The sequence below is a fragment of the Streptomyces sp. WAC 06738 genome (genome assembly GCF_003945505.1).
In the GTDB taxonomy this organism is placed as follows: Bacteria; Actinomycetota; Actinomycetes; order Streptomycetales; family Streptomycetaceae; genus Streptomyces.
Genome location: NZ_CP029618.1, coordinates 3,478,409 through 3,536,079, shown reverse-complemented (window position 1 = coordinate 3,536,079; position 57,671 = coordinate 3,478,409). Strand labels below are relative to the sequence as shown.

At 71.0% G+C, this 57,671-nt stretch carries 41 protein-coding genes, 1 tRNA gene and 2 pseudogenes (2 of these 44 running past the window's edge); 18 read left to right on the top strand and 26 right to left on the bottom strand.

The window, feature by feature from the left end:
- From groEL to DMB38_RS15135, 5 genes are all read left to right on the top strand, one after another.
- On the top strand, positions 1–1,543 hold the 3' portion of the coding sequence (groEL, locus tag DMB38_RS15155) for a chaperonin GroEL (RefSeq protein WP_125935641.1). It extends 377 nt beyond the left edge of the window; only the last 1,543 of its 1,920 coding nucleotides appear in the window; its start codon lies off the left edge, out of view; its stop codon occupies positions 1,541–1,543.
- Between the two features lie 77 nt (positions 1,544–1,620).
- On the top strand, positions 1,621–2,862 hold the full coding sequence (locus DMB38_RS15150; RefSeq protein WP_125935640.1) for a DNA polymerase III subunit delta': 1,242 nt from the start codon (positions 1,621–1,623) through the stop codon (positions 2,860–2,862).
- A 102-nt stretch (positions 2,863–2,964) separates the two neighbouring features.
- Positions 2,965–4,563, top strand: a complete 1,599-nt coding sequence (locus DMB38_RS15145; RefSeq protein ID WP_125935639.1) for an alpha/beta hydrolase — start codon at positions 2,965–2,967, stop codon at positions 4,561–4,563.
- A gap of 81 nt (positions 4,564–4,644) precedes the next feature.
- A tRNA-Thr gene (locus DMB38_RS15140) sits at positions 4,645–4,721 on the top strand.
- A 750-nt stretch (positions 4,722–5,471) separates the two neighbouring features.
- Positions 5,472–6,062 carry a hypothetical protein gene (locus DMB38_RS15135; RefSeq protein WP_164716010.1) on the top strand — a complete coding sequence of 197 codons (591 nt, stop codon included), beginning with the start codon at positions 5,472–5,474 and terminating at the stop codon, positions 6,060–6,062.
- Between the two features lie 68 nt (positions 6,063–6,130).
- On the opposite strand, the gene DMB38_RS15130 is transcribed toward DMB38_RS15135, so the two are convergent.
- A complete protein-coding gene (locus tag DMB38_RS15130) occupies positions 6,131–7,615 on the bottom strand; it encodes a 5'-methylthioadenosine/S-adenosylhomocysteine nucleosidase (protein ID WP_125935637.1) in 1,485 nt (494 codons plus the stop codon).
- Between the two features lie 122 nt (positions 7,616–7,737).
- Positions 7,738–8,619: pseudogene (locus DMB38_RS15125) on the bottom strand (site-specific integrase); the annotation flags it as partial.
- Between the two features lie 1,239 nt (positions 8,620–9,858).
- Between DMB38_RS15125 and DMB38_RS15110 the strand changes: the two are divergent.
- Genes DMB38_RS15110 through DMB38_RS15095 form a run of 4 tightly spaced genes read left to right on the top strand, consistent with a single transcriptional unit; the run spans position 9,859 to position 17,186 of the window.
- Complete coding sequence (locus DMB38_RS15110) at positions 9,859–11,334, top strand: ATP-binding protein (RefSeq protein WP_125935636.1); 1,476 nt, start codon at positions 9,859–9,861, stop codon at positions 11,332–11,334.
- A gap of 47 nt (positions 11,335–11,381) precedes the next feature.
- On the top strand, positions 11,382–14,171 hold the full coding sequence (locus DMB38_RS15105; RefSeq protein WP_125935635.1) for a Z1 domain-containing protein: 2,790 nt from the start codon (positions 11,382–11,384) through the stop codon (positions 14,169–14,171).
- Complete coding sequence (locus DMB38_RS15100) at positions 14,168–15,175, top strand: PD-(D/E)XK motif protein (protein ID WP_125935634.1); 1,008 nt, start codon at positions 14,168–14,170, stop codon at positions 15,173–15,175. Before DMB38_RS15105 ends, DMB38_RS15100 begins: the two co-directional genes overlap by 4 nt.
- Positions 15,168–17,186: an AIPR family protein gene (locus DMB38_RS15095; protein WP_125935633.1), complete on the top strand. Its 2,019-nt coding sequence runs from the start codon at positions 15,168–15,170 to the stop codon at positions 17,184–17,186. Before DMB38_RS15100 ends, DMB38_RS15095 begins: the two co-directional genes overlap by 8 nt.
- 31 nt (positions 17,187–17,217) lie before the next feature.
- Here DMB38_RS15095 and DMB38_RS15090 read toward each other — a convergent pair whose 3' ends face one another.
- Positions 17,218–17,406, bottom strand: coding sequence for an AbrB/MazE/SpoVT family DNA-binding domain-containing protein (locus DMB38_RS15090; RefSeq protein ID WP_125935632.1), 189 nt, complete (start codon positions 17,404–17,406; stop codon positions 17,218–17,220).
- 64 nt (positions 17,407–17,470) lie between these two features.
- On the opposite strand from DMB38_RS15090, the pseudogene DMB38_RS36885 reads away from it, so the two are divergent.
- Positions 17,471–17,629: pseudogene (locus DMB38_RS36885) on the top strand (very short patch repair endonuclease); the annotation flags it as partial.
- Between the two features lie 289 nt (positions 17,630–17,918).
- Here DMB38_RS36885 and DMB38_RS15080 read toward each other — a convergent pair.
- The gene (locus DMB38_RS15080) at positions 17,919–19,895 is read right to left on the bottom strand and encodes a DNA cytosine methyltransferase (RefSeq protein WP_240662247.1); all 1,977 of its coding nucleotides are present in this window, start codon (positions 19,893–19,895) and stop codon (positions 17,919–17,921) included.
- A 481-nt stretch (positions 19,896–20,376) separates the two neighbouring features.
- On the opposite strand from DMB38_RS15080, the gene DMB38_RS15075 reads away from it, so the two are divergent.
- Positions 20,377–22,626, top strand: a complete 2,250-nt coding sequence (locus tag DMB38_RS15075; protein ID WP_125935630.1) for a sensor histidine kinase — start codon at positions 20,377–20,379, stop codon at positions 22,624–22,626.
- Positions 22,623–23,840: a response regulator gene (locus tag DMB38_RS15070; protein ID WP_125935629.1), complete on the top strand. Its 1,218-nt coding sequence runs from the start codon at positions 22,623–22,625 to the stop codon at positions 23,838–23,840. Before DMB38_RS15075 ends, DMB38_RS15070 begins: the two co-directional genes overlap by 4 nt.
- 87 nt (positions 23,841–23,927) lie before the next feature.
- Here DMB38_RS15070 and DMB38_RS15065 read toward each other — a convergent pair whose 3' ends face one another.
- The 4 genes from DMB38_RS15065 to DMB38_RS15050 form a co-directional block, all read right to left on the bottom strand.
- The gene (locus DMB38_RS15065) at positions 23,928–25,973 is read right to left on the bottom strand and encodes a hypothetical protein (protein WP_125935628.1); all 2,046 of its coding nucleotides are present in this window, start codon (positions 25,971–25,973) and stop codon (positions 23,928–23,930) included.
- 415 nt (positions 25,974–26,388) lie between these two features.
- Positions 26,389–27,516, bottom strand: coding sequence for a hypothetical protein (locus tag DMB38_RS15060; RefSeq protein WP_240662245.1), 1,128 nt, complete (start codon positions 27,514–27,516; stop codon positions 26,389–26,391).
- A 135-nt stretch (positions 27,517–27,651) separates the two neighbouring features.
- On the bottom strand, positions 27,652–28,698 hold the full coding sequence (locus tag DMB38_RS15055; protein ID WP_125935627.1) for an LLM class flavin-dependent oxidoreductase: 1,047 nt from the start codon (positions 28,696–28,698) through the stop codon (positions 27,652–27,654).
- Positions 28,699–28,750: 52 nt separating this feature from the next.
- On the bottom strand, positions 28,751–29,497 hold the full coding sequence (locus DMB38_RS15050; RefSeq protein ID WP_125935626.1) for an SDR family oxidoreductase: 747 nt from the start codon (positions 29,495–29,497) through the stop codon (positions 28,751–28,753).
- 62 nt (positions 29,498–29,559) lie between these two features.
- Here DMB38_RS15050 and DMB38_RS15045 point away from each other — a divergent pair, with 62 nt between their 5' ends.
- Positions 29,560–29,907 (top strand): MerR family transcriptional regulator, encoded by a 348-nt coding sequence (locus tag DMB38_RS15045; protein ID WP_125935625.1) that lies wholly within the window; start codon positions 29,560–29,562, stop codon positions 29,905–29,907.
- Between the two features lie 58 nt (positions 29,908–29,965).
- Here DMB38_RS15045 and DMB38_RS15040 read toward each other — a convergent pair whose 3' ends face one another.
- The 10 genes from DMB38_RS15040 to DMB38_RS37490 form a co-directional block, all read right to left on the bottom strand.
- Positions 29,966–31,249: an MFS transporter gene (locus DMB38_RS15040; protein WP_125935624.1), complete on the bottom strand. Its 1,284-nt coding sequence runs from the start codon at positions 31,247–31,249 to the stop codon at positions 29,966–29,968.
- The gene (locus DMB38_RS15035) at positions 31,246–31,734 is read right to left on the bottom strand and encodes a MarR family transcriptional regulator (RefSeq protein ID WP_125935623.1); all 489 of its coding nucleotides are present in this window, start codon (positions 31,732–31,734) and stop codon (positions 31,246–31,248) included. The genes DMB38_RS15040 and DMB38_RS15035 overlap by 4 nt, the downstream gene beginning before the upstream one ends.
- A gap of 33 nt (positions 31,735–31,767) precedes the next feature.
- On the bottom strand, positions 31,768–32,265 hold the full coding sequence (locus DMB38_RS15030) for a Pycsar system effector family protein (RefSeq protein WP_125935622.1): 498 nt from the start codon (positions 32,263–32,265) through the stop codon (positions 31,768–31,770).
- A gap of 125 nt (positions 32,266–32,390) precedes the next feature.
- Positions 32,391–33,578, bottom strand: a complete 1,188-nt coding sequence (locus DMB38_RS15025; protein ID WP_164716009.1) for a hypothetical protein — start codon at positions 33,576–33,578, stop codon at positions 32,391–32,393.
- A 31-nt stretch (positions 33,579–33,609) separates the two neighbouring features.
- Positions 33,610–35,448 carry a hypothetical protein gene (locus tag DMB38_RS15015; RefSeq protein WP_125935620.1) on the bottom strand — a complete coding sequence of 613 codons (1,839 nt, stop codon included), beginning with the start codon at positions 35,446–35,448 and terminating at the stop codon, positions 33,610–33,612.
- An 86-nt stretch (positions 35,449–35,534) separates the two neighbouring features.
- On the bottom strand, positions 35,535–36,023 hold the full coding sequence (locus tag DMB38_RS36125) for a hypothetical protein (protein WP_164716007.1): 489 nt from the start codon (positions 36,021–36,023) through the stop codon (positions 35,535–35,537).
- A gap of 39 nt (positions 36,024–36,062) precedes the next feature.
- Positions 36,063–36,809 carry a hypothetical protein gene (locus tag DMB38_RS36120; RefSeq protein WP_164716005.1) on the bottom strand — a complete coding sequence of 249 codons (747 nt, stop codon included), beginning with the start codon at positions 36,807–36,809 and terminating at the stop codon, positions 36,063–36,065.
- A gap of 80 nt (positions 36,810–36,889) precedes the next feature.
- Positions 36,890–37,585 (bottom strand): Crp/Fnr family transcriptional regulator, encoded by a 696-nt coding sequence (locus tag DMB38_RS15000; RefSeq protein ID WP_125935618.1) that lies wholly within the window; start codon positions 37,583–37,585, stop codon positions 36,890–36,892.
- Between the two features lie 70 nt (positions 37,586–37,655).
- Complete coding sequence (locus DMB38_RS14995) at positions 37,656–38,537, bottom strand: AraC family transcriptional regulator (protein WP_240662243.1); 882 nt, start codon at positions 38,535–38,537, stop codon at positions 37,656–37,658.
- Between the two features lie 110 nt (positions 38,538–38,647).
- A complete protein-coding gene (locus tag DMB38_RS37490) occupies positions 38,648–40,393 on the bottom strand; it encodes a sigma-70 family RNA polymerase sigma factor (RefSeq protein ID WP_164716004.1) in 1,746 nt (581 codons plus the stop codon).
- 323 nt (positions 40,394–40,716) lie between these two features.
- Here DMB38_RS37490 and DMB38_RS14985 point away from each other — a divergent pair, with 323 nt between their 5' ends.
- Together DMB38_RS14985 and DMB38_RS37485 are read left to right on the top strand one after the other, a co-directional pair.
- Positions 40,717–42,609 (top strand): collagenase, encoded by a 1,893-nt coding sequence (locus tag DMB38_RS14985; RefSeq protein WP_125939044.1) that lies wholly within the window; start codon positions 40,717–40,719, stop codon positions 42,607–42,609.
- Between the two features lie 360 nt (positions 42,610–42,969).
- Positions 42,970–45,171: a tetratricopeptide repeat protein gene (locus DMB38_RS37485; protein WP_125935616.1), complete on the top strand. Its 2,202-nt coding sequence runs from the start codon at positions 42,970–42,972 to the stop codon at positions 45,169–45,171.
- Here DMB38_RS37485 and DMB38_RS14975 read toward each other — a convergent pair.
- Together DMB38_RS14975 and DMB38_RS14970 are read right to left on the bottom strand one after the other, a co-directional pair.
- Positions 45,101–45,988 carry a carbohydrate kinase family protein gene (locus DMB38_RS14975; RefSeq protein ID WP_164716002.1) on the bottom strand — a complete coding sequence of 296 codons (888 nt, stop codon included), beginning with the start codon at positions 45,986–45,988 and terminating at the stop codon, positions 45,101–45,103. The genes DMB38_RS37485 and DMB38_RS14975 overlap by 71 nt on opposite strands.
- A gap of 239 nt (positions 45,989–46,227) precedes the next feature.
- Positions 46,228–47,106, bottom strand: a complete 879-nt coding sequence (locus tag DMB38_RS14970; RefSeq protein ID WP_125935614.1) for a LysR family transcriptional regulator — start codon at positions 47,104–47,106, stop codon at positions 46,228–46,230.
- Between the two features lie 75 nt (positions 47,107–47,181).
- Between DMB38_RS14970 and DMB38_RS14965 the strand changes: the two genes are divergently transcribed.
- Positions 47,182–47,847 (top strand): dihydrofolate reductase family protein, encoded by a 666-nt coding sequence (locus tag DMB38_RS14965; protein WP_125935613.1) that lies wholly within the window; start codon positions 47,182–47,184, stop codon positions 47,845–47,847.
- Here the strand turns inward: DMB38_RS14965 and DMB38_RS14960 are convergent.
- Genes DMB38_RS14960 through DMB38_RS14950 form a run of 3 tightly spaced genes read right to left on the bottom strand, consistent with a single transcriptional unit; the run spans position 47,810 to position 50,434 of the window.
- A complete protein-coding gene (locus DMB38_RS14960; RefSeq protein ID WP_240662242.1) occupies positions 47,810–48,556 on the bottom strand; it encodes a YoaK family protein in 747 nt (248 codons plus the stop codon). The genes DMB38_RS14965 and DMB38_RS14960 overlap by 38 nt on opposite strands.
- Positions 48,553–49,002: a heme-binding protein gene (locus tag DMB38_RS14955; RefSeq protein ID WP_125935612.1), complete on the bottom strand. Its 450-nt coding sequence runs from the start codon at positions 49,000–49,002 to the stop codon at positions 48,553–48,555. Before DMB38_RS14955 ends, DMB38_RS14960 begins: the two co-directional genes overlap by 4 nt.
- Positions 49,003–49,012: 10 nt before the next feature.
- The gene (locus DMB38_RS14950) at positions 49,013–50,434 is read right to left on the bottom strand and encodes an aldehyde dehydrogenase family protein (protein ID WP_125935611.1); all 1,422 of its coding nucleotides are present in this window, start codon (positions 50,432–50,434) and stop codon (positions 49,013–49,015) included.
- A 201-nt stretch (positions 50,435–50,635) separates the two neighbouring features.
- Here DMB38_RS14950 and DMB38_RS14945 point away from each other — a divergent pair, with 201 nt between their 5' ends.
- Entirely contained in the window at positions 50,636–52,453 is a 1,818-nt protein-coding gene (locus DMB38_RS14945; protein ID WP_125935610.1) for a helix-turn-helix domain-containing protein, read from the top strand.
- A gap of 11 nt (positions 52,454–52,464) precedes the next feature.
- Here DMB38_RS14945 and DMB38_RS14940 read toward each other — a convergent pair whose 3' ends face one another.
- From DMB38_RS14940 to DMB38_RS14930, 3 genes are all read right to left on the bottom strand, one after another.
- The gene (locus DMB38_RS14940; protein ID WP_240662240.1) at positions 52,465–53,811 is read right to left on the bottom strand and encodes an MFS transporter; all 1,347 of its coding nucleotides are present in this window, start codon (positions 53,809–53,811) and stop codon (positions 52,465–52,467) included.
- Positions 53,812–53,897: 86 nt separating this feature from the next.
- Positions 53,898–54,308 (bottom strand): RidA family protein, encoded by a 411-nt coding sequence (locus DMB38_RS14935; protein WP_125935609.1) that lies wholly within the window; start codon positions 54,306–54,308, stop codon positions 53,898–53,900.
- A 106-nt stretch (positions 54,309–54,414) separates the two neighbouring features.
- Positions 54,415–56,064, bottom strand: a complete 1,650-nt coding sequence (locus DMB38_RS14930) for a gamma-glutamyltransferase (protein ID WP_125935608.1) — start codon at positions 56,062–56,064, stop codon at positions 54,415–54,417.
- A gap of 290 nt (positions 56,065–56,354) precedes the next feature.
- On the opposite strand from DMB38_RS14930, the gene DMB38_RS14925 reads away from it, so the two are divergent.
- A protein-coding gene (locus DMB38_RS14925; protein ID WP_125935607.1) for a hypothetical protein crosses the window boundary here: on the top strand, positions 56,355–57,671 show its 5' portion. It continues 309 nt past the right edge of the window; 1,317 of the gene's 1,626 nt are visible here — the first part of the coding sequence; the start codon lies at positions 56,355–56,357; its stop codon lies off the right edge, out of view.

The following is a 57,671-nucleotide window of genomic DNA, read 5'->3' as shown; positions in this document are numbered from 1 at the left end:
CCGCACCCGCCGCGCCGCGGGCGACGGCACGACGACGACCATCGTGCTCACCCGGGCGCTCTTCGAGGCCGGGCTGCGGGCGGTGACCGCCGGGGCCGATCCCGTCGCCGTACGCCGCGGCCTCGACGCCGGCGCGGCGGCGGCCGCCGCGCACCTGACCGCCACCGCCCGCGCCGTCGACGGCGAACAGGACACCGCGCGGGTCGCCGCCGCGGCGGCCCGCGACCCCGGGCTGGGCGAACTGGTCGCCCGCGCCTTCGCCAAGGCCGGGCGGAACGCGGCGATCTCCGTGGAGGAGGCGCATGTGGCGGGCGTGGAGCTGGAGTTCACGGAGGGGCTGCGGCTGGACCGCGGCTTCCTCAGCCCGTTCATGATGACCCACCCCGAGCAGGGCACGGCGGTGCTGGAGGACCCGTACGTCCTGCTGCACCACGGGCGCGTCGCCGGGCCCGGCGACCTGCTGCCGGTCATGGAGCGGGTCGCGGCCACCGGCCGCCCGCTGCTGGTCGTCGCGGACTCCGTGCAGCAGGACGCGCTCGCGGCGCTGGTCGCCAACCGCCTGCGCGGCACGCTCCTCTCCGCCGCCGTCCCCGCGCCCGCGCTGGGCGCGCGGCGGCTGGCTCACCTGGAGGACCTGGCGGCGCTCACGGGGGCGGAGGTCGTGCTGCCGGAGAAGGGGATGCTGCTTCGCGACACGGACCTGTCGTCGCTGGGGCGGGCCGAGCGGGTCGTCGTGACGAGGCGGACGACCACGGTGTCACGGGGCGCGGGTGCCGCGGAGGCGGTGGCGCGGCGCGTGGCACACCTGGAGTACGCGCTGGCCGAGGCGGCGTCCGACTTCGACCGGGAGGTGCTGGAACTGCGGCTGGCCCGGCTGACGGGCGGGGTGGCGGTGCTGCGCGTCGGCGGCGCCACTGACCCGGAGCGGGCGGAGCGCCGGGAGCGGGTCGCGGGGGCGGTGGCGGCGGTACGGGCGGCGCTCGCCGACGGCGTCACGCCGGGCGGCGGCACGGGGCTGGCGGGAGCGCGGGAGGCGGTGGACGCGCTGCTGGACGGTACGGGGCCGGGGAGCGCGGCCCGTACGGAGCCCGCGCGAACCCCGCCCGGCGGGAGCGACGCCCGCGCCCTCTCCGCCGACGAGCGGGCGGGGGCCCTGGCCGTACGGGCCGCCCTCACCGCTCCGCTGCGGCAGCTCGCCGACAACGCCGGCGCGGACGGCGCCCGGGTCGTCGCCGAGACGGCCGCGCTCCCGCCGGGCCACGGCTGGAACGCGGACACCGGCACGTACGGCGATCTGCCGGCGGCCGGCGTCCTCGACCCGGTCCGCGTGCCCCGTACCGCGCTGGAGAACGCCGCCTCCGTGGCGGGGCTGATGCTCACCGCGGGCGCCCTGGTGGTCGACCGGGCGCCGCGCGACCCGGACGCGATCAGCTGGCGCCGCCGGGGCCACGGCCACCACCACGGCACGGGCCACGGCACGGGCCACGGCGACGGCAAGGGCCACGGCCACGGCCACGGCCACCAGCACGGGCACCACCACTGAGGGACGGGGGAGCGACCGGCGGCCGGCTGTCAGTGGCGTGCAGCACAATGGTCGGCGGACGACGGAGGGACGGTGCCATGGCGGTGTGGGACGAGCTGGTCGGGCAGCAGCGGGTCGGCGAGCAGTTGGCCGCCGCCGCCCGCGCCGCCGACGCCCGGGTCACGGCGGAAGCCGGCACCGCCGCCCCCGGCGGCCACCCGGCGGCGCCCGCCGAGCCCCACTCCACCTCCGCGATGACGCACGCCTGGCTCTTCACGGGACCGCCGGGCGCCGGCCGGGCGACGGCGGCCCGCGCGTTCGCCGCCGCCCTCCAGTGCGTCAGCCCCGACCGCGTGTCCGCCGGCCCCGGGTGCGGTTTCTGCGACGGCTGCCACACCGCCCTCGTCGGCACCCACGCGGACGTCACCGTCGTCGCCACCGACCTCCTCACCATCGGCGTCAAGGAGACCCGGGAGCTGGTCCGCCGCGCCCAGCTCGCCCCCTCCGGCGGCCGCTGGCAGGTCATCGTCGTCGAGGACGCCGACCGCCTCACGGAGGGCGCGGGCAACGTCCTGCTGAAGGCCATCGAGGAGCCCGCCCCGCGCACGGTGTGGCTGCTCTGCGCCCCGTCGCTGGAGGACGTGCTGCCCACGATCCGCTCCCGCTGCCGCCACCTCTCCCTCAGCACCCCCGCGGTTGCGGCGGTCGCCGCCGTCCTCGTCCAGCGCGACGGCATCACCCCCGCGGTCGCCGAGTCCGCCGCCCGCGCCGCCGGCGGCCACCTCGACCGGGCCCGCAGGCTGGCCACCGACGACCGCGCCCGCGAACGCCGGGCGGCGGTGCTGCGGATACCGCTGCGCGTCGACGACATCGGCGGCTGCCTGCGCGCGGCGCAGGAGCTGGTCGAGGTCGCGGCGGACGCGGCGAAGGAGCGGGCGGAGGAGCTCGACGAGCAGGAGACGGAGGAGATGCGCACGGCGCTCGGCGCGCAGCCCGGCGGCCGGATGCCGCGCGGTACGGCGGGCGTGATGAAGGACCTCCAGGAGCGCCAGAAGCGCCGGGCGACGCGCAGCCAGCGCGACAGCCTCGACCTGGCCCTCACCGACCTCGCGGGTTTCTACCGGGACGTGCTCGCGCTCCAGCTCGGCGCGGTGGCCGACGCCTCGCTGCTGCCGTGCGCGGACGTGGGGGACGGGCTGCGGCGGATCGCGGAGGAGAGCAGCGCGGAGATCACGCTGCGGCGGATCGACGCGATCATGGAGTGCCGGGACGCGCTGGAGCGGAACGTGGCGCCGCTGCTGGCTTTGGAGGCGATGACGGTGACGCTGCGCAAGCCGTAGAGAACGCGAAGCGGCGCCCGGCCCCCTCCCGCCCCCGCGTCACTCGTACGGGGAGAGGGTGACCGGGTGGAGGCCCCACCTCCAGCGGTTACGCTCAGGCGCATGGAATTCCGCAGCCTGTTCCGTACGGCCGCACCCGTCGCCGCGCTGCTGGTGCTGATCACCGCCGCCGGGTGTGACTCCGCCGGATCCGACGACGGCGGCACGGAGACCGGCGGCAGCGGGGCCGACGCCGCCCGCGCCGGCAGCGTCAGCAAGGTGCTCCAGCCGCTCCCGGCGAAGATCCCCGCGGACCTGAGGCCGTACTACGAGCAGAAGCTGCGCTGGACCGAGTGCGACGACGCCCCCGGCTTCGACTGCACGACGCTGCGCGTACCGATGGACTACGCCGAGCCGGACGGCGGGGACCTGAAGCTGGCGGTGGCCCGCAAGGAGGCCGAAGACCCCGGCGAGCGCCTGGGCTCGCTGCACGTGAACCCGGGCGGCCCGGGCGCCTCGGCGATCGAGTTCATGGAGAACTTCGCGGGCATCGGATATCCGGCCGACGTCCGGGCCCGGTACGACATCGTGGCGATGGACCCGCGCGGCGTGGGCAGCAGCCAGCCGGTGAAGTGCCTGACGGACAAGGAGTTCGAGGCGCACACCCAGGTCGACCAGACGCCCGACGACGAGGGCGAGGTCGAGGCGCTGACCGCGTCCTTCGACCGCTTCGCCCAGGGCTGCGCGAAGCGCGCGGGTGACCTGCTGGGCCATGTCTCGACGGAGGAGGCGGCCCGGGACATGGACGTGTTCCGCGGCGTCCTCGGCGACAAGAAGCTCACGTACGTCGGCGCCTCGTACGGCACGATGCTCGGCGCCACCTACGCGGGCCTCTTCCCGCAGCGCGCCGGCCGCCTGGTCCTCGACGGCGCGATGGACCCGTCCCTCACCTCCCGGCAACTGAACCTCGACCAGAACGCCGGCTTCACCACCGCCTTCGACTCCTTCGCCGAGGACTGCGTCCAGCGCTCCGACTGCCCGCTGGGTACGGGCAGCGCCGAGGAGGCGGGCGCGCAGCTCCGCGACTTCCTGGACCGCCTCGACGCGAAGCCGGTGCCGACCGGCGAGCAGCGGAAGCTGGGCGAGCCGCTGGCGACGATGGGCGTGCTGATGGCGATGTACCAGGAGGACTTCTGGCCGCAGCTCCGCGACTCCCTGACGGACGCGATGGAGCGCAAGGACGGCAGCGGGCTGCTGGCGCTGGCGGACATGTACTTCGAACGCGAGCCGGACGGCTCGTACGGCAGCATGATGTACGGCTTCGCCGCCGTGAACTGCATCGACCAGCCGCCCCCCTTCGAGACCCCGGCGGACGTCGAGAAGCTGGTCCCGGACTTCGAGGCGGACTCCCCGGTCTTCGGCCGCGACTTCGCCTGGGCCGCCCTGAACTGCGCCGACTGGCCCGTCACCGCCACCGGCGAAGCCAACCGCATCGAGGCCGCCGGCACCGACCCGATCCTGGTCGTCGGCACCACCCGCGACCCGGCGACCCCGTACGTCTGGGCGGAGAGCCTGGCGGCCCAGCTCGAGGAGGGCGTGCTGCTGACGTACGAGGGCGACGGCCACACGGCGTACGCCCGGGGCAACGGCTGCATCGACGACGCGGTCGGCACCTACCTCCTGGAAGGCACCCCACCCCAGGACGGCAAGCGCTGCCGCTAGCCCACTCCCCAAACCGCGTGCGGAGGACCCCGGGGAACTGTGTAAACTTGTCGCCGTTGCCAGGGCCCCGGCCCGCAACCTGCCGCCTTAGCTCAGTCGGCCAGAGCGACGCACTCGTAATGCGTAGGTCAAGGGTTCGATTCCCTTAGGCGGCTCCACCAAAGGCCAGGTCACACACCCCGTGACCTGGCCTTTTGCATGTAGCAGGGCATGGCGTGCGACACGGCCGATGCAGCACGAGCCCGCTTGCGTGAGCGATGCGTGAGCGCGACGACTACGTCTTGGCGTCTTCAGGTGGTCTTCTTCATCGCCTGGCTTCGGCGGCGCCCCGGCGGGTCTCGGGCAGGACGCTCTGGTGGAGAGGGTGCCGCTGCGCCCGACGGTGTCGCAGAAGACTTTCATGTCGACGCCGGGGGCGAGGATCACAGTGGGTGCCTGCGGCTTAGGTCGTACAGCTGGCCTGGCGGAAGGCCGGAAGCGGCGATAGTCGTTCGCGCTGCTCGGTTACCTGCCGGGTGTACCAGGAGCCGTTCCCGCAGCGAAGATCATGCCGTTCTGCCTGGCCGGCGCTCCACTCCGCGCGGGCCGCTTTGAGGTGCGTGCGATGTTGCTTCGGGACGCTGACGACGCCGTCAGTGCGCGGGTAGCGCGAGGTGATTCTCGGCGACCATGGCCATCCCGAGCTTGGCAGGAGCCCCACAGTAACGCCGTGGGCGGGACGCTCAAGTTGATGCCAAGCGGCACATTCTCGGTCCGTGTCCGAAGACGACTCTGTGGGGCGATTGCGAGGCAGCGGGCACGGGGACTAGTTCGAGCAACTGCAGGGGTGGATTGGTACCGACCGAGGGGAAACGATGTTGGTGCGGGACATAGCCGTGTCTCTGGTAGCGAGTGCCCTATTCGTTGCTGTGGCCTGGGCGTTGTCAAAGACTGCCCGGCGTGTGCTGCGAAGTGGGGCGGCGCACATCCTTCATTTGGATGTTGAGGAGATCTTCACTACCGGGCGTGACGCTGCGCAGGATCTTAGGAAGGAACTGGGTGCTGCTCGTGAGGTCGTGATCTGGACCAGCCGTGGCATGGATCTTCAGCGGGAACCATTCGGGGATTTGCTGCGTCGTTGTGAATCGGGTCAATGCCGTTGCCGGATTCTGCTTCCGCAGATGGATGTGCCTGCAGGTCGTACGGATTGGCTAAACGACCGGGAGCAGGAACTCCGAGCGTTCGACTCGGCATTTGGAACTGGGTTACTGCGTCGTCAAGTTGCAGCAACCTATGATTATCTTTCGCCTTACGTGACTAATGGTCATCTAGAGGTACGCGGCTACAATTTCCCACACGTGGGTCGCATCGTCCTCACGGAGCGAGTCGTATATCTGACTCCGTACCGCGCCGATCGGCATGGTTGGGATACGCCGGTCATCAAGTATCGGAGAGGGGAGCAGTACAGTCTATTTGCCAGACTTCTGACCAAGCTTTGGAATGAAGGTGAAGCGCCGTGATCATCCGTGGCTCATCATAGTGACGCATGTTCAATTCTCCGGCCGGCGAGGTACCTAGCAAGGGGGCGTTATGTGCAAACTTCCCGGAAAGCATGCACGAGTCGAAGCGATAGTTCCTCGGCGACGGACTCCAACGAGTTTACGATTTCGGAGGCAGTGATGAGTTCCTCTGCGCCGACCCTCGCGGGCTTGGTCATCCTGCACGGATGACTAACGTTCGGGTTGACCTGATCTAGTCGGCCTTCTTCGATGAGGTTGCTTTGGCTGATCCCCACCGCAGGCGCGAAGCTCTCGACGGCTGGCAGGTCGAGCGAGCAAAGCAAGCCCAGTAAGTAAGTCAAACGCTGCCGTATGTTGCCAACGTCGATGATTGCCGAGATGCCAGGCTTCGGCAGGAGTTCCCAGGTTGTACGTTGCCCGGACCGAAGAACGGCTAAAGCCCTATTCCGCCCACGTGGGTCATTTATTCCCACGACGGTATGCTCGGATGTCGAATCAACGTCTACCTGCTCGGTGGCCAAGAAGAGGCGTTGTGCACGCCCTAAGGTGAGCAATTCATCCCTCAGTCGATGTAGGCGCCGGACATCCAAACGTCCCATCGGCCCAACAGGGACGAGATGAACTTCAAGGGTGGGTGGCTCAATAGACCACCAATCCTGCTGGATATCGGAACGCCACTTCACCGTGGCCGGGGAATCCAGGGCTCTCCAGACGGGATCGGTGATCGGAACGACTGATGGTTGCTTAACCTCCACCGGCTCATCGAGGAAACCGTCGGCGCAGGTCTGCGTAGGCGCGGGAAGTGCTCGGATCATCGCGATAGTGAAGGCAGCTGCGTGCCGTGCCCCTACCTCCTGCCAACCATCCGCATCGGAGCTCTGTTTACTGCCGTCGGCGGCGTCGCTGATGCCGCGAATGACAAGAAAAGGTAAGGCACCAGCCAGATGGGCAGCACCAGCAGCGCCAGCACCCTCCATCTCGATTGCAGCGGATCCGTTGTAATGCTCTTCGAGATACTGTCGTAGGTCGGACTGCGCAGAATCCAGCACGACTTCGCCAGCCAGAACCGGCTTCAGGTGGACTTGCGGAGTACGTCCCGAGCTCAATTGTGGAAGCTGGTTGTGCCAGATTCCATCGCGATTGACGTAACGTGCGATCTGCTGCAAGGCGTGCGAAGTCTCCCAGGTTTGAGGTCTTGCTTTGAATTGGTCGCCGTCTTGCTTGCCTCCATGATAGGCAGCAAGGCGCGTGGATACCACGACATCACCCAGTTCGATATCATGTTTCATCCTGCCGGCGACGCCAGTGAACAGGACCACAGCTGGTCTGAATGCGTTGATCGCACGCTCAGTAATTACAGCTGCATTTGCATTTCCTTCGCCGGTCTCGGCGAGGTACACGTGCCAGGGGGTGCCAGGAAGCCGACCGCACTCGAAGATCGTCCCAGCGGGATGATTGATGCGCTCCAAATCCGATAGGTGGGCACTTACAGCCATGTACTCCACCGGTAGTGCAGTTAACACGACTAGAGTGTTGTCTTCGCGCTTCGTCACACGATGACTCTAGGGCACCTGTCGAAGCAGTGCCACGCCTTCGGGATGGGCGGGCCGGGGTCCTGGATTGTGTACGAGGGGAAGATCAGTGCGGAGCGATGAATGAGCGGAACGTCGGCGTACTACGTCCCAGACTTCTTCCGCTTGGCCTTCTTCTTGATCTTGCCGGACTTCGTGCCCTTCGCCTTCTTGCCGGCCTTGCGAGCAGCCTTCTTCTCCTCAGCCCTCCGCTGGAGCGGGACCAGCTTGGCGGTGGCCTCGGCGGCGCCTCGGCCGACCTCGGGGAGGACGCTCTGGTAGATGTCCCGCGTGATCCGGGTGTCGCTGCGCCCGAGGGTGTCGGAGACGATCTTCACGTCCACGCCGGCGGCGAGCATGAGCGTGGCCGCGCCGTGGCGCAGGTCGTGCAGCCGGACCGGCGGGAGGCCGGAGGCGGCGACGAGCCGTTCGAAGAGGTCGGTCACCTTGCCGGGATGCAGCCAGGAACCGTCCTCCTGGGTGAAGACCATGCCGGTCTCGACCCAGGCCGTACCCCATTCCTCGCGTGCCGCTTCCTGACGTTCGCGGTGCCGCTTGAGGACGTTGACCGTGTCGTCGTCGAGCGCGACCACGCGGTGCCCGCTGTCGGTCTTGGGCTCGGACGTCTCCACGTCCCAGCCGTCCTGCACGAGCTGCGCGGACACGGTCAGGGAGTGGGCGTCCAGGCTGGTCTCCGACCACGGCTGCCCGCACGCCTCCCCGCGCCGCAGGCCCCGGAAGGCGATCAGGTGCCACATCGCGTACAGCCGGTCTTCGGCTACAAAGTCGAGGAACGCTCCGGTCTGCTTCGGGGTCCAGACCATCACGGGCGACGGCTTGTCACCCGTCTCGCGCCACCCGGTCACCCGCTCCTTGGTCCATACCAGGGCCTTCGGCTTGCGCACGGGGTCGAGTTCGACGTGGGCGGCCGGGTTGAAGGTGATGATCTGCTGGCCGATGGCGTCGTTGAGTGACGCTCGCAGCGTGTCGTTCACCAACGCGCACGGCGTGCGCTGGCACCGTGACGAGCACGGACGGCTCCGACACCCGATGTAGCTTTGCCGGAAGCCGGAAGCCGGAAGCCGGAAGCCGGAAGCCGGAAGCCGGAAGCCGGAAGCCGGAAGCCGGAAGCCGGAAGCCGGAAGCCGGAAGCCGGAAGCCGGAAGCCGGAAGCCGGAAGCCGGAGCCGCTGCTGCAGTCAGCATGGGTTGCTCTACTGTCGTCGGGGGAAGGCGTCGCCGACCGGCCAGTGCTCAGGCAGGCCGAGGGCGGTGTTGATGGGGTTGGCCGGTGGCTGGTGTTCGACCTGGACATCGACCAGTTGTGCAGTTGCCCACGTAGGGAGGACAGGAGCTGGGAGCGAGCCGGCGGCGGGGCTTTGCCAAAGGACGGGGGTGTTCTTTGTCCAGGTCCAAGGCGCTGGGATGTCGACGATGAGCACGCCGCTGACGCGGTTGTGGGGGTGCTCGCAGGTGCCAGTCCAGTAGCCGCCGGGCTGTCGACCTGAGGCCGGTGTGGCGCCGTGGGCGTACTCGACCGAGGTCCCGTACAACGCGCGCTCGACATCTTCGTCTGCGGGGAACGGGTCGCGTTGCCGACCGCCACGATGAACGGCAGCGCCAGGTCGCCGTACTTCCCGCCCTTCCTTTTGACTGCGTCGAACACCTGGTTCGACTCGCCGAAGAACCAGGCCATCGGGGGGTGCATGCCGATGGTCCTGCTCGATGGATCACCTCGCTTGCCGCGGCTACGGGGAATCGCCTCGAACGATAGACACCAGCCGGCCTCCTGCCAGGTGTGCTTGGGCAGTGGCACCTTTCGCTCGTACTCGGCAAGGACTTGATCGGGGTCCAAGCTGGCGAGCCACCGCTCCAATCTGGTCTTCAGCCGCTTCTGCGGCGGCGTTGCCGATCCGACCCGGTCAACCTTGTACGACACAAAGAAGTTGGGGCTGGGCACGGCATCGATGGCGTCGACCAGTTGAGACGGGAGCGGGTTAGACACGGTGTTGCCCAGGCGCAGGGGCGTCCAGATCGCCTCTACGACGAAAGACGAGACCCGTTCGGTAGGATGCTCCGAACGGGGGGATTTCGGCTGGCGTGGGACGAGTTGCAGCACACTCACCACGCGAAGCCCGAGAAGTCCTGCCGCAAGCCGCTCCCTGGAGCACACAGGCGAACCGACCGCACAGGACTGACCGGATACACCGGGTACGGAGCGTGAAGATGGACTTCGACGTCGCCGCTCCCGACCCTGCTGGCATGGTGGCGTCGCTCAGTTCGCTCGGTTACTCGCTTCCCGCCGCCGTCGCAGACCTTGTGGACAACAGTGTCTCGGCTGAGGCCCGGAACATCGACGTCGACTTCACATGGGACGGACAGAGCTCCTGGATCGCTGTGACGGACGACGGCAGGGGGATGACGGAGCCCGAGCTTGTGACCGCCATGACGGTGGCGGCCCGCGGTCCGTCAGCCGAGCGGAGTGCCACGGATCTCGGCCGTTTCGGTGTGGGGCTGAAGTCGGCCTCGTTCTCCCAGTGCCGCAAGCTCACCGTCGCCACGGTCAGGGACGGAAGTTGGCACGTCCGGACGTGGGACCTTGGCGTCGTGGAGCACTACAAGGAGTGGCGGCTCCTCCGTGACCCCGGCGATACGACCACCACCCTGCTGCGTCGGATCGCGGGAAGCATGCAGCACGGGACCGTCGTCCTGTGGGAGCAGCTCTCCGGCTACCACAACACCGCCGTGACCAATGACGACGAAAAGACGCAGGCCCAGTTCTACGCGGAGGCGGAGCGTACCGAAGCCCACCTTGCGATGGTCTTCGCCCGTTTCCTGCAGCGTCCGGCCCGGTGCCGGATCCGGGTACGTGGCTCCGACCTCTCCCCGTGGGACCCGTTTCTGTCCAAGCACCCGTCGGTCCAGCGGATCCCCTGGGAGCCTCTACCGCTGGGATCGGAGTCGGTGCGCGTGGAGCCCTTCGTCCTCCCGACGGCACAGCGGCTCTCGGAAGCCGAATACGAGTCGGCTGCCGGGCAGAAGGGATGGCTGGGGCAGCAGGGGTTCTATGTCTACCGCCGTGACCGCCTGATCCTGGCCGGTGACTGGCTCGGGATCCGCGGCCTCCGACGCGAGGAGAAGTACAACCTCGCGCGGATCGCTGTGGACATCCCTGCGGAGGCCGACACCGCCTGGGGCGTGGACGTGCGCAAAGCGAGCGTCGTTCCACCCGTCTCCTTGCGGCGTCACCTGGAGAGGATCGCCAGGTACACGCGCGAGGCGGCCTCCCGCTCCGCACGACAGCGTGGTCAAGTCGTGTCGCGGGCGCACGGTGACCCCCTGAAGTTCGCCTGGAACGTGAAACGCAACGACGGCCGGATCGTTCTGCGTATCAACAGAAAACATCCCTTGGTAAAAGCAGCGATGGACGACCAGGGCGGCAACCCGGACGTCGTCCGCTCGATGATCCGCCTCCTTGAGGAGACGGTCCCGGTCACGGCGCTCCGCATGCTCCACGAGACAGACACGGTCGACGACCCCGAACCCTTCGGCGGTCCGGGGCCGGCCGCTCCGGAGACCGTCGACATCGCCCGCCAGGTGTACGAAGCACTCCTTGAACAGGGCCGCTCGCCTGAGGACGCCCGGGCAGTACTCAGCTCCATGTCCCCCTTCGACGAGCAACAAGGTTTCTGGAACTCCTGACACCTGGTAGTCCCCACGCCCAACCGACCCGGCCGCAGGAGGTCGCTGTGAGCACCACCCCCGAAGACAGTCTCGAGAAGGCCGAGCAGACCGCGGTGCTGCTCCTGCCCGGTGACCGCCAGGCAACGCCGGTCGAGGTGGACTTCGCCGTGAACACCGCGGTCAGCATCCTCGCTGCCCAAGGGATCACAGTGGAGCGTGACCAAGTGCGGAAAGTGCTCGAGGCCCGGGCCTCCGTGTTCCAGGCCGATTCCTCCGCGATGAAGGACGACGAGGGGCACGTACCTTGGCTCGCCGACGCGAAGGCCGACCGGAAGTGGGACTTCTGGGACCGCTACCGGCGCTACCTCCTGACCGTCTCCAAGCTCCCGACGCAGGTCGTACGCCGACTCGACCAGAGCACCGACGACGTCCTCGGCGAGCTGGAAGACCCTCAGCGGGAAGGCGTCTGGCGCCGGACCGGGCTCGTGATCGGACAGGTCCAGTCCGGCAAGACTGGGCAGTTCATCGGGCTCGCCGCGAAGGCAGCTGACGCCGGCTACCGGCTCATCGTGGTGTTCGCCGGGATCCACAACGACCTGCGGAGCCAGACGCAGCTCCGTATCGACGAGGGGCTCCTCGGGTTCGACACCCAGTACCAGTTCCGCTCGGACGACGACGCGCATCGTCATATCGGTGTTGGCGCGATGTCGCACGGCAAGCGTCTGAAGGCCGCGTCGCTCACCACCAGTCACGAGAAGGGGGACTTCGCCCGCAAGACGGCGGTCTCCGCGAACGTGCCGGTGGGCAGCGTTCCGGTGGTCCTCGTGGTCAAGAAGAACCGGCGGATCATCGACAACCTGCGGGACTGGGTGATCGACAACCACGGCGTGGAGGACCCGGAGACCGGCCGGATGGTCGTTCCCGACCTCCCCTTGTTCGTGATCGACGACGAAGCCGACAACGCCGGGGTGAACACCTCCAAGGACCCCGACACCAACCCGTCGGCGATCAACAAGGCCATCAGGCGGTTGGTCAACAGCTTCACGAAGGCGTCCTACGTCGGCTACACCGCGACCCCCTTCGCGAACATCTACATCAGCCCCGATACGGACCACGGCGAGCTGGGCCCCGACCTCTTTCCGGAGAGTTTCATCCGCACCCTGCGGGCGCCGTCCAACTACCTCGGTCCCGAGCGGGTCTTCGGACTGCAGACCGACGGCGACGAGGAGGACATCGAGCCGCTGCCGCTCATAAGGCACATCAAGGACACGGACCTCTGGGTGCCGGACAAGCACAAGTCCTACGACCAGGTTCCTGACTTCCTGCCGGAGTCGCTGCAACGAGCCATTCGGTCCTTCGTCCTGACCTGCGCGGCACGTCGAGCACGGGGGCAGGTCGCCGTGCACAACTCCATGCTGGTGCACGTGACCCGCTTCACCGCCGTACAGCAGCAGGTCCGCGACCAGATCGACGCCCATGTGCGTCTGCTTTTCGACGTTCAACAGGACCGGTTCAGCAGTGCACGGCAAGAACTCGAGGAAGAGCTGCGGGAGCTCTGGGATGAGGACTTCGTCCCCTGCACCGAGGACATGACCGGGGGCAGGCTCGACTGGGAGGACGTCGAACCGCATCTCCACGCAGCCCTTGCGAAGATCACCGTCATGGCTGTCAACGGTGCCGCGAAGGACGCTCTCCAGTATTACGAGCGCCGGGAGACCGGCCTGTCGGTCATCGCCGTGGGCGGCGAGAAACTCTCCCGCGGTCTGACCCTCGAAGGGCTGTCGGTCAGCTACTACCTGCGTGCCTCCAAGACGTACGACACCCTGCTGCAGATGGGTCGCTGGTTCGGCTACCGCCCCCACTACGAGGACCTGTGCCGGCTATACACGACTCGTACGCTGCAGCGCCAGTACGCGGAGATCACCGCGGCCACCGACGAACTCCGGCGCGACGTCGAGGAGATGTCCGCGGTGGGACTCACTCCACGCGAGTACGGTCTCAAGGTCAGGACCTCGTCGCTCGGCCTCGGCATCACGGCCTCCAACAAGATGAGGCAGGGCACACGTGTCCGCCTCAGTTACTCCGGTGAGCTTCCCGAGACGACCATCTTTGACCTTTCCGAGAAGGTGGTCCGCCACAACCACGATCTGCTCGACACGTTCGTCGCGCGGCTCGATGCGCTCTCTGCCGGGAAGGTAGACGAGCGGAGCGGGAGCATTACCTGGAGTGGCGTCGCAGCCTCGGACGTCACCGAGGGTTTCCTCGACTCCTACCTCACCGACCGGCAGGCCCAACGGGTGCGGCCGGCCTTCATCGCGGAGTACGTACGCCAGTGTGCCAGGCAGGGTGAGTTGGGCAACTGGACGATCCGCCTGGCCAGCCGACTGACCGAGGGAGCGGCGGCCGAGATCGCAGGCCATTCCGTCGGCCTCATCACGCGCAGCCACTCCAAGTCCTCGGACGTTGTTCCCGGCCGCTACACGATCAAGCGCGTACTCAGCCCCGCCGACGAACTCTGCGACCTGACCGACGAGCAGAAGGAGCGCGCGCTGAAGGACACTAAGGAGGCCGCGAGGGGCAAGCTCAACAGGAAGGGCGAGCCCCTCGCCCCCGACACTCCCCGCGGTCGGCCCCTGCGTAACCAGCGCCGCTCTGACCAGCCGTTGCTTCTGCTGTATCCCCTCAGCCCTGCCGAGGTGGCCAATTCGTCGGGGAACCCCGAGCCGGTCGCCCCTCTGGTCGGGTTCGCCATCAGCTTTCCGTTCTCCAGCCACCAGTTGAAGACCGAGTACGTGGTGAACGACATCTGGTTCAAGCAGGACATGGAGTTCGACGACTTCGAGGACGAAGAGTGATCGACGAGAGTGTGTGGCAGGAGCTGGAGGCCCACCAGCAGACTCCGGGCAGGTCCACCCGGCGGCTCCACCCCGACTCCCTGCACGACATCCAGGTGTCGGTGACGCACCCTGCCCTCCGGCGGATGCTGCTGCTCGGCACCGACGCTAGGACCGCCGACACCGTCCGTCAGGAGATCCACGAACTGCCGGCCACCCGTGGCCTGCAGCTGAACCTGTCGTCGGTGTCCGGCAACCACTACGAGCTCCAGGTGGTGCTCACCGACGACGAACTCACCGAGGTCTTCACCCCGCTCGTCACCGACATCGCAGAAGTGGTTCGGGACGCACCGACAACCGAGACGGCGGCGGAGGCCGCGGTTCGCCGCTACGTCCGGTGGCAGCAGCTGCTGCGCTCCGTATCGCGCGACGGCCTGTCCCGACAGGCCCGGTGCGGTCTCTTCGGCGAACTCCACTTCCTCCTTGAGTACGTACTTCCGGCTGTGGACCAGCACACGGCCGTCAGCTCCTGGACGGGCCCTCGGCAGACGAACCAGGACTTCCAGCTGCCCGGCGCCGCGGTCGAGGTGAAGACGACCACAGCCCGCTCTCCCCGGACGGTCCAGATCGCGAGTGAGCGGCAGCTGGACACGGCCGACTCGACGCTCCTCGCACTGGCTCAGGTCGTCCTCGACGACCGGCAAAGTGGGCTCGGCAGGAGTCTGAACGCCTTGGTGGACGAGATACGGGCCCGTCTGACCTCACCGTCCGCTGCCCAGCGCTTCGAGAGTCTGCTGGTCCAAGCCGGCTATCTGCCGAATCAGCGGGACCTCTACGACCACGATCGTTACACCCTGCGTCGCAGCGAGTTCTGGACGGTCGGGGAGGGTTTCCCCCGCATCATCGAGGCCGAACTGCCGCCTGGGGTGGGCAACTGCACCTACACCATCGATGTGTCGGCACTGACCGCCCACAGCGTGACCGCCGAGACACTCGTCGACCTGATCCGAGGAACCCATGGCTGAGCACGACCTCCACGACTACTCACGCGCGCTGGTGACCGACATCCAGGCGCTGGCGGACGCCGAGGGCGGCTCGATCCCGAATACGTTCACCCAACACGTACTCGAGATCCTCGAGGAGGCCGGGGTGGTCACCGACGCTGCGCTCGCCTACCACTCCTCCCGGGGGCTGGAGATCTACGGCTACGGTCTGCCCGAGGACGGGTCCAGCCTCGATCTCTACACCACCGACTTCAACCTGACCCCGATGAGCAGCAAGCTGACCAAGGCCGAGTCCGACAGGCTCTTCCGCAGGCTGTTCGCGTTCGTGGGCAAGCACGCGGCCATCCGCCCCAACCAGGAGGACAACACCGACGTGCACGACATGTGCGTCGGTGTGGAGAAGGCACTGTCGAACGTTCCGAAGATCCGCCTCTTTCTCCTGAGCAACCGGGTCAGCACGACGAGTGCCCCGGGACCCGGGGAGTTTGAGGGGATCCCTGTCACACACGAGCTCTGGGACCTTGCGCGGCTCCACAGGCACGAGACCTCCGGGAGCATCGGCGAGCCCATCAAGGTGACCTTCGAGCGTCCTCTTCCGTGCCTGGCGGCGCACAGCGACGAGCCGAACTACTCGGTCGTCCTAGCCGTCATCCCCGGCCGGCAGCTTGCCGAACTGTACAAGGAGCACCGGACCCGGCTGCTCGAACTCAACGTCCGGTCCTTCCTCCAGACCCGTGGTGGCGTGAACAAGGGCATCCGCGAAACCCTGCTGAAGGATCCGGGCCGCTTCCTCGCCTACAACAACGGCGTGACCGCCACCGCCTCGGACGTGGACTTCGAGACCGACGAGCACGGCAGTCCCGTCGCCATCAGGAGCATGACCGGCCTCCAGATCGTCAACGGCGGCCAGACCACCGCCTCGCTGCACCACGTCCTGACTCATGACAAGCGGGACCTGGACGGGGTCCACGTGCAGATGAAACTCACGATCGTCGATCCCGCGTACCTGTCCGAGATCGTTCCGAGGATCTCCCAGTACTCCAACACCCAGAACAAGGTGACGTTGGTCGACTTCAGCTCGAACCACGAGTTCCACGTCGCCTTCGAGCGTGTCTCCCGCAGCCTGTGGGCTCCTGCGACCGACGGCAGCGGTCAGGAGACGCGATGGTTCTACGAGCGGGCGCGGGGACAGTACACCGACAAGTCCGCCGAGCACGAGACCCGCGCCGCCCAGCGCAAGTTCAAGCTGATCACGCCGAGCCGGCAGAGATTCAGCAAGTCCGACCTGGCCACCTTCGTGCACTCCTGGGAGCAGCTCCCGTACTGGGTGAGTCGCGGTGCCCAGAAGAACTTCGCCCACTTCATGGAGCGGATCGAGAAGTCTGATCCCGTCGTGGACGTGCAGTACTGCAAGCGCGCCATAGCCACCGCCGTCCTCTTCCAGGCTGCCGACCGGATCGCCCGTGCGCACTCTGCCGGCAGCCACAAACGACTGATCACGACCTACACGGTCGCCCGGCTCTCGCTCGCCGCCGAGAAGCGGATCGACCTCGACAGGATCTGGAACGAGCAGGGCACCACGGACGCCTTGGAGCACGCCCTCGACGAGCTCTGTCCCTTGATCATGGAGACGGTGATCTCCGGCGACCGGCACGTGTCGGAGTGGGCGAAGAAGCCCGACTGCTGGGACGAGGTTTCCCGCATCCCGTGGACGCTCCCCGATGCGCTGACCGCCGAACTCACGGCCGAGCCCTTCGAGATCGCCTCCCCCGAGAGCACCGAGTCCGACGAGGCCGAAGCCGCCGTCGAGGACATCCCCAGCGAGGAGTGGCAGGCTCTCGCGGACTGGGCCCGCGAAGGCCGGCTCCTGCGCGCCGTGGACAGGCAGCTCGCCGACCGTGTCGCGCAGCGGCTCTCCCAGGAGCGACGGGTGACCGGGGCCCAGGCCAGGCAGGCGATGGAGGTCTATGAAGAGGCCCTGCGGCATGGATTCCACCCCGTGTCCGTCGGCCTCGACGACGAGACCGCGTGAGGGCGGCAGTCCCGGGCGGTCGGGGCTGCCGCTACAGGGTTCCCTCCCGCAACAGGTCGTTGATCGCGTCGTCTGCACGCCTCAGCACGATGCGCCCGTCCCCGTCGCTGAACACGAGCAGCCTGGTACCCGGGCTGATGCCTGCTTCGGCGAGGATCCCGAGCGGGATCTCCACACGGCCAGCCTCGTCGACGTCGAGTTCTGCGGGTTCTCGGATCACCTAGGTCAGTCTGCCACCCGGAGCACGCCCACGGCATGACCGCCCAAGGTGGAAGCATGGCCTCGTGAGCACACACGAAGGATGGGTGAGCACCCCTTGGAGCGCACAGCTCCGAGGCCGCCGCGTCCGGGACACCGAACCGGAAAAGACCCTCAGGAGCGCCGTCCACGCCCTCGGGCTGCGCTTTCGGCTGCACCGTAAGGTCGCTCCCCGCTGCACGGCGGACTTCGTTCTGCCCCGGTACTCCCTCGCGGTCTTCGTCGACGGTTGCTTCTGGCACGGCTGCCCATCCCACGGCACGCGGCATTTCCGAGGGCCGAACGCCTCGCGCTCGGAAGCCAAGATCACGACCAACATGGAAAGGGACGCCAGGAACACCGAAGCGGCGAGAGACGCCGGATGGACCGTAGTGCGCATCTGGGAGTGGAGGTCAGGGCCGACGCCGAGCAGGCCGCCGAGCGCATCGCCCACGCGGCAAACCGCAGCGTCCCGGTTCTCCCGGCAGGGCCCTGTCAGCCTGTGGTTACCGCAACATCCAAGGTGGCTTCGGTTCCCTCGTCCTCCTGCGGACGGGTCGGGCAGTAGTTGCTCAGCGGGCAGCTTCCACAGACGGGCTGCTTGTCACGACAAAGGTTCTCGCCGATGAACCTGATGGCGGCCATGCGCACCGGTGCGTTCCGGCCGGCGCCGAGAAGCTTGATGAGGTTGAGCCGACCCTCGGTCAGTCGGTTGGTCAGGTGCGATTCGTTCTGCTGCACCCTCGCAGCCACCCGCAACGCACTCTGGCCGACCAGCATTATGTCGCCGCCGGCCAGCAGCCTGAACAACGCGAGCTCAGCCGGCTTGAGCCCCATCACCTTGCTGTGATCAAGAACCGAATCTGCGTTCACCCAGACCTCGGGCTTGTCGACGACCGGACTGAGCCTGCCCTCCAGACGCTTGCGGAGTGCTGTTGTCGGCGCTGCGTTCACGAGGGCGAGATAGACGTCCTGCGTCAGTTCCCTGTGCCCAGCGACCTCGTCCATCACGTCGGAGAGCTGCTTCGGGTGCAGCTTGCTTCCTGAGAGCACCGCCATGACGAGAGCCCCGAGCGGCTTCATCTTCCGGCCACCGGGGAACTGGTGCCACTGCTTGCCCGCCCGCTGCTCCTTGGCCCAGCGGGTCAATTCCTCGCGTACCTTCGGCCACTTGTCCGCGGCCTCGTCCCCAGCGGGAACATCTTGCGGTAGGAGAACCCGGGCCGCGGCTTCGCCCAACAGCGGGGGAACTGCGTTGCCGATCTGGCGGAAGGCGTCGCTCCGCGTACCCGAGAACCGAAAGCGGTCGGGGAAGGTCTGGATCCTTGCGGCTTCACGCACGGTCAGCGTTCGCGCCTCTTCAGGATGGATGTACCAGTAGCCGTCCTTGGCGATGTGCGCTGTGATGGTGCGGCTCAGTTCCTTCCAGTCCAGCTTCTTGTACTTGTCGGTGAATTGCTCCGCGTCGTACCTCTGGAAATCCTTCTCGTCCTCTTCCAGTTTCTCTTCAAGCTCGGAGTAGAGGGTTTTGGAATCCATGACCGTGAAGATCCTGAAGTCGTCCTTACGAACCCGCCGCGTCATGTGGTCGTGAATTACACCCTTGTCCGCTCTTCTGCGCATTTCTTTGGCGAAGGAAGAGGGCTTCGGCTCCTGCTCCTCGTCGTAGTCGCCGACTCGGGCACCTACCGCTTTCAAAGCCTCCGGATTGAGTGCAGGAAGGTCACCGATGGCATCCCGAAGGGTGGTCTGTTTCTTCGGCTTGCCCCACACGAAGCCGCCACCGTCTCTCCGTGCGAGGAGGATCAGACGCTTCCTGTGCTGCGGCACGCGATAGTTCCACGCATCGACGAGACGCACCTGGGTCACGTACCCAAGACTCTCCAGCTGTGCCTCGATGATGCGGATCACGCTGAAGTCATCGCCGAGCCCCATATCAGGGACGTTCTCCATGAGGACGGCACGTGGAAGGAGCCGCTCCACCACATCGACGTAGGCGCGCCAGAGTTCCTTACGCAGATCGTGCGGGTCGCGGTTGTGGTACTCGACCAAGTGCCGGATCTTGCTGCGTCCGGCACGACTGAACGGCTGGCAGGGGGGGCCTCCCGCCACAATGTCGATATCGGCTCCGGAGTCCAGGATTCGCTGGACGAATTCGCCTCGCTGGTCGTCATCGCCGAGGTCGACACAAAGACTCATTCCCGGAAAGTTCGCTGCATGCGTCTCGCGAGCCCGCTCGTCGAAGTCCACGGCCGCAGCGGTGGTCCATCCGGCTCGTTCAAGGCCCAGGCTCAGTCCGCCGGCGCCCGAGAAGAGGTCGACAGCTAGGCGTTTACCCTTTCCGTAGCCGGACTGGACCCATTTCCTGAAGTCGTCCGGCTCACAGTGGTGCCTGTGCTTGTCCAGTTTGAGGTAGTCGCTCCGCTCCAGGGGCACGCCATACGTGTTTTTTGCCCCCTTCTCCTTCGCCACGACCCACTCCTCCGTACCTGACGACCTGAACGACCTCCAGGAGATCACGCACGACGCTGCGAAGGCAAGGCTTCCGGCCGGTCTACGCCGCCGTAAAGCCTCGTCTGTCACGCGGGTGACCTGCCTGGTGAACACCGCTGTCCACTCACCTACCCATTGGTAACTTGATGCAGTGTTCTACTCTGAGCCACCCCATGTTAGAGGACACCGCCTGGGCTGCTCCTCGAGACCACCCTGTTCCGGTTGCGATACGTCCACGAACGTCATCTGTCTCAACGAACCCCCGGACCAGAAGACACGTTCGATCACGGGCTCTGCCCCGTTCGTCGGGCGTCGGGTGCTGTGGCCACCTTGAACCCCCGTCCCGGCACACGTGCTGCCCAAATCTCCTGAGCAGCGTCTCCGGAGCCCTCCCCGCCGTTAAGATCGTAGTTGGCACTCCTCGGGCGGGGTGCGGGTGCGAGCGGTCAGAGGGGCGAGCGTGGACTCCGAGAACACACAGACGTTCCTACGTCCCCGTGCGCGCCTGATGAGCACACTCGGTGAGGAACTGATCAGCAACGAGCGGGTGGCGCTCACCGAGCTGGTCAAGAACGCCTACGACGCCGATGCGAACCTGGTTGTGATCAGGTTCAACGGGCCGCTGGAGGAGGGCTACGGTTCCATCGAGGTGTGGGACGACGGGCACGGTATGTCCCCCGAAACCGTCCGGGACACCTGGATGGAGATTGCCACACCGTTCCGGCACCGTGCCCCACGCAGTGAGGAGTTCGGGCGAAGGGTTCTTGGTGCAAAGGGGATCGGGCGCTTCTCCGCAGCCCGCCTCGGCGCCGTGACCGCGATCTGGAGCCGCAAGGCCGGCGGCCCCGAGGTGAACATCCGGCTCGACTGGAGCGACTTCGCTGCCGAAAACGCCTACCTCGACCAGGTACCGGTCCAGTGGAACGTGGGCGCTCCCGAGGTGTTCGCAGACAACGGCGAAGCACGACGCCTCTTCGACGAGGTGACAAGTGCTTTCCGCACAAGCGAGAAACAGTCCGCCTGGATGGGCTCTCACGGCACCCTCGTCCGACTCGAAGGGCTTCGGCAGGACTGGGGGGCCGAGTCGGTGGAGAGCCTGAAGCGGTCCCTGTCCCGACTCCTTCCCCCTCCTCCGCCTGTGGAGCTGGAGGTACCCGACCAGCCGGAGTTCGCGATCTACCTCTCGCTTCCGGCTGGGCCATTGGACCACCACACGGGTTTCGTCGGGGCCAGCGAAGCTCTGGCGCATCCGCACTACCGCCTCATAGGGGCCATCGACGAAAACGGTCTCGCCGACCTGACCATGACCAACCTAACGTCCGGGCTGTCGGAGACCCTGAACCAGCACCTCTTCCCGTCGCACGGGAAGGCACCCAAGTGCGGCCCCCTGAAGCTCGACCTCCGTACCTGGGACCTCGACTCGGCATCCCTCAAGGAGATGCTCAACATCGACCTCGGGGCCCGCAACATCACCGAGGTCCGTAAGCTGATCAAGGACAACAGCGGCGTCGCCCTCTACCGGGATGGCTTCCGGGTGCAGCCCTTCGGAGAGGTCGACTTCGACTGGCTGGGCTTCGACCTCCGTCGTGTGAACAACCCCACCATGCGGTTCTCCAACAACCAGGTCGCGGGCTTCGTGTACATATCGGCGGACGGCAACCCCGGGCTTCGGGACCGGTCGCACCGGGAAGGGCTCATCGACTCGCCCGAGTACGAGGACCTGAAGGGTGTTCTGACCCAGGCCGTGAGCCGCCTCGAGACCTGGCGCTACGGGCTGCGCCGCCCGCAGGGAGAAGGCCGCAAGTCGGGTCCGATCACGGTTGACACCCCCTCCGGTGCCGGAAGCGACCGCCACGGTCTGTTCCAGAACTTCAGCCTCTCGCCCGTCCGGGACGTTCTCAACGCGAAGTACCCGGACGACACCGAGTTGAGCCGCGCGCTGGAGGAGGCTCAGGAAACGATCGACGAGAGCGTCGAGAAGGTCCAGGAGGTCCTCTCGCAGTTCTCCCGCCTCGCGACTCTCGGAGCGCTGGTCGACGTCGTACTGCACGACGGTCGAACGGCACTGACGCGGATCGCCTACGTCCTCCGCCGGCTGAACAAGCTGGCAGGCCGCAAGCGCGACGAGGACGAACAGCTCGCCTCCGCTCTCACGAAGATGCACGTCGACCTCACCGCGCAGGAACAGGCTCTGGACCGGCTCTTCACTCGCGTCGAACCGCTGAGCGGCCGGCGGCGGGGCCGCCCCCGCGCCCTGTCCCTTCAAGCCGCGATCGACGAGGCCGTCGCGGTCCACGAGGGCACGCTGGAGAAGCACGGCATCACCGTCACCGTCAGCGGCGAGGACGTGACAGTGACGGCTGACCCCGGTGACATCTCCCAGGTGGTCCACAACCTCGTGGGGAACTCGATCTACTGGCTCTCCAACCTGCCCGAGGGGAAGGAGCGCGCCATCCTCATCGAGACGAGGCGGACGTCCGAGGACGAGGTCGACATCGACGTGAGCGACAGCGGCCCCGGAGTGCGTGAGGAGATCCAAGAGATGATCTTCGACACGTACTTCAGCGACAAGGAGGACGGCATCGGGCTGGGCCTCAGTATCGCCGGCAGTGTCGTGAAGGACTTCTACGACGGCGATCTGTCCCTGGTGACGCCAGGGCCCCTCGCCGGAGCCACGTTCAGGGCAAGACTGCGAAGGAGAGTTGGGTGACGGAGGGGGGCGCGGTGTACCGAGTCTTGATCGTCGAGGACGAGGTGGACATCGCGGAGGAACTGTCCGAGATGCTCTTGGAGGAGCTCTCGGACCTCGGAACGCTCCACATCCATGTAGAGAACGACTTCGACGAAGCTGAACGCCTTCTGGAGACCCAAGCGTTCGATCTGGTTGTTCTGGATGTCCGGGACGCGACACGGCGCGGCTCCGCCGCGCACCCCAACCTGCAGGGCCGTGAGCTGTACGACCGGATCGCCAAGACTCGCTGGGTGCCGGTCGTCTTCTGCACCGGCCTCGCGGAGCAGGTGAGCGACCTGGCGCAGCCACCGCTCATCCAGGTGGTGCCGAAGAACCGACTGGACGACGCCGTCACCGCGATACGGGAGGGGCTTGAGTCCGGTGTCCCGGTCCTCACCCGGCACATCACCGCTCTCGTGGACGAGCACGTACGCGGATTCCTGCGGGACGAGATCGCCCCGAACTGGGACCGGCTCGGGGCTGTCGACCGTAGCCAGATCGCCCCCGTCCTCGTGCACCGCCTGGCGGCCTGGCTGAAGGAGAATGCGGCCGAGGCCCTCGGAGCCGCGCTCGGTTCCTCCGAGGACCGAGTGATGGGACACGCGTCGACCGCCCGGATGTACCTGATGCCGCCGGTCACGAGGCACGTGACCGCTGCAGACGTTCTGCGGAACCCCCAGGACGGCTGGTGGCTCGTCCTCACCCCTGCGTGCGACCTCTACGAGGACCTGCCCGGCGGCGGCAATCGCGCGGCCAAGGCCGAGTACGTACGTCTCGCCAAGGCGGTTCCGTTGAGCGAAGCACCCTTGATCGCTCGTTGGAAGAAGGCCGGATCCCCCGCCAAGGGGAGCCGGGAGCGGAACGCGGCTCTGGAGATGTTCCGCGACAACAACGCCCGTTACCGGATTCTGCCCAAGTACCTCGACATCCCGGACCTCCTGGTCGACTTCGAGATCGTGCAGTCTGTTCCGTTGGCAGAGGTCCGCTCGTGGACCCGAGTCGCCACGCTGGACAGCCCGTTCGCCGAGGCCATGCTGACCTCGCACGGGCACACGGTGGCCAGGATCGGCACCCCGGTCGTCGACTTCGAGAACATCAAGCAGTCCCTCGGGCTGGACGGAAAAGGGAAGGTGGCGGCCCAGGACTCTGTTCCGAACCCTCGTACTACGACGAAGGACGCCAAGAAGTCCTGATTCCTGGCCCGGGTGATCAGCCTGCCGGCCATCTCGTCGGCGCGTTGGATTCTGAAGCGTGATCCGGGCTTGACCGTGTCGGGGATCTCAGACGGCAGAGTCGTGCAGCCCCGTGATCCATGGGAGGCGAGCTGGCCCATGCCTGCGCAGGGCCCGATACGCCGGCACGAACTCGTGGACGAGTGCGACGGGCGGAGCGCTGTTCAACCGGTGGCATTCTCCGGCGAGGACTTCAGCGAAGGCCGTCAACTTGCGGCGGGTTGGGCCCTCAAGCAGGCGTGCTGCCGCCTTGGCCCCGTCGCTGATCAGCTTCGTGGTGCTGATCAACTCGTCCTTGGCGGCTGGATCCCCGTGTGCCAGGGTAGGCGACAAGCGGTCTCGTTCTCCGAGCACGTGGGCAGCTGCCAGGCAGAGAACCGTCGACGCTGTTGTCTCGGCGGGCTCTCCCGCATTGGTCATGGCGTTTGCCAGCAGGGGGAGAGCGGCGAAAGGCAGGGGGTCGGCGGCGTCCCAAAGGGGCTCCGCGACCTGGAGCCCGGCATGTGTTCCCGTACGGTCCACGTGCAGCAGCGGCCGGTCGGGAGAGGTCTGACGTAGTTCCCAGCGCTCGACGCTGGGGTCCGCGATGGCGGCCATGAGGATCGCGCGAAACGCCTCTCTCAGGCTCTCAACGGAGACGTCTGGCACGTCCAGCCGCACGAGACTGCCATGGCGTCGGATGTCCAGCACCGGGAATCTGGCTTCTCCAGCTGCCTGGAGTATGGAGAGGTCTCGGCCGACGTAGTTCGAGTCTTCCGCGCCCCGGATGACCAGTGATGCGTTCTGTGCGTAGGCCACGGCGACCCCGTGCTCGAACCCGCGGCAAATGGCGCGAGCGCGGAGCGCTGCGTCCAGTACCTCTTCAAGATCGGCTGGTCGTCCGCCCAAGAGGAGTGTGCTGTTGACGGGGTCCCAGCGGAAGTCCTCGTGTGCGTTCGCGTTGCGCCACTCAGAGCGGATCGTCGAAGCAAGGAACTTGCACAGCGGCTGACTGTCTTCAGCTGCCAGCAGATCCCGGACGGTGGCGAGCGGGGCCCCCTGCGGAACCGTCCTTCCCAGCAGTTCCAGTACCACAACAGCCGTGCGCTTGACGTCTGCTTCCAGTACGGCGCGGTGCAGGTCCATGACCGCCCGCGCCTTTTCTTCCTGGTATTCCTCCTGGTAGTAAGCGTCAAGGTAGGCGATCTGTCCGCGATGGGAGGACAGCATCTCCGGTTCTCGAGCGACGTGTCGTGCAATCACTGAGCATGTCAGTTCCGGTTTGGACTTCAGCTGGGACGTCACCAGATCACGTCCCAGGAGGGCAGCGCGGTGCGTCACCAAGGGGCGATCGGACAACGCGACGACAGCAAGGTGGTGGAGAAGTATCACCGTTAGTGGTAGCGAGTCATCGATCAGATGTCTCATGCTCCGGCGCAGCCGACGATCGAGTGTCTTCGGGGCTTCCGCCCAAGCGGCCAGTAGGCGGGCCCGTGACGCCACACCCGACCCGGGACGCAGTTGCTCGGCCGATATGCCGAGGGTTCGCTGGTAGACGTCCTCGTCAGGAAGGTCGGCGTGATCAGTCCTGGCGGCAGCCTCCAGAGTTCGCCCGGCCGCTTGGGCCGCGAGAGCATACCTACGTGCCGCAGACCAAGCGGGCTCCGCCCATCCCTGTTCCAGGGAGGCGAACAGCGCCTGAGCCTGGCCTCGATTCGCTTGCGCCAGGTCAGTCGCCAACCGTTGCTCGGCCACGCTGGTGCGGGACGGACCGAACCGGGACACCTCCTCTGTGACAGAGCTTAAAGCGACAACCGATGCACGGAGACGCCGTAACAGCTCTGGAAGCTGCTTCCCGACGGTCCGGCCAGAAGCGGTCCGCAGGCGCAGGATCTCCGCAACCAGCTCGTCGGTCTCCCGCTGAAGCCCGGGCAAATCGGCGTCCCTCAACACTGATTTCCATTGTGCGTGGGTCACGGGCACAAAGGCAACATCCTGCTGTCCCGTGATCTGGTCAGGAGGCGCGGAGAGTTTCAGCTTTCGGATCACTGCTCGCACAGCGGCACAGGACTCTCGTTCGACTGCGCCTAGTTGGTCGGGGAGGGATACGTCCACCAGCATAGGATGGCATCGGTACCCCGCCCGAAGCCTGCTGTTTTCCTCGCGCCTGTCGGTGCTCGCCCACGGTGACGATGCTGGTGCGGGGCCGCCGTCTGCGTTGGGCAAGTCCCCTGCCTGCGTGCGCGATGCGTGAGCGGATGGTGTGGCACAGGCCGCCGCACGATGGATCGGCTGTCAGGGTCGAACGTTGCTGACCAGCAGAAATCAGACCGCCGAACACCACCCAGAGCCATCCGTCACGATCCTGCGGGCCCTCGTAATGCGTAGGTCAAGGGTTCGATTCCCTTAGGCGGCTCCACCGAACCCCGGCTCAGAATCTCTCTGAGCTGGGGTTTTTGGCGTCATCGGCGAAGTGGGTGCAAGGGAGAGGCCCCGGACGGGGGGGCCGGGGCCTCTGGGGGTGTGGGGGTTACTCCAGGACGTTGAGGGTGTTGGTGGCGTCGTCGACGAAGTACAACGCGTCGCCGTCCAGGTCCACCGCCAGGCCGAACAGTGCGCCCGCGCCGGGTGGGTCCCCGCTGTTGTCGAGTTGGCGGTGGGCCACCTGGCGGCCCTCCGGGGTGGTCTCGACGATGTCGCCGTCGCCGCCGTTGACGGTGAGGATGTGGCCGTTGGGGGCGATGGCCAGGCCCAGGGGGCCGTTGAGCCGGCCGCCGCTGGTGACGACCCGGCCGGTGCCGGCGCTGGAATGGCGGAACAGGGCGCGGGGGATGACGGTGATCCGGTTCTTGACCGTGTCCGCGACGTAGAGCGAGCCGTCTCTGGCGAGGCCGACGCCCGTCGGGCCGATCACCAGGGCATCGGGGTCGGTCTTCTGGGCGAAGCCCGAGCCGATCGTGGTGGTCCGCACCCGCTGCGGCGGCTCGTTGCCGTAGCGCCTCAGGGTGATGCGCAGGACGGTGCCCCCGTCCACTTCGTTGCCGCCGCCCGCCACCGTGCCGTTGAGCACGTTGGTGACGAAGAGGTCGGTGCGGTTGCCGTAGCTCGTGGCGGTCATGTCCCACGGGCCGTTGATGCCGCCGCCGGCGAACGTCTCGCGGACCTTGCCGTGGCTGTCGAGGACCAGCAGGCAACCCGCGCGGGCGGTGCCGGACGTGCCGTCGGTGGTCGGCAGGCTGCCGACGACCACCCAGCCGCCGGGCAGGATGCTCAGGGCGGTGGTGAGTCCGACGCCGCCGGGGCAGGGGCCGGGCAGGCCGGCCGGGTCGATCTGGGCGAAGAGGCTGGCGGTGCCCCGCGGGCTGATCTGGACCAGGGTGGTGCCTGTGCCCTGCTGGTTCTGGCTGTTGTTGAAGTTGCTGACCAGCACGTTGCCCCGGCGGAGTTTCCCGTTGTCGCGCGGGACCACCGCCGTGCCGTAGGGGTTCAGGTCGCCGTTCGCGGGGACCGTCGAGGCGACCGGGCGCACGGTGTGCAGACGGTCGAGGAACGTCCCGTCCGGCGGGGCGGCGCCCGCCGCGGCCGTCGTGGAGAGGGCCACGGCGGCTGCCAGCGCGGACAGCCGCCGTACCCATGGTGACAGAATGTTAATTCTCATGCGCACAAAGTTAAAAGTGGTGCTGCGGCCGGTGCGTGCGACCGCGCGTTGCCCCTCGGGCAAATTCGCCCGGACGGTGCACCCCTCCCGGCGTCGGCACCGTTGCCATACCGCTGTGACCTGGCCTTTTTCTCCTCAGGCGAGGAGCAGGGCGAGTCGGGTCATCTCCGTGGGCGGGTCGATCACCGGCTGGATGAGGAGTTCGTCGACGCCCGCCTGTTCCAGGGCTGTGATGCGGGCGCGGAGGTCGTCGCGGGTGCCGACGAGGGTCAGGGCGTGCATGAGCGAGGGCAGGATCAGGTCCCGGTCCCGCGGTGCGATGCGGCAGAGGTAGCCGGGGTAGAGCCTGGTGTACCGGTCCGGCGCGGTGGCGGTGGTGCCGCGGCGGTGCAGGAGGCGGCGTACCGCCTCGCGTTCGTCCGGGCCGAGGTGGTCGGCGACGCCCGGTGTGTCGGCGGCGAAGGCCAGCAGCGACATGACGAGGTGGCCGGTCGCGTCCCGGGCCGCGTCACCGGCGGGGTCCTCGTCCTCGTCGAGTACGTGGAGCGCGGTGATCAGGTACGAGTCCCCGGAGGGGCCCGGTTCGCGGGCGGAGGCGTCGCGGCGGGCGGCGTGCAGCGCCCGCCAGGCGGCGGGGTCGAGCAGGCCGAAGGAGATGAGGCCGGTGCCGCGGCGGCCCGCGACGGCGGCCGCCTTGGGACCGCGTAGCGCGGCCACGACGAACTCGATCGGGTCGGTGGTGTTCACGTGCGCCCCGGTGTGCAGGAACCGGATGTCGCCGGCCCGGTCTCCTTCGCGGTACGCGGCCGGGCGTCCGGCGCACAGGTCCTGGAGCGCGGCGACGAAGTCCTCCAGCTCCGCCGCCCTGGTGGGCTGCATGCCCAGGGTGCGCCTGGCCGTGTTGCCTGTGCCGACCCCGCAGATGATCCGGCCCGGCGCCAGGGCGTTGAGGCTGGCGAACGCGCTCGCCGCCGCCGGGGCCGAACGCAGCGCCGGCGAGGTGACGCCGATACCGAGCCTGATGCGGCGGGTGGCCCGCGCGCAGAGACTCAGGGCGACGAAGGGGTCGCCGTGGACCATCGGGGTGTCGTAGACCCAGAAGCTGTCCAGGCCCGACTCCTCGGCCCGTACGGCGAGCTGCTCCACCCCGGGGTGCGCGGCGACCACGACTCCTGCACGCATCCGGCCTCCAGCACACGGGGATCCGACCGGACTGTTCCTACCCGCGGGCCGGTCAGACGACGCCGGCGCGGATCTCCTCGTAGAGGCGGGTGGGGTCCTCGGCCAGGGATCTCTTGACGTGGGTGCTCCAGTCGTCGGCCAGGACTTCCGCCGCGCCTGCCTCGATGCCGTCCAGGCCGGCGCGGGCGACTAGGGCGGGGTCGCCCTTCGGGCCCGTGTAGGCGGCGCTGAAGTCGGTGTCCACCGCGCCGAGATGGAGGGCGGTGACCAGGGTGTTCTGTGCCGCCAGTTCCATGCGGACGGCGTTCGTCAGGGCCCACTGGGCGGCCTTGGAGGCGTGGTAGCCGTTGGTGCCCGGGTAGGCGAACCAGGACTGTGCGGACAGGACGTTGAGGATCGCGCCGCCGCCGTTGGCCGCCAGGGCCGGGGCGAAGGCGCGTACGACGTTGAGGGTGCCCCAGAAGTTCGTCTCCATCTCCGCGCGTACGGCGGCGAGGTCGCCGGTGACGAGGTCGGTCCAGTGGCTGACTCCCGCGTTGTTCACGACGAGCGTCACGTCGCCCGCCGCGTCGGCGGCTGCCGCCGCCTGGGCGGGGTCGGTGACGTCCAGCCGCAGCGGTACGGCGCCGGGGAGGTCGACCGACTCCGGGCGCCTGGCCGCCGCGTAGACGCGGGTGGCGCCGCGCTCCAGGAGTTGCTGGGCGAAGAGGCGGCCCAGGCCGCGGTTGGCGCCGGTCACCAGGGCGACCGAGCCGTCGAGGCGGAGGCCGGGGGAGGGGTGGGTGTGCGTGGTGGTCATGCCGGTACGCTAAGACCTACCGTTGACGTCAGGTGCAAGTCCTGCGCCGGAGAGAGGTGCCCGTGCGTATCGGAGAGGTCGCCAGGCGCTCCGGGGTGAGCGTCCGGGCGCTGCGCTACTACGAGGAGCAGGGGCTGCTCACGCCCGCCCGCAGCCCCGGCGGGCAGCGCGAGTACGCCGACGATGCCGTCGACCGGGTCCGCTTCTTCCAGCAGCTCTACGCGGCCGGGCTGCCCAGCCGCCGCATCGCCGAGCTGCTCCCCTGCATCGACACCGGCACCACGACCGGCGAGCAGCGCGCCATGCTCGACGCCGAACGGGCCCGGATCAGGCAGCGGATAGACGAGTACACCGCCGCCCTCGCCCGCCTGGACGAGATCGTCGAGGCCGCCGCGGAGCGCCGCTCCTGAGCACCGTCACGCGCGGCCCCGGGCGCGGCGTTCGGTGCCGCCCACCCCTTCTGCGTGGTCAGGAGGCCGGCTCGGCGGCGGCCGAGGGCGCGGGCAGGGGCTGTGCTTCCGGCTGCGGGGTGCGGTAGGCCCTGAGGGGGGTGTTGGCGGCGGCTATCGCCGCTATGACCGCCACCGCCGCCAGGCCGCCCGTGACCAGGGAGACCGTCGCCGAGGTGGCGGAGGCGACGAGGCCGCCGCGGAAGTTGCCGAGTTCGGGTCCCGCCACGCCGATGACGTGTTCCACCGACGAGACCCGGCCGCGGTAGGCGTCCGGGGTTTCGAGCTGGACCAGGGCGCTGCGGGTGACGACCGAGACCGTGTCGGCGGCGCCCGCCACGGCGAGGCAGGCGAGGGCCAGCCAGAGGGGTCCGGCCAGGCCGAAGCAGGCGAGGGCCGCGCCCCAGACCGCGGCCGCGGTCAACTGGACCAGGCCGCCGCGGCGGACGCGGGTGACGGTGCCGGAGAGCAGCCCCGCCGTGATGCCGCCGACCGCGACGGCGGAGAGGAAGAGGCCGAGGGTCTGCGGATCGCCGTCGAAGCGGACCTCGTTGACGAGCGGGAAGAGCGCGACGGGCATCGCGAGGAGCGTGGCGGACAGATCGGTGGCCAGCGAGCCCCACAGCGTGTGGCGGTGCAGGACGATGCGCCAGCCGCCGCGTTCCGCCCGGCGTCTGCCGCCCTTCTCCCGTACACCCTCGGGGCGCATCGGGGGCAGGCGGAGGACCGCGGCCGTCGCGACGGCGATCGCGGCGGCCTGGGTGGCGTACGCGGCGGGGAGGTCCCAGCGGGCGATGATCAGCCCGGCCGCCGCCGGTCCCGCGAGCATGGCGAACTGGAAGGAGACGTTGTTCAGCGCCAGGCCCGCCGCGACCTGGTCGGCCGGCAGCAGGCGGACCGGGAAGGTGCGCCGGGCGGGGGCGCCGAGGGCGGAGAAGGCGGTGCTGAGGGCGACAAGCGCGAGCAGGAGGACGACGTTCCTGTTGTCCGCCAGCGCCTGGGCGCACAGGGCGCCCGCGGCCAGCAACTGGCCCGCCGTCGTGGCCCGTACGAGCGTGCGGCGGTCCACCGTGTCGGCCAGGGTGCCGCCGAGGAGGCCGAAGAGGATCATCGGGACGCCGGTGGCCAGCCCGATGGCGCCGGTGCCGACGGGGCTGCCCGTCAGGTCCCAGACCTGGGCGAGCACGGCCACGAGGGTGACCTGGGCGCCGAGTTGGGAGGCCGACGTGCCGATCCACAGGGCGCGGTACGGGGGACTGCTGCGCAGCGGGCGGGTGTCGAGGAAGCGGACGCGCCGGCTCATCGGGGTGGCTCGGCGAGGTGGTCCTCGATGCGCTCGCGCATCGACCGGTCCGCCAGCGCCGCCCGTACGTCCTCGACCACCGCGGTCATCGCGTACGGCAGCGTGTCGTTCAGCTCGGCGACCGCCGCGTGCGTCGCGCGCCACTCCGCCTCCAGGAACGGGACGAGCGACCGGCCGCGTTCGGTCAGCTCGATCCGCCGGGTACGGGCGTCGGGCCCCGGCTCGGAGGTGACCAGGTCCTCCTTGCGCATGGCGGCGATGGTCTGGCTCACCGCGGAGTGGGAGCGGTGCAGCGACTCCGCCAGCTCGCGGATGGTCAGCGGCCCGGTGTGGGCGAGCCGGATGAGCGGATACGCGAAGCGCGGGCGCACGCCCTTGATGCCGCGGTCGGCGTAGACCTGCTCGATCTCGGCGTCGAGGCCGGCGAGGAGCGTGTGCAGGGACTGCCAGGGGTCCGGCAGCTTGGTGGGGTCCGTAGATGTCACAGCGCTAATATAACAGTGCTGTGATAAATATCCTCAGAGCAGTGCCGTCGCCGCGATCACCGCTCCTCCCACTACCAGGCACCCCACCGCCCACCGTATCCAGCGGTACTTCGCCGCCAGGATCGCCCCCAGGTCGTACGACTGCTCCAGCAGCCAGCGCCCCGGGTCCCGCCCCGCCGCGAGCACCGCCGCCGTCGCGTCGTCCCGCCGGGTGCCGCGGTGGAGCGCCGTCGGCGACGGGCCCGCGCGCGGGCGGCCCGGCCGGGTACGGGGCAGGGTGACGATGGCCAGCATCGCGATCCCCGCCAGCCACAGCACCACCCCGGCCACGCCCGCCGGGCCCGAGCCGACGCCCGCGCGCACGGCCGGGAGGGCGAGCGCGGGCAGGGCCACGCTGCTCGACAGGAGGACCGCCGCCTTGGTGTCGGCCCGCGCGATCTCCTCGCGGAGGGTGGTGAGCAGCCGTTCGGCGACGTAGCGGGGGCCCGGCTCGGAGAGCGGGGAGACGGGCGGCGAGGCGGACGGCGACACGCACGCCGGGACGGGCGGCGGGTCCGGCGGTGCCGCCCCGCAGGGGCCGTGGACGGCGGGTGCTGTGGTGCGGTGTCCGGGGCCGGCATCGTCCCCGCCTCCCGTCTCGTCTCTCCGCCGGCCGGTCAGTCGGTCCCCTCGGCCGGTCCGGCCGGTCCGGCCCGCTCGGGTGCCTCGGCGGCCTCCCCGCCGTCGTCGCCCGCCGGTGCCTGCCAGTACAGGCTGGGCCCCGTCCCCGTACCGCCGCCCGTCAACTGCGGCAGCGAGTCCGACGTGACGTGCCGCGTGCCGGACCGCAGGAACTCGACGACCACCATGGCCTGGTCCCCCAGCTCCCAGCGTTCCAGGAGCCCGCCGTCGATCAGCCGGGACATCAGCTCCATGCCGTCCTGGAACTCCTTGCGCTGCTCCTTGCGGAACATCTTCCGGATCTCCGCCACGTCCTTCGGGTTGCGCGCCATCATCTGCGCCATCAGCACGTGGTCGCCTCTCTCGACCGCCTCCTGGAAGTCGTTGGCCCACTCGCGGATCAGCTTGCGCTTGTTGCCGTCCCTGAGGTGGCGCAGCCTGTGCTTGAGCCGTTCCAGGTCGGTCTGGTGCAGGACCCGCCCCCTGCTCTTGCCGTGGTCCTGGATCAGCCGGTCGGCCGAGATGGTGACGAACACGTCGAGGTCCAGGCCGAACTGGCTGCCCAGCGGCTGCGTCCGCAGCTCCGCCCGCACGGCGTCGCGGACCTCCTCCGCGCTGTTGATGGAGTAGCCGCGGGAGACGTCGCGCAGCCGCTGCTCCAGCTCCGGTACGAGCAGCGCGGCGACATCGGTGACCTGCGACCGCGCCACGAGCTGCGGGTTGCTCACCTGCCACCGCACGTCGACCTCCGCGGGGAAGGTCCTGCCGCTCTCCGCCGCGGGCAACTCGGCCTTGAACGACACGGTGTGCCAGCCGAGTTGCAGCTCGAAGGCGGTGTACGGGCGGGGGAACCACCAGCGCAGCAGGAACCGCACCCCGCCGTCGGGGTGCACCGTCTGCGTCGGCCGGCCGCGGTAGTAGAGCACGGTCGCGACCTGGGCGCTGGGATGCTTGTACGGCCACTCCGGCCGGTACTCGCGCAGGAAGGGCCCGGCCAACCGCTGGGCGGCGGCAGGCCGGTCGGGGCGGGTCCCCGCCTGCGGGGCGCCGGGGGTCAGCCCCGTCAGCCGGCCCGGCGGGGGCGGCGGGAGCGGCGGCGCGGGCGCCGGACCCGGTGCGGCGGGCATCGGCGGCGGGCCCGGCGCGGGCGGCGGGGCGGGGACGGCTGGGGGCGGAACGGTCATCTGCATACCTCGTCTCGTCCGGCGGGCCGGGTCAGCTCGTTCGTGCGGTCATGGCCCGCCGCCCGGCAATCGCTTCGCGCAGCCTGCGTACGGTGGCGGGCGCCACGGGTTCGTCGGGGTCGCGCTCCAGGCGGCGTACGAGGTTGCCCAGCCGCGCGGCGTCGTCCTCGTGGTACAGGGCGTGCGGCAGGAACGCGCACAGGACGTCCAGCAGGTGCGGATCCTCGTCCCCGTTCCGTATCCACTCGGCGAGCGAGTCCTCCAGCCGCTCCCGCGACCTGGCCGTGTCGAGACCGCACCACACCAGGTCCCCCAGCATCCGCGTGAGCCCCGGATGCGCGTCCAGCAGGGCGGCGACGAGCGGCCAGCGCTCGTGGTCGCGGCGCGCGGGGGTGTCCTGGAGCCCCCACAGCCGGGAGGTGTGCAGCAGGATCATGTAGTCGACGGTGATCAGCGCGAGGTTGCGGTGGCTGGTGCGGCGGTCGCCCATCCAGGCGCCGAGCCGCTTCAGCACCGTCTCCGGTTCCGCGCCGGCGAGCAGCCGGGCGGCGCTGAGCGCGCCGTAGCGGAGACCGAACGGCTCCGGGCCCTCGTACTGCCGGCCGGCCATGCGGCCCAGCTCGTCGAGGGAGGCGGACACCGACTCCGCCACCGTGCCGAAGCCGTGCACCAGGGCCGCCGTGCCGGCCCGCGCGTCGTCGTCCTCGCGCGCCCACCCCCGTACGGTGTGCCGCACCACCACGCGCAGCGGCTCGCTCAGCGCCGCCGCCTGGGCGAGCATCGTCGCGGCGGCGAGCTGCTGCTGCAGGAACTCGTCGGACGCCAGCGGGAACACGATCTCCTGGAGCGCGTACCCGAAGTCCAGCGTGCACAGCGCCCCGGCGGTGATCGCGGCCGGCACCCACACCACCGGCCGCTCGTCCGCGCACTGCGTACGGAGCCACTGGCAGAGCGGCCCGCGGACGTTGTGGTGTTCCTCCCACACGTGCGCGAGGACGGCCCGCGCGAGCGCGCCCCCCTGCAGCCGCACCTTGCGGGTCTCCAGCCGCCGCCCGTCGGCGAAGAGCACGTCCCCGGTGAAGAGTTCGGCCCGCGCCGCCGCCAGCCGGGCCCTGCTGTGGTCGCCGAAGAGCACCCGCCCCGGCTCCCGGCCCGGCTCCGCGGCCTGCGCGAACTCCCACGCCAACTGCTCCGCGGCCGAGGTCGCGACGCTGTACGGCGAGCCGTTGTAGACGGCCGCCGCCGTACGGAACGCCGCCTGCCGCAGCGCGCCCGCGACCGCGTCACGGCCCCGCGGCGCGGCCCGCCCGGTGGACGCGAACCACGACCGGGCCTGGGACGGGGCGAAGGTGCGCAGCCCGGCGAGGAGTTCGTCGTCGGTGGACTCCCCACGCAGCCGCGCGACGAGCAGCCGGGCCAGCGACTCCACCTCGTGCGGCCGCAGCGGGTCGAGCCCCAGCGCCTCGGTGACGTCCGGCCGCCGCGCCAGGGCGAGCGCCTCGGCCAGCGGTTCCTCCTCGGCGTGGCCGAGGAGCGCGGTGAGGTGCCGGCGCAGCATGCCGTCGGCCGACGCCGTACGGAAGAGGTGGCCGTAGCGGCCCCGGAGCAGTTCGTCGCCGAAGGCGTCGGTGCCGACGACGAGGATCGCGTACGCGCCCCGCCGCGCGAGGAGCGCGCCGAGCCGGTCGAGGTGCAGCTCGGCGGGGCGCTCCGCGACCCATCTGCCGTCCCGCTCGGGCCGGTCGCCGTCGTCGGCGTCGGGACGCCACCGCGGGGCGAGCGGCACCTGGTCGGCGATCTGCACCAGATAGCCGCGGCCCTCGGCCAGATCGGCCTCCGCGATCCGGTCCAGTTCGGTGCGCGGGTCCATCCGCTCGACCTGGCCGCGGGTGACCTCGTCGAGCAGCGACAGCGCGGCGTAGCCGCGGCCGCTGCCCGTGTCGCCGCAGAGGGCGATCAGGCGCTGCCGCTCCAGGATGCCGCGCAGCTCCGGATAGCCGGGGGGCTCTTCGAAGACGAGCCGGAGGCGGCGGAGTTCGTCGCGGGGGACGGTGCCGGTGACCAGGCGCGGGATGTCGGCGCGGGGGTGGTGTAGTGGTGGTGGTCGCCGAGGTGGACGTCGCCGCGGGTGCCGTCGACGATGGCGTTGCGGCCCTGTACGTCCACGAAGTTGGCGCGGGCCTGCCGCGCGGCGTCGTACGCGCCGTCCTCCACGCGGCCGGTGAAGGGGCCGGAGTGCGCGGCGCTCAGCAGACCTTCGTCGGAGCCGCCGCCGGAGCCGCCGCCCGGTCCGCCGCCGTCGCCGCGGCCCTGCCCGCCGCCTCCGCCGCCCGCGTGGCGCCCCGCGCCGCCGCCCGCGCCGCCCCCGCTTCCGTTGCTCCTCCCGCCGCCACCGCCGCCCCCGCTCTGCCCGCCCGTGCCGGAACCGCTGCCGCCCTCACTCACCGCGCTCCGCCCCCTCCGCGCCGCCGTCCCGCTCGCGGGTCACGCGCACCCCGACGATGTCGCCGTGCACCTCCGCGCCGTCCACGATCTGGTTGTGGCCGTTGACGTTGATCCAGTACTTCGCCCCCGGTGCCTGCCCCGGCCGCCCCCGGGCGCCGCGGTCGGGGCAGGCTGCTCGGGCGGTGCGGCCGCCGGCCAGGGGGGCGCGGCCCGGCGCGGTACGTGGAACCACGCGACCTCGTCCGTCTCCTTGGCCCGTACCGGAATCGGCCGGTAGTGCTCCGGCTCCACGAACCTGCCGCCCTCGGCGACCACCGAGTGGTAGAGGACGTCGGAGGCCACGAAGACCACGTGCACGTCGTCGTCCGCCGCCAGGATCGCCTTCGCCGGCTCGCTGTCGCACAGCCGGCACGCCAGGTCGACCGCCCGGCCCACCAGCCCCCTGCCGTCGTCGCCGACGGGCCCGCCGTGCATGGCGATCCGTAACCGCAGCGGCTCGCTCAGCCCTTCGTTGTGCTCGCGCACGCCCTGGTGGACCTCTTCGAGCCAGAGCCCGACCAGCGCCGCCGGCGGCACCTCGGGCGCCAGCGCGGCGAGCACGCCGTCGCCCCGGTCCTCCAGGTGCACCTGGTCGCCGCCCACCCCCACGGCGGCGAAGGCGGCCTCGAAGATCTCGTACATCCCCTGGCGCGCCCGGAGTTTGGCCCGGTGGCCGAGACGCCCGGAACCCTTGATGTCAGCGCTCACCACCAGCCGGTGGACCGACCCGCCCCTGCTCACGCTCACTCCAACCCCCTCGGACGACGCCCGGCGACCGTGCCGCGTACCTCAGGATGTCCGCGCCGGGCGCCGGTGTATGTAGCCGTTTACACAACCTCGGTGCCGTCTCCGGCCAGCAGCCGCAGCGGCTCGGTGTCGACGACGACCAGCCGCCTGGTCGCGGTACGGACGATGCCCTGCTCGCGCAGGAGCCGCAGCGCCTTCGCGACGGCCTCCCGGGTCGAGCCCACGGAGGCGGCGAGGTCGTGCTGCGGCAGCGGCAGGTCGATGGTCACGCTGCCGTCCGGGTGCCGGCGGCCGGTGCGCTGGGCCAGTTCCAGGAGCCGTACGGCCAGCCGCTGGAGCACGTTCTCCGAGGCCAGCGACCGCCGTTCGCCGTCGGAACTGCGCAGCCTGGAGCTGAGCTGCCTGAGCACCAGCGCGCTCACCGCGGGGCTGGCGCCGAGGAACCCGCGGAACCGGTCGCCGGGAATCACCACGGTGTCCACGGCGCCCAGCGCCGTCACCGTGGCGCTGCGCGGCCTGCGGTCGACGGCCGCCAGCTCGCCGACCAGCTCGCCCGCGCCGCGCAGCGCGAGGATGAGCCGGTGGCCGCGCTCGGTCGCCACCGAGACGACCGTCCAGCCGCGGAGGATGGCGACGACGTACGAGGTGGGGGCGCGCTCGGGCAGGAGCACGTCGCCGCTCGCGTAGCTCCGCGGTACGCCGAGTGCCAGCAGCGCCGCCCGCTCGTCCGGCCGTAACCCATCGAGCAGGGGCTGTTCCCGTTCGATGAGACTCAAGCCGACCGCCTTGGACCCATGAATTCCCCGCCCCGAAACGACAGCACGCTAGGGAACGGGCAGGCGCACGTCAATGCGGCCCGGGCGGGTACCCGGCGCGGAAGGCGCCCGGCGGCACGCCCACGCGGCGGGTGAAGAGCCGGGTGAAGTGCCCGGGGTCGGCGTAGCCGATGCGGCGGGCGATGGCGGCCACCTTGAGGTCCGTGGTGGCGAGCAGGTCCTTGGCCGTGTTCAGCCGGGTGCCGAGGACGAAGTCCTTCGGGCTGCACCCGGTCGTGTACTGGACCTCCTCGCGCAGTTCGGGCAGCGGCAGCGCGAGCCGGCGGGCGTGCTCGGCCACGGAGACCGGCAGGTGGGCGGCGCGGGCGAGTTCCTCGACGACCGCCGGTGGCCCGGGTGGCGGTTCGGTGCGGGAGCGGCGCAGGACGGCGAGGAGTTCATGGAGTCCGGCGGCGGAGGTGGCGTCGTAGGCGGGCTCGGACTCGTTGCAGACGGTGGCGAGTTTGCGGATCGTGCGGTGCGCGGGGGCGCCCGTGGCGAGGGGGGCGACGGCGCCGGCCGGGGCGGGGACGAGGCCGCGCTGGGCGCAGGCGGCGAGTGCCGGGCCGCTGAAGCCGGCGAAGGCCACCGTCCAGCCGGGCGCGCCGGGCCCGTAGCAGTGCGGGACGCCGGGCAGCAGCCACAGCAGCGCCGGCGCCCCGACGCGGATCCGCTCCCGCCCGCCCCAGGAGAACCAGCCGGAGCCCGCCAGCAGGACCAGCGCGACGTGGTGCTCCACCACCCGCGGGCCCACGCCGCGCGGCGGCAGGTCCTGGACGCCGAGGGCGGTGCAACTCACGCCCGCGTACCGCTGTATCGCCGTCAGCACCGGCCGCCGCCGCCACCGCTCCCGGCGCTCGTATCCCGGGGCCCAGCCGGCGCTCCCGGCGTCGGGCCGCGCAACGCTGCTCATGCCTCTCCCGTACGGACTCGGTGATCGGTTCCTGGAGGGGAGGAGCGCGTACGGGCCCGGGCGTCCCGCGACTTTGCCGGTGCTTTACCAAAGGTCCTCGCGGCCGCCGGTCAGTAGCCGAAGGCGGGGCCCCGGTAGCGGAAGCGGAGCGAGGGGGTCGCCTCGTAGTTCGCGGTCGTGCCGATGTCCGGGGCGTGCGGGCGGCCTTCGGCGGCGGCGCGCCAGTCGTCGAGGCCGAGGAACTGCCCGGAGGAGTCCCGCTGGGTGAAGACCACCTTGTCGTCGTCCTCCAGGAAGTACTTCCAGTGGGCGGTGGACGCGTCGGACCGGCAGGCGCCGGGCCGCTGGCTGACCGGGGCGCCGTCGGCGTCGGTGCCGGAGTGGGTGAGGCACATGCCGGTGGCGTGGTTGCGGATGCGTACCTCCTGGACGGGGGGCAGGGAGACGAGGAGTTCCCACTGCTGGCTGCGGCCGCCGTCGCAGTCGGCCTCGTACGGCTGGTCGCCGGCGGCGGCGCCGATGTCCATGCAGCGGCCGGTGGCGGCGACGGGCAGGGCGGTGCGGTCGTCGGCGGGCGGGGACCAGTCGGGCGGGGGGCCGGTGTCGTCGCCCGCGGGGGGCCGGCCGTCGGAGGCGGCCGGTTTGCGGGCCGGAGCGCCGTCTCCGCCGCGGTCCCCGGCGGCGCCGGGCCCCTCGGTGCGGTCGGCGGAGGCGGTGGGCGGGCCGGCGTCGTTCTCCCCGGGATCGGAGCTGCTGCTGCGCTCCGCTGTGGGGGTGGGGGCGGCGGTCGTCGCGGTGGGGGCGGGCGGTGGCGGTGGGGGATCGCCGCCGCCGGGGAAGGTGGTGGAGCCGGTGACGACGATGGCGAGGACGGCGGCGCCGACGGCGGCGGTCTTGACGGCGGCGGCGAGCCCGGTGGCGGCGGCGCCGGTGGAGGCGGAGGCAGTGGAGGCGGAGGCAGTGGAGGCGGAGATGGCGGCGCCGCCGGTGGCGGTGGCGGTGGTGGCGAGGGTGGCCGTACCGCCCGCACCGTCCGCCCCGTACGACGCCCCCGTCCACAGCAGCAGCCCCGCCGGAAGCGCCGTGCTCAGCGAGCTGTTCAGCTCCCGCAGTTCCGCGCTCGTCCGGCGGCACCGGCGGCAGACCGCCAGGTGGTGCTCGAGTCCGCGCTGCCCGCGGCGCCGCCGTCCACCGCGCCGTACCGACGCGGCCAGCAGCCCGGTGTAGTGCCGGCACTCCGCCGGTGCCCCGGCGGCCCCCGCGCGCTCCGCCAGATACGCCTCGCGCAGCCCCTCCCGCGCCCGCGCCGTGAGCGACGCGACGCCGCTCGCGGTCAGGCCCAGCAGCGGCGCGATGCGGTCCGGCGACTCGCCCTCGACCGCCGAGTGCCACAGCGCCGTCTGCCACCGCTCCGGCAGGCTGCGGAACGCGCGCAGCACCAGGTTCGCGTCCTCCCTGCGGAGCGTCCCCTCCTCGCTGCTCTCCACCGTCGGCGCCCGCGTCAGCCAGCCCTCGAAGTCTGCGGACAGCTCGGTGCGCCGGGCCGTACGGGACCACGCGGCCGCGGTCCGCCTGACGGCCGTCAGCAGGTACGGCCGCCACGGCCCGTCGGGACCGCTGCCGCCGCGCACGGCCCGTAGCGCGCCCGCGAAAGCCTCCGACGTCAGGTCCTCCGCGGTGTGCGGGTCCCGCGTGCAACTGCGCGCGTACGCCAGCACCGCGGCGCGGTGGCGCCGGTACAGCTCGTCGAGCGCCGCGTCGGCGGCGCCGGGGAGCGCGTCGCGTATCAGGGCGGTCAGGTCGGCGTCGCCGGGGGCGGCGCCGGATGCGGGGGAGGCAGGGGGGCTTTCGGACATGGCGGTCATTCCATGAGGGAGGAGAGGGCGAAAGAGCGCTTGCCGGGGAGAGAGCGGGCCGCGGGCCGCCCGTCCCGCGACGATGCGAATCCGTTATGGGGCGGGGGTGTTCACGCATCAAAAGTGCAAGTGCCCGCGGTGACGGGGACCTTGGCTCGCCATGTGACGTGTGTAATTTTACATGGCACCAAGCCTCGTGTGCATGACAGCCAGTTGCTTCCGGCCGTCCCGCGCACGCGGAACGTACGAACTCGGAGGCTCACTTGACAGCCAAACCCCCCATGTCGAGAACGGGGTTCTTCCTCCTGGTGGTCGCCCTGGTGATGTGTCTGGGGGCGGGGTACGCACGGATCGCCCCCGCCGCCGGAGCCACCACCGCGCCGGGCGGGGCGCCCGCGCCGGCGTCGGCCCCCGCCCCGAAGCAGTCCACCCCCGACGCACTCGCGGCCGCCCTCGCGCCGGCCGAGCCGATGACGACCGCCGAACTGAAGGCGGACGCCACCCTCCTCCCGCCGCGGGAGGCCGGCACGGACCCCGCCGCGCGCAGGCTGGCCCGTACGGCAGCGGGCCCCGGGGCGGCGTGCGACGTCGCGGACTTCGCGTCGAAGACCGGCGGCGCGCTGGTCGAGCAGATCAAGGCGTCGGAGACGGCCTGCGTCAACACGCTGTTCGGCGTCACCGGCGCCGACGCCCGCGCGCTCTTCCAGGAGTCGCAGATGGTCACGGTCGCGAACGCCTACCGTGACACCGCCGCCTCGTACCAGGGCGACAACAGCGCGTCGATCACGCAGATCGTGCTGTACCTGCGCGCCGGCTATTACGTGCAGTACGGCGACCCCGAGGGCGTCGGCGAGTACGGGCCGGCGCTCAAGACCGCCGTCCAGGGCGGTCTGGACGCCTTCTTCGGCTCCTCCCGCGCGTACGACGTGACGGAGGCCAACGGCCAGACGCTCTCCGAGTCGGTCATCCTGATCGACAGCGCCATGGAGAACGCCCGCTACCTGAACGTCGTCAAGAAACTGCTGACGGACTACGACTCCTCGTACGACGAGTTCTACTGGATGGTCAACGCCGTCAACAGCACCTACACCGTGATCTTCCGCGGCAACTGGGTGCCGGAGTTCGTCGACGCGGTGGCCGCCGACCGGAGCCTGCTGACGCTCCTGCGGGACTTCGCGACGAACCACAAGGACCTGATCGGCACCGACAAGCAGTTCCTGACCACCAACGCGGGCCGCGAACTGGGTCGTTTCCTCCAGCACGACAAGCTCCGTGAGGCGGTCCGCCCGCTGGCGAAGGAACTCCTCGGCGCCACCTCCCTCGACGACCCGGCCACCGCGGCGCTGTGGGTCGGCGTCGCGGAGATGACCGACGCGTACGACAAGGAGAACTGTGACTTCTTCGGCACGTGCGACCTTCAGGAGCGCGTACGTGAGGCGGTGCTGCCGGTCGCGCACACGTGTAGCGGCACCCTGGAGATCGTGGCGCAGAAGCTGACCGGCGAGCAGCTCGAGCAGTCCTGCGCGAGCATGCTCGGGCAGGACGAGTTCTTCCACGGCGTGGCCAAGGACAACGGGCCCGTGGCGGACGACAACAACACCAAGCTGGAGGTCGTCGCCTTCGACTCCAGCCTCGACTACCAGACCTATGCCGGGGTCGTCTTCGGCATCGACACGAACAACGGCGGCATGTACCTGGAAGGCGACCCGGCGAAGGAGGGGAACCTGCCGCGGTTCATCGCCTACCGCGCGGAATGGGCCGACGAGTTCGAGATCTGGAACCTCAACCACGAATACACGCACTACCTCGACGGCCGCTTCAACATGTACGGCGACTTCGAGGAGAACATGAAGACGCCGACGGTCATGTGGGTCGAGGGCTTCGCGGAGTACATCAACTACGCGTACCGCGACCTGCCCAACGAGAAGGCGATCGAGGAGGCGGGCAAGAACACCTACGCCCTCAGCACGCTCTTCGACACCACCTACGAGAACACCGACACGACCCGCACCTACCAGTGGGGCTACCTGGCGGTCCGCTACCTCCTCGAATCCCACCCGGACGACGTGGCGACGCTGCTGGGCCACTACCGCACGGGCGACTGGGAGTCGGCACGCACGCTGCTGACCACCACGATAGGCAACCGCTACGACGCGGACTTCGCGGACTGGCTGAAGAAGTGCACCACGGGCGCCTGCACCACCCCGACGCCCTGACGCACCCCCCACCCCCCGGTGCCCCGCCCGCAACAACGGGCGGGGCACCGCTCAAGGCGGCTGACAATCCCCTGGTTGCGGGCGGTGCTCTGTGCGACAGTCGCACAGGAGTCGTAAGCCGTGTATGCGACGTATGCCTGAGACGGTGAGCGTGCCAGTCACTCATTCGAGTGCTGGCAGTTGCCAGAGGGATATGCCACCCCAGGTGTGGCTACAGTCGGATTCGATCTTGACGACCCTGGGGGTATCCGGATGCCACCGTCCGACGGTCATGCGCCTTGGGGGCGGAGTGACACGCGCAACGATCTCTCCGGGACCGTCCACGGGCCCAGTCTTCAGGCGGCCACCATCCGCGGGGACGTGTACCTCGGTGCCGCGCAGCGGCAGCGGCCGCCCGTTCCCCGGCAGCTTCCGCCGCGGCCCCGGTACTTCACCAACCGCGAGGCGGGGCTGGAGGCGCTCGACCTCGCGCTCGCGCGGGCGCGCAGCGAGGACTCCTCCGCGCTCGTCTCCATCAGCGGGCTGCCCGGGGTGGGGAAGACGTCCCTCGCGCTGTCGTGGCTCCACCGCCGCAGCGACGACTTCGCCGACGGCCAGCTCTACGCCGGGCTGGAGGGGCACCGGGCAGGCGAGCCGACCAGTCCCGCCCACGTGCTGCCCCGGTTTCTGCAGGCGCTCGGCGTGGCTCCCGAGCACGTTCCCGTCGACCTCGCCGGGCAGATGGCCCACTTCCGTACGGTCACGGCCGGCAGACGTATCGCCGTCCTCTGCGACAACGCCCTGTCGGCGGCCCAGATCCGCCCCCTGATGCCCGCGTCCGCGGGCAGCGTCTGCGTGGTGACCAGCCGGTGGCATCTGCGGCCCCTGGTGCTGGACGGCGCGGAGTTCGTGCGGCTCGATCCGCTGGACACGGATTCGGCCATGGAGCTGCTGGGCAACATGGCCGGGCACGATCGCGTCGCGGCCGATGCCGCCGCCGCCCGCGAGCTGGTCCTCTCCTGCGGCCGCTTCCCGCTCGCGGTCTGCGTCAGTGCGGCGCTGCTCGTCGCCCGGCCCGGCTGGAGCGTGGCGACGGCGGTGACGGGCCCCGCCGTCGGATCTCATCTCACGGAAGCGGACGAGGAGGTATCCATGAAGACCAGACTCGACGAGGTGTACACGGCGCTCCCCGACGACGCCGCGCGGCTCTACCGCCGGATGGGCCTGCACCCCGGCAGCGAGTTCGACGTGGGCGTCGCGGAGGCCGCCGCCGCCGTACGTCCCGAGATCCCCGCGCCGGCCGCCAGCCTGGCGACCCTGGTGCACGCCAACCTCCTCGGCATGGACCGCCCCGGCCGGTACCACTTCCACGACCTCATCCACGAGCACGCCAGGCACCGGGGCGAGGCGGACGACGACCTCGACCTGCGTGCGGTGACCGAACGGCGGATCATCGACCACTATCTCGCCACCGCGGACAGCGCCGATCACGTCGTCTATCCCCAGCGCCGGCGCCCGGCGCCGGAATACCGGTTCCCGCCGGAGGAGAGCCGTACGTTCGCGGACTTCGCCACCGCGCTCGGGTGGTTCGAGACGGAACTCGGCAACCTCATGGCCGTCCTGCGGCTCGCCTCGGCGCGCGGTCACGACGCAGCCGCCTGGCAGATCGTGGACGCCATGTGGGGTGTGTTCATCTACGCGCGCTACCACCGCGACTGGATCGCCAGCCACCGGATCGGCGCCGAGGCCGCCCGGGCGTGCGGTCACCGCCTCGGCGAGGCGCGGCTGCGGACCGGCCTCGGGGTGGCCCTGCGGGACACCGGCCGGTACGAAGACGCGCTCGTCGCCTTCGGCCAGGCGCTGGAGCTCCGCCGCGAGATCGGCGACCGCAGGGGCGAGGCGCTGGTCATGCACAACGTGGGCCTCGTCCACCTGCAACAAGAGGAACTGGACCGGGCGGGCGAGCTGTTCCGTACCGCGCTCGCCATCCGGGAGGACGTGGGGGACACCCGCGGGACCGCGCGGGAGCACTCCGCCATCGGCGAGGTGGAAAGCCTCCTCGGGCACCATGACGACGCCATCCGTCATCTCACGCAGGCCATGGACCTGATCGAGGGGACGGCGGACCTCAACTCCGAGATCCCCGCGCGCCGCCGCCTCGGGCAGGCGTATCTGCGCGCCGGCGACCGCCCGGCCGCGCGCGCCCACCTCGAAACCGCGCTGTCCGAACTCCGGGGCGCCGGCGCGGTCTTCGACGAGGGCACCCTGCGCGAGATCCTCGGAGAGATCGCCGAGCAGGAGGGGAATCCCCTTTCGGCCCGGGGCCACTACGCCCGGGCCGAGCAGGTCTACCGCAAGCTCGGCGCCCTCCCGCACGCGGAGCGCGCCGCCGGACACCGGCGCCGCCTCGATCCCGACGCCGGTCCCCAGGCCGATCCCGGCGCCGATCCCGGCGCCGGGCCGGACGCACCGCGGATCCCGCGCCGGCGCCGCACTGACGCCGGGCGCCGCGCTAGCGCCAGGTGCCGACCCGCGTACGCAGCGGGTAGACCCTGCGCAGAGCGGCCAGTTCCCTGTCGGTGAGGAAACCCTCCGCCGCCGAGTCGGCCCCGACCTTCCAGCCGGCGAAGAGAACGGCCGACTCCAGCGCCTCCACCGGCTTGCCCGAGGTGAGCCAGCCGTGCAGGAAGGAGGCGAACAGCGCGTCCCCGGCGCCGTCCGTGTCGCGGACGGGCCGCGGCGTGACGGCGCCGATCTCCACCAGCCGTCCGTCCTGGAGCCCCATGACGCAGCCGTCCTCGCCGCGTCCCACCGCGGCGATCCGGCATCCCGGGTAACGGCGGAAGACCTCCCCGATCCACTCGGCGCACGTGCCCGGCAGCCGCTCGTGGCTGCAGAAGAGCACGTCGGCCACCTCCAGCCACGGCCGGTGGCTCTCGTCGTCCAGATCGGCCGACACATGCAGGTCCACGGCCACCGGCAGCCCCAGCAGTTCCTTCGCCGGCCGCAGGAAGGGCTCGCCGAACGGCCGGTTGGTGATCACCGCCAGATCCGCGTCCACCGCCTGCTCGATGAAGCGCTCCATCGGATAGTCGCCCGAACCGCCCACGGCCCAGGCGTTGCGGGCCACGCGCCCGCTCGGGTCGGTGAGGATCATGGTCTTGGCCGTCTCCGCCACGTCGACGACTCCCCGTCCCTTCAGTCCCCGCCGCTCCATGGCCTCCCGGATCACGGCTCCGGCTTCGTCGGTTCCCACGAGCGTGCAGACGTGTGCCTCACTCCCCAGCTTCCGTAACGCGCCGGCGACGTTGTACGCACCTCCCACGACGGTGCAGCGCATCCATGAAGCGCTGCGGTACGCGCTGTATTGCAGCGGAAATTCCTCGACGGGCGCAGTCATCGCCAGCCTCGTCATTCCCACGATGACAAACCGCGGCATAGTCGATCTCTTCTCCCCCAGATTGCGGCATCGGGCCGGGTATCCGGCCCGCGCAACCGAGTCTGCGGGAGGTGACCAGAGTGTTTCCTTGCAGCCCGCATGCAGAATTGCTGCAGGCCCGCCGTGACGCCCGTAGAACTCCCTCGCGAGAGGAAGGAGTTCGCCGCCGAGGCGGTGATATGGAGACGTTCGGGTCGAGACTACTGTGCCGTGAGTTCCGCCGCTGCCATGTGAAGTGCTTCCACGAGCGCCGTCGCACCCGGCGGGTCCGGCGGGTCCCCGTACGTCGCCGCGTAGATCCGGCGCTCCGCGCCCGGGATCTCCGTCGCGTGGATTCCCTCCCCCCGGTGGGCCGCGAGGGCCAGGCCCGGGAGGGTGGTGACGCCGATACCCGCCGCGACGAGGGCCTGGACCACGACCATGTCGTCGCAGAACGAGTCGATCCGCGGGGTGAAGCCGTGGGTCGCGCATATGGCCCTCAGTTCGTGCCGGCAGCGTTCGCAGCCGCCGATCCACGGCGAGCCGCGGTGGTCGGCCACGCTGTCGTCCGGGCGCCGGCTGATCAGGTGGACCGGGTCGTCCGCCACGTGGACGAGGCGGAAGCCGTCGTCCTCCAGCGGGGCGTGGGCGTAGCGGAAGACGAGGGCCACGTCGGCGTCTCCCCGGCGGAGCATCTGCAGCGCCTCGACCGGGTGGCGGTCGGTGATGCTCAGTGCCAGGCCCGGGTGGGCTTCGGCCAGCGTGCGGGCCGCCCTCGGGACGATCGTGCTGAGTACGGAGGCGTTGGCGGCCAGGCGTACGCGACCGGCGCGCAGGCCCACCTGGGCGGCGAGTTCGCCGGCCGCCGCATCGACGCGGCCGACGATCTCGGCGGCGCGGCGGGCCAGCAGTGCGCCTTCCGGCGTGAGGCGGATGCCGCGGCCCGTGCGCTGGACGAGCTTCGCGCCCGTCGCCGCCTCCAGCCGGGAGAGGTGGTGGCTCACCGACGGCTGCGAGTAGTGGAGTTCACGTGCGGCTTCGGTCACCGAGCCGTGGTGTGCCACCGCCGCGAGCACTTTGAGATGGACGAGGTTCAGCACTCATCAAGAATATTGATGTGATCTTCGATGTTCTGGCATTGGACGTCATTCCCCGGTCCCGGACATGCTCACCCCATGGCCAACCTCAGATGTCACATCTCCCTCTCCCTCGACGGCTACGTCGCCGGACCGGACCAGAGCGTCGAGAACCCCCTGGGCGTGGGCGGCGAGGCCCTGCACGACTGGGTCGTGCCGCTCGCCGGCTGGCGCGAGGCGCACGGCGGCGAAGGCGGTGAGGTCAACGCCAGTTCGCAGGTCTTCGCGGAGACCGTCGAGAACATCGGTGCCGCCGTCATGGGCCGCGGCATGTTCGGGCCCATCGGCGGCGGTCCCTGGGCCGAGGACGAGCAGTGGAACGGATGGTGGGGCGACGAGCCGCCGTACCACTACCCGGTGTTCGTCGTCACCCACCACCCGCGCCCGGCCGTCGAGATGGCCGGCGGGACCACGTTCCACTTCGTCACCGACGGCATCGAGTCCGCGCTCGCGCAGGCGAAGGAGGCGGCGGGCGGCAAGGACGTGATGCTGTGGGGCGGCGGCCGGATCGCCGGGCAGTATCTCTCGGCCGGCCTGCTCGACGTGCTCGAACTGCACGTCGTTCCCGTCCTCCTCGGCGGCGGCTCCCGCCTCCTCGACGGCGTGGACGTCAGCCGCGTCCGTCTGGAGCAGGTCCGCGCCGTCGAGGGGGAGGGGGTCACGCACCTCAAGTACCTGGTTCATCCCGTACGTTCCGGCGGCTGACCCGGCCGTACGCACAGCGCCATCGCCCCCGCCGTCGCCACCAGCAGCGGCACCGCCGCCGCCCTCGGCGCGTACGCCAGCAGCACCCCGCCGAGGAGGCCCCCACGAGCAGCGCCGCCAGGACCGCGGTGCGCAGGGCCGCGTGCCGGCGGTCGCCCTGTGCCAGGCCGGAGATGAGCGACGTCAGGGTGCCGGTGACGAACGTCGTCGTGATGCCCGCCCGGTCGAGCCCCCGGGCCGCCGCCGTCTGTACGCCCATCGCCGTCGCCGACGCGGCGATCAGCCCGGCGCCGGCGGCGGTCCCGGGGGCGGCGTCCGTCGCGACCCACCCGGCGAGGAACACCGCGTGCAGCGCCAGCCCCGCGCCGAGTACCCGCGCGGAGCCGGCGGGGCGGGTGCGCAGCAGGCGGAAGCCCGCGAGCATGCCGAGGGCGAAGCCCGCGAACGAGGCGGTGCAGCGCAGGACGTCGCCGCGGAGCACCTCCTGCCACGACTCGTCGGACGTGGCCGCCATGCCGACGAGCACCAGGTTGCCCGTCATGTTCGCGGTGAACACCCCGCCCAGGCCCAGGAACGAGATCGCGTCCGTGATGCCCGCCGTGACGGTGAGCAGGATCAGGGCCGTGTCCGTGCGGAGGGTGGCTCCGCGCCGGTGCGAGACGGCCGCCGGGCGGGCCGCCGCCGTCGTTGTCGCCGCTGTCGTCGTCACGCCGCCCCGGTCGCCACCTTCCGCTCGAACGCCGCCAGCGCCGCCGCGCCGACCGCCTTGTCCTGGTCGCCGTTGCCGCCGCTCACCCCCACCGCGCCGACGACCTCGCCCTCGTACACGATCGGGAACCCGCCCACGAACGCCGCGAAACGTCCCGGGTGCATGTGCTGGATCCCGAACGCCTCGTTCCCGGGCAGCGCCGGGCCCTTCGGCTCCTCGTTGAACAGGTGCGTCGCCCGCTGGTGTCCCGCGGCCGTGAACGCCTTGGCGATGGCGATCTCCACGCCCGTCAGCCGTGCGCCCGTCATGCGGTGCAGGGCGATCGGGTGGGCGCCGTCGTCGGCGATGCAGATGGTCTGCCTGACGCCGATCCGCGCGGCCTCCGCCTCGGCGGCTTCCAGCATGACCAGGGCGTCTTCCAGGGTGAGCCGGTGGATCTTGTGCATGGGAGTCTCCTCAGTACGCGCAGTACACGGTCTTCGTGTCCGTGACGAACTCCAGCGCCGTCCGCCCCCCTTCGGGGAACGCGCCGGAGCTGGACGCGCCCCAGCCGCCGAAGGGCGGTGCGACGCCGTTGCCTGTGGTGCGTTCGTTCACCTTCACGACCCCGCAGCGCGCCGCCCGCAGGAAGCGGTGCGCGGTGCCGAGGTCGCGGGTGTGGATCGCGGTGACGAGCCGGTGCGGGTCCGCGTTGATCGCGGCGAGCCCTTCCTCGGGCCCCTCCACCGGGACCACCGACAGCAGCGGCCCGAACAGCTCGCCGGTGTTCACCGGATGGTCCGCCGGTACGCCGGTGAGCACCGCCGGCAGCACCCAGTGCCCCGCCGGATCCGCCCCCGGCGCCAGCGACCCGCGCCCCGCGACGACGGCGCCCGCGGCGACGGCCGAGTCGAGCAGCCCCGTGAGGCGGGCGCGCTGCCCGGCGGTGGCGGCGGGGCCGATGTCGGCGCCGGGGTCGTCGCCGCGCCCCGCGGTGAGCTTCGCGGCCCGCTCCGCGAGCAGCGCGGTGAACTCCGCCGCCACCGGCCGCTCCACCAGCACCCGGTCCGTCGCCGTGCACACCTGGCCGGTGAGCCCGAAGGCCCCGGCCGCGACCTCCGCCGCCGCGCGCGGCAGGTCGGCGTCGGCGCAGACCAGGGCGGCGTTGTGGCCGCCCAGCTCGAACTGCACCCGGGCCGCGGGCCCGACGGTGCTCCGCAGCGCCGCGCCGACCCGGTCGGAGCCGGTGAACGTCACCGCCCGTACCTCCGGGGCGCCCGCCAGCGCCGCCATCGCCGCCGGCTCGTCGCCCTGGACGACCCGCAGCACCTCCTCCGGCACCCCGCCGCGATGGCAGGCCGCCGCCAGCCGCGCGCCGACGCCGGGCGTGACCGGCGATGGCTTGAAGACGACGGTGTTCCCGGCGGCCAGCGCGGGGGCGATCTTCCGGGCGGCGAGCGAGACCGGGAAGTTCCACGGGGTGATGGCGACGACGACGCCGAGGGGCACGCGCAGCGTCCAGGCCGCGACACCCGGGCTCTCACCGGGGTACGTCGCCCCCTCCACCAGGTACGCGAGCTGCGCCGCCAGCCGGAACTGCTCGACGGTCTTGGCCACCTCGCCGCGCGCCGAGCCGAGGGTCTTGCCCTCTTCGCGGCAGATCAGCAGCGCCAGCCCCGCCGCGTCCGCCGCCAGCTCCGCGGCGGCGCCGTGCAGCGCCTCGGCGCGGCGCCCCGCGGGGGCGGCGGCCCAGCCCTCGAAGGCCCGGTGCGCGGTGCGTACCGATTCGGCTGCCTGCGCGGGAGCGGTGGCCGCGACCTCGGTGACGGTCTCGCCGGGGGACGCCGGGTCGGTGGAGCGGAGCACGGCGGGGGTGGCGGTGGGATCCGGGGCCGTCATCGCCGTGCTCCCGGCCGGGCCGGTTTGCCCGGACTCTGGTGTGCAAGTGCTTTTCTCGACAAGATGACCTCCACGTCCTCATCGGCCGGGCAGCGCGTCGTGGTTCCCGTGACGTTCCTCGTTCCTCGTCCCTAGCTTTGGCGTTTCCGGCCGAGGCGGCTTCGTACAATCCGCACCATCGCCGCAGGAGGATGTAGGCAGATGGCACACGACACATCGCACAAACTGCACATGACGGTGGAATCGCTGCTCGCCGAGCCCGTATTGCGCGGGCGGCTGCTGGGCGGCAAGGCCGGGCTGCGCCGCGAGGTCACCTGGTGCCTGCCGCTGGCCGAGCTGCCGCCGCCGCCCGGGGCCGACCGGCCCGCGGCCGGCGAGGATCTCGCGGGCATCGCGGTCTACGCCCCGGCCGCGGAACTCGTCGCCGCCCCCGACTCCCGCCGGCTCCTCTCCGGCCTCGCCGCCCGCGGCGCCGCCGCCGTGCTGGCCCGGCTCCAGCAGGGCAGCGAACCCGACCTCGGCCCGCTGATGCGCGCCGCCGACACCGCCGGGCTGCCGCTGGTGCGGCTGGCGCCCGAGGCGGACTACCACCGCGTGGGGCGGCTGGTGGCGGTGAAGTCGATCGCCGACACGGCGCACGTGCTGGAGTACAGCGTCCGCGTCCACCGCACCCTCGGCGAGGTCTTCGCCTCCGGCTCCGGACTGCCCGCGCTGGCCCGGTCGATGGCCACGCTCTCCGGCGGCTCGGTGCTGATCCTGGACCGCGGCGGCGAGCTGCTGGCCCGCGCGGAGCGCGACCGGGCGGCCTCCGACGCGGAGTGGCAGGAGCTGGCGGACGCCGTCCACGCCAAGGCGGGCGGTGGCCGGCCGCAGGCGCCGCGCACCGGGCACCACCACGTCGCGGCCCGCGACCTCGACGTGGCGGCGCCGTGGGGCGAGCGGCTGCACGTGGTGTGCGCGCCGGTGGGCGTGGCGGGGGAGCCGTACGGGACGGTGGCCGTCGTCGAGCCGGTGCTCGCGCCGGAGTCGCACGCGCTCGCGCAGCACCGGGTGATCGTGGAGCAGGGCGCGCCGCTGGTGGCGTCCGAGATCCTGCGGCAGCGGTCGGTCACGGAGGCGGAGGAGCGCTCGCGGGACGACTTCCTGGACACGCTGGTGCACGGGCGGTTCACGGACGCACACGAACTGGAGGCGCGGTCGCGGCACTACCGCTTCGACATGGACGCGCGGCACGCGGTCTTCGTCGTCGCCATGCCGGCGGCGAGCGCGGCGCGGGCGCAGGCGGTGCAGCGGGCGGTCGCGGGGGTGGCGGACGCGGCGGGCGGCGGCGGGGGCGGCGGCACCGGCGGTACGGACAGGGCGGTGGGGGCCGCGCCGGGGCACGGCAAGGGATTCACCATGGCGACGCTGATGGGCCGGCTGCTGGTCGTCGTCGCCGAGTTCGCGGCGGCCGATGCCGCGGCGCCGTTCGACGCCCAGGCGGAGAAGACGGCGCTGCAGCGGTACGGGCGGTGGCTGCACCGGCTGGTGACCGGCCGGGCGGATCCCGGCGCGCAGATCGCGTACGGCCGGGCGGCCACGGGCGCGGCGGGGGTGGCGGCGAGCTTCCGCGAGGCGCGGATCACCCTGGAGCTGTCGGGGCGGGTGCAGGTGCCGGAGGTGTGCGGATACGCGGAGCTGCGGGTGTTCGCCGCGGTCGAGGAGGCGGCGGCGAGCGCGCAGGGGCGGGAGTTCGCCCGCGAGGTGCTGGAGCCGCTGCGCCGCGCGGACGGCCAGACGGGCAACCTGGAGCAGGTCGTGCTCGCCTACATCGCCGAGTCGGGCAACCTCAACGCGGCGGCGCGGCGGCTCCAGCTCCACCGCAACACGATGCTCTACAAGCTCGAACGGGCCTCGCGGGCGCTCCAGATGGACGTACGGTCCGCGGAGACGCAGTTCACGGTGTGGCTGGCGCACCGCATCCAGACGCTCAACGACTCGCTGCGGGTGCTCCAGGCCGAGCTGTCACCCCCTGCGTAACCCCGGGGCCCTCAGCGGGTACGTACCGGAAGCTGCGGCTCCGGCACGGCCGTGGTGTCGGGCTGCGGGTCCTTGCCGGCGAAGGAGAAGACGAACGCCGCCGCCGCCAGGGCCGCGCCGGTGCCGAAGACCCAGACCAGCCGCTCCGGTTCGGTGCCCAGCAGGGCGACGGAGGCGGTGCCGAGGGCGGTGGCGCCGAACCGTACGAGGTTGAAGAGGCCGAGACCCGCGCCCGTACGCCCCGCCCGGGACCGGGACGCCCCGGTCGCCGCCGGGGTCTGGATGAACGCCACCCCCGCGCCCAGCGCCAGCAGCGCCGCGACCAGCGGCGGGGCCGCCCCGTGCCACCCGGCGACGGCGGCGAGCGCGCCGAGCGCGGCGAGCAGCGTCAGCAGCCCGCCGCGCATGGCGGCCCGGCCGCCGAACCGCTCGGTCGCCCGCCCCGCGACGGGCGCGAGCGACGCCATGGCCAGCGGCAGCGCCAGGACCACGAGACCGGTGGTGCCCTCGGGCATGCCGTGCGTCTCGACCAGGTACACCGGCGCGGCGAGCAGCGTGGCCCCCAGCGCGTACATCTGCGCGGCGGCGGCGAACGAGGAGCGCAGATACCGCACTTCGACCAGGTGCCGGGGGCGCAGGAACGCCGCGGGCCGGCCCCGCTCGACCAGGAGGAACGCGGCCAGGCAGAGCAGCCCGCCGCCCGCGAGCCCCCACACGGCGGGGGAGCCGATGCCCTGCGACGGCACCGCGGAGGTCGCGGTGAGCAGCAGGGCGGCGCCGCCGGTGACGGTGAGCGCGCCGCGCCAGTCGAGGCGGGTGCGGGCGGGCGGTTCCGGCGGTTTGGGCAGCAGCAGTCTGCCGCCGAGGACGACGAGCGCCGACAGCGGCACGATCTGCCAGAACACCGCGCGCCAGCCGAGGAACTCGGCGAGCAGCCCGCCGGTCGTCGGCCCCAGCGCCTGCCCGGCGCCGTTGGCCGCCGCCCACAGCGAGAGCGCCCGCCCGCGCCGCCCCTCCCCGAGCACCTGCACCACCAGCACCATCACCACGGGCAGCACGGGCGCGGCGGCGAGTCCCTGGAGCATCCGGAAGGCCACCAGCACCGGCAGGCTCGGCGCCAGCGCGGCCCCGGCGGAGCCGACCAGCACGCCGGTCATCGCCCAGCACAGGACACGGCGGTGCCCGAACCGGTCGCCGAGCCAGCCGGAAACGGGCATGAGGGCGGCGAGGGTCACCGGGAAGGCGGTGGCGACGAGCACACCGCGGCTGAGGGGGGCGTCGAGGTCGGCGAGGATGGAGGTCATCGGGACGTTGACGACGGTGTTGGCCATCGTGGTGGTCACGGTGGCGGTCAGCACGGGCAGCAGCCCCCACCGGCTAGCCCGCGTCGCCCCCGCGGGGCGCTTCCGTCCTTCCGACCTGCGGCGCCACGCGCGGACGGGCTTCATGGGTGTACGGCCGCCGTCAGTTCGACCTCCACCGGCGCCCCCGACGGCAGCGACCTGACCCCGATCGCCGACCGCACCGGCAGCCCCGCCGCGGGCGCGGCCCCGCGGAGCCCCGCGGTGGCGCCGTCCGCGACGGCCGACAGGTCGGTGAACCCGTCGACGCACGCCACGTACACCGTCATCCGCAACAGCCGCCGCAGCCGCGCCGCGTCGCCGTCCAGCGCGGCGACGATCGCCGCGACGGCGTTGCGCGCCGCGAGCCCGGCGGCGTCGAAGGCCACCGCGGGCGCGACGTCGCCGCCGACGAGGCCGGTGACGGTCAGCCGTCCTTCGACCCGCGGCGTCATCCCCGCGCTGAGCGCGAGCCCGCCGTCGACGACGGCGGCCCGGTAGTCCCCCTGCGGCACGGGCGCGGCGGCTCCGTTCCCGGTTCCGCCGGGCGCCCCCGTTCCCGTACGACCCGACTCGCCCGCCTCCGGCGCCGCACCGGCGGCTCCCGGCACCGCATCCCCCTCAGACACCGAGCGCCACCCCGTCCTGCCGCGGGTCGGCGCCGCCCAGCAGGCAGCCCCGTTCCCGGTCCGCCGTGATCACCATCGCGCTGCCGCCCCCGCCCCACGGCCCCGCATCCGTCACCGCGTGCCCGCGCTCCCGGAGCCCCGCCAGCACCTCCGCGCCCAGCCGCGACTCGCACCGCAGCTCCTCCGGCTGCCCGAGGACGTCCGCGTCGCTGCCCGGGTGGATGAAGAACCGCGGTGCCTCCACCACCGCCTGCGGGTCCATCCCGTGGTCCACCAGGTGCGAGACGAGCTGCGTGTTCCACTGCACCTGGCCGTCGCCGCCCGGGGTGTTCCCGACGTGCTCCAGTCCTCCCGCCGCGTCCGTGACGACCCACGCGTTCAGCGTGTGCAGCGGCCGGCGGCGCGGCCGGACCGCGTTGGGGTGGCCGGGTATGAGATACGCGCCGCGGCCCAGCCGGTTGTTGAGCAGCACGCCGGTGCCGGGGAGCGTGACCTTGGAGCCGAAGGTGAACGCCAGCGAGTGGATGTAGCTCACCGCGCGTCCGTCCGCGTCCACGGCGGCCATCGAGGTCGTGTCGCCGTCCGCGGTCCCCGCTCCGCCCGGCGGCGCCTCGCCGCGCGCGAGGCGTTCGCGCGCCGCCGCGACCGCGGCCGGCGTCAGCGTCTCGCGCCACACCTCGGTGTCGCTCGCGCAGCGCCCGACGCGGTCCGCGAAGGACAGCCGGGCCGCCGATGCCAGCAGGTGCACGGCGTCGGCGCCGAGCGGGGCGAGGTCGCCGAGGGTGCCGTCGCAGAGGGCGAGTTGCTGGAGGGCCATCCAGCCGGGGCTGGGGGGCGGGGTCTGGTGCACGGTACGGCCGCGGTAGGCGGTGCTGATCGCCGGCTGCGGTGCCACGTCGCCGCAGAGCGCCCATTCCTCGCCGCTGAACGGCGCGCCGGCCGCGCGCAGGGCGGCCACCGCCCGCTCCGCGAACGCGCCGGTGTAGAAGGCGGCGGGGTCCGCGGCGAGGGTGCGTATCGTCGCGGCCAGGTCGGGCTGCGCGAGCCGGTGGCCGACGGCGGGCAGGCGGCCGGCGGGCAGCAGGTTCCGCAGCGCGTCGGGGTCGGCGGCGAGGAGCTGCCGGACCTCCGCGATGTCGCCCCGGGTCTTCGCGGTGCAGGGCAGGCCGCCCTCGGCGGCGCGGGCGGCGGGGGCCCACAGCTCGGCGAGTTCGCGGGTGGCGCCGGTGGCGTGCAGGGCGGCGAGGGCGGCGGGCGCGCCGGGTACGGCGACGGAGAGCGGTCCGGCGAGCGGCACGGCGTCGTGGCCCTGGGCGGCGTAGAAGTCGAGGTCCCCGCCGTCCGGACCGTAGCCGCTGCCGCAGACCGTCCACACCCGGCCGTCCGGCTCCCGTACGACGGCGAAGGCGTCGCCGCCGACGCCGCACTGGCCCGGCAGCGCGAGCCACGACATCGCGGCCATCGCCAGCGCCGCGTCCACGGCGTTGCCCCCGTCGCGGAGCACGGCGGCGCCGGCGAAGGTCACGGCGGGGTGCGCGCTGGCGGCCATGCCGCCGGCGGAGAGCACGGGGGTACGCGGCGGGCGCCGCTGCTCAGGCTGCTGCTGGACGGACGGCTGCTGCGACTCGTACGACTCGGCCATACGGCGAGTATCCGCCCGGCCGATCCGAAGATCCATGTGCAATCTGCCCCCGGATCCGGCGACCGCCTTGTGCGTACCGCACATTCGGGACCCCCGGCAACGGCCGGGACCCCGCCGGGAAACGACGCGGAAACTCCGGGGTCTTCCCGCCCGCACAGTGCACAAATAATGTGCCGGACAATGTGCACCCTCCCCCTGTGGCCTGGCAGAAACGGTCGCCAGAGTGCCGCACAACCATCGGACTTCGGTAGTCCGGCAGCAGTGCCGGGCGCCGGGTAGGGAGTGCGGACGTGGAGCTTACTGCTGCGCACTGGACGTATCTCGCGGGGGTTGTCGTCATCATCGGCGTGATGATCGCGCGGCGGAATGTCGTCGTTCCCGCGGTCGTCGCGACCTTCTTCACGGCCTGGTTCTACAGCGGCAGCCTCGTCAAGGGGCTGGCCGCGATCTTCTCCGCGAGCCTCACCGCGGCCGGGGAGCTTTTCAGCATCTTCCTCATCATCGCCCTCATCACCGCGCTCCTCGGCGCGATGCGCGCGATGGGTGCGGAGCGGCGCATGGTGGTGCCGTTCCGGGCGCTGATGCGCAACGGGCGGATGGCGTTCGTGGCCATCGCCGGCGTCACGTACTTCATCAGCCTCTTCTTCTGGCCGACGCCCGCCGTGCCGCTGATCGGCGCGATCCTGCTGCCCGCGGCGATCCGGGCCGGGCTGCCCGCGATCAGCGCGGCGGCGGCCATCGCCATCGCGGGGCAGGGCATGGCGCTCTCCAGCGACTACGTGATCCAGGTCGCGCCGGGGCTGTCCGCGAAGGCGGCGGGCGTGGAGACCTCCGCGGTCGCGGACCGGGCGATGGTGCTGTCGGTGATCACCGGGGTGGTGGCGCTGACGCTCGTGTACCTGAAGGGGCGGCGCTCCTTCGGCACGGTGAGCGAGGAGCACCGACTGCGCTGGGAGGCCGAGGCGGAGGCGCTGTCGGCGGACGGCGGGGGAGTGTCCCTCGGCGGTACGGAGCCGGGGCGCACGGCGCGTACGGCGGCGGCGTCCGGCGGTTCCGCGGGGGCGGCGACGAAGCTGCTCAGCCCGCCGGGGGGCGCGGGCCCAGGCGGCAGCGGAACCGATTCCGCTACGGACCCGGGCGCCGGTTCAGGCCCCGGCCCCGGCACCGGTGCCGGCCCCGACGCCGACTCCGGCGGCACCCCCGGCGAACCCGTGCGCCGCTCCCGCGCGTTCGCCCTCATCGTGCCGCTGACCTTCGCCGCCATCGTCGGCTACATGCTCCTCGGCAAGTTCACCGGCGTCGTCACCGAGGTCCAGGGCGGCGAGGCCGCCGGGCTCGTCGGCGGCGTCGCGATGCTGCTGCTCTTCGCCGCCGTGTTCTGCTGCGACGGCAAGGAGGGTCTCACCACCGCCGCGGATCACGTCGTCGACGGGCTGGTCTTCGCGTTCAAGGCGATGGGCGTCGTCGTGCCCATCGCCGGCTTCTTCTTCCTCGGCAACGTCGACTTCATCACCGAGATCACCGGCGTGCAGGACGACAAGCCGCCGGCGCTCCTCTTCGACCTCGTCACCGCCGTCGACCAGTACATCCCCGACATCGGCTTCATC

What these genes read in the sequence shown, in the direction of transcription:
- DMB38_RS15150 (WP_125935640.1), top strand. Translation starts at nt 1,621, where the DNA reads ATGGCGGTGTGGGACGAGCTGGTCGGGCAGCAGCGGGTCGGCGAGCAG.
- DMB38_RS15145 (WP_125935639.1), top strand. Translation starts at nt 2,965, where the DNA reads ATGGAATTCCGCAGCCTGTTCCGTACGGCCGCACCCGTCGCCGCGCTG.
- DMB38_RS15110 (WP_125935636.1), top strand. Translation starts at nt 9,859, where the DNA reads ATGGACTTCGACGTCGCCGCTCCCGACCCTGCTGGCATGGTGGCGTCG.
- DMB38_RS15095 (WP_125935633.1), top strand. Translation starts at nt 15,168, where the DNA reads ATGGCTGAGCACGACCTCCACGACTACTCACGCGCGCTGGTGACCGAC.
- DMB38_RS15060 (WP_240662245.1), bottom strand. Translation starts at nt 27,516, where the DNA reads ATGAGAATTAACATTCTGTCACCATGGGTACGGCGGCTGTCCGCGCTG.
- DMB38_RS15055 (WP_125935627.1), bottom strand. Translation starts at nt 28,698, where the DNA reads ATGCGTGCAGGAGTCGTGGTCGCCGCGCACCCCGGGGTGGAGCAGCTC.
- DMB38_RS15050 (WP_125935626.1), bottom strand. Translation starts at nt 29,497, where the DNA reads ATGACCACCACGCACACCCACCCCTCCCCCGGCCTCCGCCTCGACGGC.
- DMB38_RS15040 (WP_125935624.1), bottom strand. Translation starts at nt 31,249, where the DNA reads ATGAGCCGGCGCGTCCGCTTCCTCGACACCCGCCCGCTGCGCAGCAGT.
- DMB38_RS15025 (WP_164716009.1), bottom strand. Translation starts at nt 33,578, where the DNA reads ATGACCGTTCCGCCCCCAGCCGTCCCCGCCCCGCCGCCCGCGCCGGGC.
- DMB38_RS15015 (WP_125935620.1), bottom strand. Translation starts at nt 35,448, where the DNA reads ATGGACCCGCGCACCGAACTGGACCGGATCGCGGAGGCCGATCTGGCC.
- DMB38_RS14995 (WP_240662243.1), bottom strand. Translation starts at nt 38,537, where the DNA reads ATGAGCAGCGTTGCGCGGCCCGACGCCGGGAGCGCCGGCTGGGCCCCG.
- DMB38_RS37490 (WP_164716004.1), bottom strand. Translation starts at nt 40,393, where the DNA reads ATGTCCGAAAGCCCCCCTGCCTCCCCCGCATCCGGCGCCGCCCCCGGC.
- DMB38_RS14985 (WP_125939044.1), top strand. Translation starts at nt 40,717, where the DNA reads ATGTGTCTGGGGGCGGGGTACGCACGGATCGCCCCCGCCGCCGGAGCC.
- DMB38_RS14975 (WP_164716002.1), bottom strand. Translation starts at nt 45,988, where the DNA reads ATGACTGCGCCCGTCGAGGAATTTCCGCTGCAATACAGCGCGTACCGC.
- DMB38_RS14965 (WP_125935613.1), top strand. Translation starts at nt 47,182, where the DNA reads ATGGCCAACCTCAGATGTCACATCTCCCTCTCCCTCGACGGCTACGTC.
- DMB38_RS14955 (WP_125935612.1), bottom strand. Translation starts at nt 49,002, where the DNA reads ATGCACAAGATCCACCGGCTCACCCTGGAAGACGCCCTGGTCATGCTG.
- DMB38_RS14950 (WP_125935611.1), bottom strand. Translation starts at nt 50,434, where the DNA reads ATGACGGCCCCGGATCCCACCGCCACCCCCGCCGTGCTCCGCTCCACC.
- DMB38_RS14945 (WP_125935610.1), top strand. Translation starts at nt 50,636, where the DNA reads ATGGCACACGACACATCGCACAAACTGCACATGACGGTGGAATCGCTG.
- DMB38_RS14930 (WP_125935608.1), bottom strand. Translation starts at nt 56,064, where the DNA reads ATGGCCGAGTCGTACGAGTCGCAGCAGCCGTCCGTCCAGCAGCAGCCT.